The following is a 55,344-nucleotide window of genomic DNA, read 5'->3' as shown; positions in this document are numbered from 1 at the left end:
ATCCGTCCGATCCCAAATGGCCGGACCGCGATCGCTTCGTGCTGTCGGCCGGACACGGCTCGATGCTCATCTATGCGCTGCTCCATCTCACCGGCTACGAGGCTATGACGATCGAGGAGCTGAAGCGGTTCCGCCAGCTCAACTCAAAGACGCCGGGACATCCGGAGAATTTCATCACGCCGGGTGTCGAGACCACCACCGGTCCGCTCGGCCAGGGCATCGCAAACGCGGTCGGCATGGCGATCGCAGAGCGTCATCTGAATGCTGTCTTCGGCGATGTGGTCGATCATCGCACCTACGTGCTCTGCTCCGATGGCGATCTGATGGAAGGCATCAGCCAGGAAGCGATCGCGCTCGCGGGCCATCTCAAGCTCAACCGGCTGATCGTGCTGTTCGACGACAACGGCATCACCATCGACGGCAAGCTGTCGCTGTCGGATTCGGTCGATCAGGTGAAGCGCTTCGAATCCGCTGGCTGGATCGCCGAGCGTATCGACGGACACGATCCCGAAGCGATCGCCGCCGCGCTGAAAAAGGCGCAGGGTGCGGACCGCCCGACATTGATCGCGTGCAAGACCACCATCGGCTACGGCTCGCCGAACAAGGCCGGCAGCGAGAAGTCGCACGGCTCCCCGCTCGGCGCCGACGAGATCAAGGGCGCCCGCGAGAAACTTGGATGGACGCACGAGCCGTTCGTCATTCCTGACGACGTTTTGAAGCCCTGGCGTGAGGCAGGTCAGCGCTCGAAAGACATTCGCAAGGCCTGGGACAAGAAGCTCGCTGGTCTTGCGCCCGACGTGAAGGCGGAGTTCGAGCGTCGCATCAAGGGCGAATTGCCGAACGCGCTCGAGAGCGCGGTCCAGAAGGTGAAGCGGACGCTCGCCGAGGCTCCGAAGGATATCGCGACCCGGTCCTCGTCCGAATTCGCGCTCGAAAGCCTCGTGCCCGCCGTTCCCGAAATGATCGGCGGTTCGGCCGACCTGACCGGCTCCAACAACACCCGCACCAAGTCGATGAAGGCGATGTCGGCCTCCGATTACGGTGCAAACTTCATCCATTACGGCATTCGCGAACACGGCATGGCCGCCGCGATGAACGGCATGACGCTGCATGGTGGCATCATCCCGTTCTCCGGAACATTCCTCGTGTTCTCGGATTATTGCCGCCCGGCGATCCGCCTGGCTGCGCTGATGGGCGAGCGCGTCATCCATGTGATGACGCACGACTCCATCGGCCTCGGCGAAGACGGACCGACGCATCAGCCGGTCGAGCATCTCGCGGCTCTGCGCGCGATCCCGAACCTCAACGTGTTCCGGCCGTGCGATGCGGTCGAAGCCGTCGAGTGCTGGGACCTGGCGCTGCGCGCGAAGGACACACCGAGTGTGCTCGCGCTGACGCGCCAGAACCTGCCGCAGCTGCGGAAGTCCTACACCACCAGCAACCTCTGCGCGTCGGGAGCCTACGAAATCCTTCCGGTCGAAGGCGACAATGTCGATGTGTCGATCTTCGCCTCCGGGTCGGAAGTCGCGATCGCGGTCGAGGCTGCGCAATTGCTGAACCGGCAAGGCAAGCCTGCGCGCGTCGTTTCGGTGCCGTGTTTCGAACTGTTCTTCGCCCTGCCGGCCGAGAAACGCCATGCGATCATCGGCGGAGCCGAGGTGAATGTCGCGGTCGAAGCCGGCGTTCGCCAGGGCTGGGACGCGATCATCGGTTCCGATGGCGTCTTCGTCGGGATGGACAGCTTCGGGGCGAGCGCGCCGGTGAAGGACCTGTACCGCCATTTCGGCATCACCGCGGACTCGGTCGCGGCGGCGGCGCTGGCAAAATTCCGGCATCGGTAGTCCGTCCTGACGCGATTCTTGACAGGATCGCGCGACATTGTCGTACTGACGCGGTGTCCATCATCGCAGCGAGGGAGCTGTGACACCGGCTCTGCCGCGACGTGTCTGATACAGGCTCACTGCAGAGAACGGCCGGTTCGGTTCCGGCGCAGCCAAATCCCGGCATTCTTGATGTAGAACTCTTGCAGCGCGGGCTGGCCGAAAATCCGCTGCGCGTGTTTCCAATCGAGTGCGATGGACGACGCTACTGGGTCAAGCGCCTCAGCAAGAACCTCGACAATCCGCTTTCCAGGCTGGCCTACCGTTTGCGATCCCGGCTGTCGGGCAAGGGCGAGGAAGCGCTTGGCGAGCACGAAGTCGAGAGCCTCACGGCGCTCCGTCGGCACGGCTTCCTGACGCCGGAGGTGGTGTTCCGCAATCAGTATTGCCTCGTGCTCTCCGACCTCGGGCCAAGCCTCGAAACGGTGCTGACGCTGGCGCCGCCGGAGGAACGCGCCCCGGTGGTCCGGCAGGCGGCGGAGGCGGTCCGGCGCCTGCACGATTCCGGCCGCTGGCACGGCGCGGCGCGGCTTCACAACATGACGCTCTATCAGGGGCAGATCGGCTTCATCGACCTCGAAAACACCGTGGAGAACTGGCTCCCGCCATTCATGCGCCGGGTCTGGGATACCTGGCAGCTCGGGCATTCGGCGGCGTTCTTCCAGCCGAATGTCGTGCTCGCGGAAACGGCGCTGCGCGCCTACGGCCCCGGCGGAGTGCGCAAGTTCCTGTATGCGGTGGCGGTTCTGTTCTTCGGGACCTATGCCGCCCTGTATCCGTTCCGGAATACGGGCAAGCGCGAAATCCGCCAGATTCACGCTCTGATGCGCGCGATTTACCGTGCTCCGCGCAAGGTTCCTGACGCGATTTGAGTTGCGTCGAAAATCCTTTATATGCGGGGCCAAATTCAGCCCAAGCCAGCCGGGAGTCCCGCATCATGACAGTTCGCGTCGCCATCAATGGATTTGGCCGCATCGGCCGTAACGTGTTGCGGGCGATCGCGGAATCAGGCCGCAAGGACATCGAGGTGGTGGGGATCAACGATCTGGGCCCGGTCGAAACCAACGCGCATCTGCTGCGCTACGACTCGGTCCACGGCCGCTTCCCGGGCGAAGTCACGGTGAAAGGTGACACCATCTCGGTCGGCAACGGTGCGATCAAGGTGACGGCAATCAAGGATCCGGCCACGCTGCCTTGGAAGGACCTCGGCGTCGATATCGCGCTGGAATGCACCGGCATCTTCACGTCGAAGGACAAGGCCTCGGCGCATCTGACCGCCGGCGCTAAGCGCGTCCTGGTCTCGGCCCCGGCTGACGGCGCCGACCTGACCGTAGTTTTTGGCGTGAACCACGACAAGCTGACCAAGGATCACGTGGTGGTCTCGAATGCGTCGTGCACGACCAACTGCCTCGCTCCGGTCGCCAAGGTGCTGAACGATGCCGTCGGCATCGAAAAGGGCTTCATGACCACGATTCACGCCTATACCGGCGACCAGCCGACGCTCGACACGATGCACAAGGATCTCTACCGCGCGCGCGCAGCGGCACTCTCGATGATCCCGACCTCGACGGGCGCAGCGAAGGCGGTCGGCCTCGTGCTGCCGGAACTGAACGGCAAGCTCGACGGCGTCGCGATCCGCGTGCCGACGCCGAATGTGTCGGTCGTCGACTTCAAGTTCGTCGCCAAGAAGAAGACCGACAAGGACGAAGTGAACGGCGCGATCAAGCGCGCCGCCGAGCAGCAGCTGAAGGGCATCCTCGGCTTCACCAACGATCCCAATGTCTCGATCGACTTCAACCACGATCCGCATTCCTCGGTGTTCCACATGGACCAGACCAAGGTGATGGACGGCACGCTGGTGCGCGTGATGTCGTGGTACGACAACGAGTGGGGCTTCTCGAACCGCATGGCCGATACGGCCGTCGCGATGGGCAAGCTGATTTAAGTCTGTCTCTTCTTCGTCATGGCCGGGCTTGTCCCGGCCATCCACGTCTTGGAGCCACGAAAGACGTGGATGGCCGGCCCAAGGCCGGGCATGACGAGAGTGAGTATGCCGCAATGACCTTCCGCACCCTCGATACCGCCGACCTCAACAACAAGCGCGTGCTGCTGCGCGTCGACCTCAATGTTCCGATGGAGAACGGCAAGGTCACCGACGCAACGCGCATCGAACGCGTCGCGCCGACCATTACCGAGATCGCGGACAAGGGCGGCAAGGTCATTATGCTCGCGCATTTCGGCCGGCCGAAAGGACGCGACGAAAAGGACTCGCTTCGCCCCGTCGCAGCCGCTCTTTCGCAGGTGATCAAAAGACCGGTCGCATTCGCGGAGGACTGCGTCGGCGCACCGGCGAAGACGGCGATTGATGCGATGAAGCCGGGCGACGTTCTCGTTCTGGAGAATACCCGCTTCCACAAGGAAGAAGAGAAGAACGATCCGGCGTTCGTTCAGAAGCTCGCCGACCTCGGCGACATCTATGTCAACGACGCATTCTCCGCGGCGCACAGGGCACATGCCTCGACCGAAGGCCTCGGCCACAAGCTGCCCGCCTATGCCGGCCGCACCATGCAGGCCGAACTCGACGCGCTGTCGAAGGCGCTGGTCGCGCCCGCAAAACCTGTGATCGCGATCGTCGGCGGCGCCAAGGTCTCGACCAAGATCGACCTTCTGGAAAATCTCGTCGGCCGCGTCGACGCGCTCGTGATCGGCGGCGGCATGGCCAATACCTTCCTGCATGCCCAGGGCGTGAAGATCGGCAAGTCGCTGGCCGAGCGGGATCTCGCCGACACCGCGCGCCGCATCATGGACAAGGCCGAGACCGCGAAATGCGCGATCATCCTGCCGGTCGACGCGATTGTTGCATTCAAGTTCGAGGCGAACGCTCCCTCGCAGGCTTACGGGCTCGACGCGATCCCGGACGACGGCATGATCCTTGATGTCGGGCCGCTCTCGATCGAGCGCGTGAACCGCGCCATCGAGGATGCGCGCACGCTGCTCTGGAACGGCCCGCTCGGTGCGTTCGAACTGCCGCCGTTCGACCGCGGTACGGTTGCGGCAGCGCGTCACGCGGCGGAACGCACCAAGGCCGGCAAGCTTGTCTCGATCGCGGGTGGCGGGGACACCGTTGCCGCCCTCAATCACGCCGGCGTCGCAAACGATTTCAGCTACATTTCCACAGCAGGCGGCGCTTTCCTTGAATTTTGTGAAGGCAAGGCGTTGCCGGGCGTCGAAGTGCTGAGGGCAAAGTGACCTTCCCCTTCCCGCACGCCCCGCTGGCAATGTAAAACCACGCCAAATACAGGCTTACCGCGCCTCCAGGAGCATCCGATGAACCTCGCAGACCTGAACAAGATCGCCGAAGCAATGGTCGCGCCCGGCAAGGGCATCCTGGCCGCCGACGAATCCACCGGCACCATCAAGAAGCGTTTCGACGCCATCGGCACCGAGAACACGGAAGAGAATCGCCGCGACTATCGCGAGCTGATGTTCCGCACCACCGAGGCGATGTCGAAATACATTTCCGGCGTCATCCTCTACGACGAGACCATCTGGCAGAAGGCGAAGGACGGCACGCCGCTGGTCGAACTGATCAAGAAGACTGGCGCTATTCCGGGCATCAAGGTCGATGAAGGCACGAAACCGCTGCCGCAGTGCCCCGGCGAACTGATCACCGTGGGCCTCGACAAGCTCGCCGATCGCCTGCCGAAATATTACGAGCAGGGGGCGCGCTTTGCGAAATGGCGTGCGGTCATCGACATCGCCGACGGCATTCCGAGCCACACCGCGGTCATGACGAACGCCCATGCGCTCGCCCGTTATGCGGCGCTGTGCCAGCAGGCGCAGATCGTGCCGATCGTCGAGCCGGAAGTGCTCATGGACGGCGCGCACGACATCGACCGCTGCTACGAAGTCACCCAATGGGTGCTGAAGGAGACCTTCCAGCAGCTTTACTACCAGCGCGTCGAGCTGGAAGGCATCGTGCTGAAGCCGAACATGGCCGTGCCCGGCAAGAAGAGCGCGAAGAAGGCCTCGGTGGAAGAAGTCGCCGAGAAGACCGTGCGCATGCTCAAGGATTGCGTGCCGGGCGCCGTTCCGGGCATCGCATTCCTCTCCGGCGGCCAGTCAGACGAAGAGGCGACCGCTCATCTCGACGCCATGAACAAGATCGGCAATCTGCCGTGGAAGCTCACCTTCTCCTACGGTCGCGCATTGCAGGCTGCCCCGCAGAAGGCCTGGTCCGGCAAGGCGGAGAATGTCGCCGCCGCACAGCGCGCATTCACCCACCGCGCGATGATGAACGGCCTCGCTTCCCTCGGTCAGTGGAAGCAGGACCTGGAAAAGAAGGCGGCGTAGGCCGGAACCGGTCGTTCCCGCGACAGCGGGGACGACAGTTTGCACTGATGTCCGCTGACGCGGGAATCAGCAGGTCAGGGCTAATGCGCCAAACTGCCGCCCGATTGCCGACACATCGGGTTACCGGATGACATCGCCGCGACCTCACGACGACGACCGGCCGGACCCGCGTCTCTATCTTGTGACGCCGGCCGCTGCCGATCCGCAGGCTCTCAAGTTCGGCCTGATGACCGCCTTCGATTCCGCGGATGTTGCCGCGGTCCTGATGCGGCTGCCGGCCGATGACGATCGCGCATTGATCAACCGCGTCAAGGCGATCGCACCGACAGTGCAGAACGCCGACGTGGCGCTGCTCATCGACGGCTATCCGCAGATCGTCGCGCGCGCGGGCGCGGACGGCGCCCACCTGACTGGCATCGCATCGTTCGAGAGCGCGGTCGGCTCGCTGAAACCTGATCGCATTGCCGGCGTCGGCGGCCTCGAAACGCGTCACGACGCCATGACTGCGGCCGAGGGCGGCGCCGACTATGTCATGTTCGGCGACAATGCACGGCCCTCGCTCGAGGCGCTCATCGAGCGGGTGTCGTGGTGGTCGGAGGTGTTCGAAATTCCGTGCGTTGCTTATGCGACCGCACTCGACGAGATCGCGCCTCTGGTTGCCGCCGGCGCCGATTTCGTTGCCGTTGGCGACGCCGTATTCGCGGACCCGCGCGGCCTTGAGGCGGCACTCAAGGATGCGCAAAGCCGCCTCGTGCTCCCGGAGACGGCGGTATGACGCGTTCACGCGCTCTGGCCCTCGCACTCGTGCTGTCGCTCGCGGCGGCGCACGCCCATGCCGCCGCAAAGAAGGCAACGCCCTCGCAGCCGCCCGCAGCAGCCGCCCCGCAGCAGACGCCGCCCGCGGATCCGGGCGACGTCGCTTATGCCCAATTTCAGCGCGGATATTACCTGTCGGCTCTCGCCGAGGCGCAGAAGCGCGTCGACGCGAATGGCGATCCCAAGGCCATGACGCTGATCGGCGTTCTGTATGGCAGCGGCCTCGGCGTCCCGCAGGACGACGCCAAGGCGGTCGAATGGTACGCCAAGGCGGCCGAGCGCGGCGACCGCGAGGCCATGTTCTCGCTCGCGATGATGCGCCTGGCCGGGCGCGGCGGCGCGCAGGACCGCAATGCGGCGGCAACGCTGTTCGCAAGCGCGGCCAAGCTCGGACAGCCGGCCGCCGCCTATAATCTCGGGCTCCTCTACCTCGAGGGGATGCAGTTCCCCCGCGACTTCGCGCGGGCCGCAGAACTGTTCAGGCAGGCCGCCCAGGCCGGCAATCGCGAAGCGCAATACGCGCTGGCCACGATGCACAAGGAAGGCCGCGGCGTTCCCAAAGACGACAAGGAGGCGACCCGCCTGCTCGCGCTCGCGGCGCTCGCGGACCATCTCGACGCGCAGGTGGAATACGCCATCGCGCTGCATAACGGCACCGGGATCGCCAAGGACGAGGCTGCGGCTGCCCAACTCCTGCGCAAGGCGGCCCGCCGGGGGGCTCCGATCGCGCAGAATCGCCTTGCCCGCATCTACGCCACCGGCCGGGGCCTGCCGGAAAACCCCAAGGAGGCGGTGAAATGGCACATCATTTCCAAGGCCGCCGGCGCCAGCGATCCCTTCCTGGATGAATACATGGCCAAGCAGACCGAAGAGGTCCGCGCGGCGGCCCGGAAAGAGGCCGACCCCTGGCTGTTCATCATCGCGAATTCCCGCACTTGACGGCGGCAGAGCCGCCGGGCACATGGCGGCGCGATACGACTCCCGAAAAAGCGCACGGAACACCGCATGGCCAAGATCAATGGCAACGAAATTCGTCCTGGTTACGTGATCGAGTACCAGGACACGCTCTGGGTCGCGGTGAAGACCATGGCGGTGAAACCCGGCAAGGGGCCCGCCTATAACCAGGTCGAGCTGAAGAACCTGATCGACGGCCGCAAGCTCAACAACCGCTTCGGCTCCGACGAGCGCGTCGAGCGCGCCCGTCTCGAGCAGAAGGACTTCCAGTTTCTGTACAAGGAGGGCGACAGCCTGGTGTTCATGGACACCGACAGCTACGAGCAGCTCGAACTGGCTGAGGAGTTCGTCGGCGAGCGTTCGGCCTTCCTGCAGGACGGAATGACCGTGACGCTGGAAATGCACGAGGAGCGGCCGATCGGCATCAAGCTGCCCGATTACGTGACGCTGGAGATCGTCGAAGCCGATCCGGTGGTGAAGGGGCAGACCGCTTCATCGTCGTACAAGCCGGCGAAGCTTGAAAACGGGCTGCGCGTTCTGGTCCCGCCTTTCATTACCGCGGGCGAAAAAATCGTCGTCGACACCAACGAAGTCACCTACGTTCGCAGGGCAGATTGATCCCTCCTCCGGAGGAGGGAAAAACAGAAATTCATGCAGCATTCCGCCCTCCTCAACGTGATGATGAAGGCCGCGCGCAAAGCCGCGCGGCAGCTCAATCGCGATTTCGGTGAAGTCGAGAAGCTGCAGGTTTCGATCAAGGGACCCGCGAACTTCGTCACCGCCGCCGACCGCAAGGCCGAGCAGACGCTCCGCGAAGAGCTGATGTCGGCGCGGCCGGGCTATAGCTTTGTCGGCGAGGAAGGCGGCCGGATCGAAGGTCCGGACAAGAGCCACACCTGGTACGTCGACCCGCTCGACGGCACGACCAATTTCCTGCACGGCATCCCGCATTTCGCGATCTCGATCGGGCTCGAGCGCGAGGGCACCATGGTGGCCGCGCTGGTCTACAATCCTATCTCGGACGAGATGTTCATCGCCGAAAAAGGCAAAGGCGCCTTCGTCAACGACCAGCGCCTGCGCGTCGCGGGCCGCCGCTCGATGGAGGATGCGGTGGTTGCCTGCGGACTGCCGCATCGGGGCCGCGGGGGACTCGCGGAATTCCGCACCGAATTCGCGGCGGTCCAGGAGCGGGTCGCCGGACTGCGCCGCTTCGGCTCTGCCGCACTCGACCTCGCCTTCGTCGCCGCCGGGCGTCTCGACATCTATTGGGAACGCAACCTGCAATCCTGGGACATGGCGGCGGGCATTCTGCTCGTCCGCGAAGCCGGCGGCTTCGTCAGCGATTGTGACGGTACCGACGCGATGTTCGCCAAGGGTCACATCTGCGCCGGTAACGAGACGCTTCTCAAGGACCTGCTGGCAATCCTGAAACGGACCGGCGTGGCGTAATGCGCAGCGCAGGAGCCCTCCTCCTGCTCTCGGCCCTCGCGCTGGTCAGCGCCTGCAACGACAACCAGCCCGCGCTGCCTCCCGCCGCGGAGACGAAAGAAAAGCTGACGCGCTTCGAATTCACTGTCGGCGGCGTTCGCTATGCGATCTCGCTGCCGGAAGACGCAGGCATGCGGGATCAGGGAACAGACGGCGTCATTTTCTACGAGCACAAGCGACAACGTCGGCAACGGGTCATGCTGCTACTCGCAGCGCCGCAAAAGCCCGGCCTGGATTTCGACCAGCAATACCTCATGCGCGACGAAAGCGGCCGCCCCGATCGCAAACGCGCGGATCGCGTTGTGCATTATCGACATCTCGGCAAATCCGAGGGCGGCAGCGGCGGCGCGATCGAAGACATCGCCGGCCGCGTCGCGCTCGGCCAGCATGTGCTGTTTCTCGAATGCTCCGACCAGGGCGAATGGTCAATCAGTCCGACCTGGTGCCTGCAATATCTCGACACGCTCGCGATCGTCCCGCCGGCATCATCCGGCAACTGACACGCGCACGGCATGCGGCTGCCGGGCCTGACCGATCAAGGCCCAATCGCCAGGCGCTCCAGAGCCGCGCGTCGAATCGGAGCACGACGGCCCCGCCGATAATCACAAATCCGAATGTGATGGTGGAACCGCAGCGCCCGCGCAACCGTTTCCGATCTCCGCTTTCCCAAAACGGCGCACGGGATTTCGAACGGTTCAAACGCGATCGCGGGTCTGTGTCCCGACGGGTTCTATTTCGCCTAGTCTGTGCCATATTGACGTCACGCATTTTCATGAAAGGCTGGCCAGCGATGGCTCGCAAATTCGACCCTCACAAGCTTTCCTCCCCGCGCATCTTCCTTGTGCGGATGCTCGTCTTTCTCGTGCTGTGCGGCCTGATCGCCTTCGTGCTGTACCGACAGATCCTCGGCGCCTTCATGTCGAATCCCGGCCTGAACGGTCTGATTCTCGGCGTTCTGCTCATCGGCATCATCCTGTCCTTCCGGCAGGTGCTGCGCCTGTTCCCCGAAGTCGCCTGGGTCAACAGCTTCCGCCTCGCCGATCCCGGCATCGCGGTTGAACGCCCGCCGTCGTTGCTCGCGCCGATGGCGACCATGCTGGGCGACCGGCTCGGCCGCATGGCGATCTCGACCCAGATGATGCGCGGCATCCTCGATTCGATCGCGACCCGGCTGGACGAGGCGCGCGATCTGTCGCGCTACCTGACCGGTCTTCTGATCTTCCTCGGCCTTCTCGGCACCTTCTGGGGTCTCATCGAGACCGTGGGCTCGGTCGGCAAGGTGGTGGAGACGCTCAAGCCCGGCGGCGACCCGGCCTCCGTGTTCGAGACGCTGCGCGAAGGCCTCGCCGCACCGCTCGGCGGCATGGGCATCGCCTTTTCATCCTCGCTGTTCGGCCTCGCCGGATCGCTGATCCTTGGCTTCCTCGATCTGCAAACCAGCCAGGCGCAGAACCGGTTCTATACCGACCTTGAGGACTGGCTTTCGACCACCGTGCATGACGTGACTGCCGGCCCTTCGACGGCCGCCGCCGCGCCTCTTGCTCCGGACATGAAGGTCGCAATCGAGCGGCTGCGCGAGACGGTGGCCGATACCGGCGGCAACAAGGCTGCGACCGCAGCCATGGCCAACCTCGCCGAAGCGATCCAGGGGCTCGTGCACCACATGCGCACCGAGCAGCAGATGATCCGGGACTGGGCGGATTCGCAGGCTGAGCAAAACCAGGAAATCCGCAAGGTGCTGGAAACGCTCTCGCGCGAGCGCGTGAAGTCGTAGGCCGCCATGGCACTGGCGCGCAATCGCAGGGACCGCGGCGTCGACTACTGGCCGGGCTTCGTCGACGCGCTGTCGACGCTGCTGCTCGGCATCATCTTCCTGCTGTCGATCTTTGCGGTGGTGCAATTCTATCTGTCGCAGGAAGTCTCCAGCAAAGACACCGCACTGCAGCGCCTCAACGCGCAGATCGCGCAGCTCAGCGATCTTCTCGCACTCGAAAGGAGCGGACGCTCCGAGCTTGAAGCACTCCTCGGGACCGTACGCTCCAACCTGTCCGCGACCGAATCGGAGCGCGACCGTCTGCGTGCGCTCGCCGAAGGCGCGGGCAACGCCGCAGCCGCACAGGGTCGTGCAAGCGAACTGGCCACAGCACTCGACCTCGAGAAGCAAAGTGTTGCGCGCGCACTCGCACAGGTCGAAATCCTCAATCAGCAGATCGCAGCGCTTCGACGCCAGCTCGGCGCCCTCGAAGCCGCGCTCGAAATCTCCGAGAAGCGCGAACGCGACTCGCAGACCAAGATCGCCGATCTCGGGCAGCGGCTGAATGTTGCCCTCGCCCAGCGCGTGCAGGAATTGCAGCGCTACCGCTCCGACTTTTTCGGCCGGCTGCGTCAGATCCTCGGCAGCCGCCAGGACGTGCGGATCGTGGGCGACCGCTTCGTCTTCCAGTCCGAGGTGTTCTTCGATCCCGGACAGGCCGTGCTGAAGCCGGAAGGCCGCGTCGAAATCGACAAGATCGTCGAGGCGCTGACCGAGCTCGAGAAAAAGATTCCGCCGGACATCGCGTGGGTGATGCGCGTGGACGGACATACCGATATCCGGCCGATCGCCAATGTCCAGTTCCCGTCCAACTGGGAGCTGTCGTCGGCCCGCGCGATCGCGGTCGTGCAGTACATGATCTCGCGAGGCATTTCGCCGCAGCGTCTGGTCGCGGCCGGCTTTGGCGAATTTCAGCCGCTCGACAGCGAGAAGACCGAAGAGGCCTTCCGCCGTAACCGCAGGATTGAGCTGAAACTGACCGAGCGATAACCTCCCTCCGGTAATACCGGGGGGCTGGACGACCAATGCCGCAACAGACGGTGACGCTGCGTCCCTATCATTCGGCCGACGAACCGTCCGCGCTTGCGCTGTGGCAGCGCAGCTGGCAGCAGGCCTATCCGCAGATCGACTTCTCGAAGCGCATGGACTGGTTTCGCGAACACTGGAGCGATCTGCTGCTCGGATCGAAGGTCGTCATCGCGGAATCCGACGTCGCGCCGGATCATCTCGCGGGCTTCGTCGCTGTGTCGCCGCGTTCCGGCTACCTCGACCAGATCGTCGTCGCCCCCGAGATGCAGCATCACGGTGTCGGCAAGGCGTTGATCGATGCCGCCAAGCAGATCGGGCGCGAGGGCCTGTATCTGCACGTCAACAAGGACAACACGCGCGCGCTCGAATTCTATCGGAAATGCGGGTTCAACATTGCGGGCGAAGACGTCAACCGCAGATCCGGCGCCCCGGTCTACATGATGACGTGGCGGCCATAACCCTCGACAACCGCAGGTCTGCCCCATAGATTTTGACCATGAACGTCGTCCGCCGCACGATCGACATCGATTCAGAGACCGACGCGCGCCTTCGGGAAATGGCGAAAGAGCGCGGGCAGGACGTATCGGCTGTTTTGGCCGAGGCCGTGGCGCTGCTCGATTCCGTCATTGACCTCAGCGGACCGGACCTTGACGAGGACCGCTTGCGGCTCGCGGAGTTCGAGCGGACGCGAGAGGCCATTCCGCTGCACGAGATCAAGACCTGGGTCGAAAGCTGGGGCACGAGCAACGAGCTTCCGCGACCTAAAGCCCGGCGTTTTGAATGATCCTGTTGTCGCCGCATGCCGCGCGCGACATCGAGCGACTCCGCGAATTCATTGAAGTCAAAGACAAGTCAGCGGCGAAGCGCGCTCTGCTCGCCATCTGGAATGCACTCGAAAGGCTCGAGGAATTTCCAGATCTCGGCCGGCCGACCGAAGACGATCGGATCAGGCAGATCGTGATCCGCTTCGGTAACGCGGGCTACGTGTGCCGATACGTCGTCATGCCGGATACCGCAGACATCTTCATTCTTCGCATCTGGCACGGCCGCGAAGCGCGGCCCTAGGCCGCGCGTTCGTGGAGCGGCGCGGTCAGGCCACGCCGAACTGCAGCCGCGCAAGCCGCGCGTAGAGACCGCCGGTTCCGGTCAGTTGCTCGTGCGTGCCCTCCTCGACGATCCGGCCGTGATCAAGCACGATGATGCGGTCGCAGGACAGAACGGTCGCGAGCCGATGCGCGATGACGAGCGTCGTACGCCCTTCCATCGAATGAGCGAGCGCTTCCTGCACCAGCGTTTCGCTTTCGGCATCGAGCGAAGAGGTTGCTTCGTCGAGCAGCAGCAGCGGCGCGTTGCGCAGGATCGCGCGCGCGATCGCAATGCGCTGGCGCTGCCCGCCGGACAAGGTCACACCGCGCTCGCCGATCAACGTTGAAAATCCGTTCGGCAGTCTGCGGATGAACGTGGTCGCTGCCGCCATGTCCGCTGCACGCTCGATCTCGGCATCGGTCGCGTCCGGTTTGCCGAACGCGATGTTGTCGCGCACGGATGCCGCGAAGATCGCCGATTCCTGCGGCACCAGCGCGATGTGACGGCGCAGATCGCGCGGGTCGGTGTCCGCGATGTTCACGCCGTCGAATGTCACGCGCCCCACATTCGGATCGTAGAAGCGCAGGATCAGGTGAAAGATCGTGCTCTTGCCGGCGCCCGACGGGCCGACGATCGCCACCTTCTCGCCAGGCGCTATGCGAAACGAGACACCATCGAGCGCCGCCTGCTCCGGCCGCGTCGGATAGAAGAACCGCACATTGTCGAACGCCACTTCGGCGCGCGCCTGGTCCGGCAGCGCCACCGGATTGGCCGGCGCCTTCACGTCAGGCTTTACGTGCAGAATTTCGAACAGGCGCTCCGCCGCACCCGACGCCTGCTGAACCTCGCCCCACACTTCGCTCAGTTGACCAAGGCCGCCGGCTGCGAACACCGCATAGAGCACGAACTGGCTGAGCCGTCCCGGCGTCATGTCGCCGGCCAGAACATCGTTGGCGCCGACCCACAGCACGATCACGACGCTTGCAAAGATCAGGAAGATCGCGATCGCAGTCAGCACCGAGCGCGACAAGGTAGATTGCCGCGCGGCCTCAAAGGCCGCCTCGACGGCGCCGTGAAAGCGCTTTGCAGCATAACCTTCGCTGGTGAACGCCTGCAGGGTGCGAACGGCGCCGATCGTCTCGGCCGCATAGGCGGACGCATCGGCAAGCGAGTCCTGCGCCTGGCGCGAGCGCTGACGTACCGCGCGCCCGAATGCCACGAGAGGCAACACGATCACCGGAATTGCGGCGAGGACAAACAGCGAGAGCTTCGCGCTCGTGAGCACCATCATGGCGCCGGCGCCGACGAACAGAAAGAAGTTCCTCAAGGCCACCGACACCGACGCACCGACCGCCGACTTGATCTGCGTCGTGTCGGCCGTCAGCCGCGACATCATCTCGCCGGTCTGGGAACGGTCGAAGAACGATGGCGACAGGCGCGTCAGATGCGCGAAAACCTCCTCGCGCAGATCGGAGACGATCCGCTCCCCGAGTGTGGTGACGAGGTAGAAACGGAGCGCGCTCGCGAGGGCGAGCACCAGAACGACGCCGATCATCACCGTGAAGTAATTGTCGATCAGTGCGCGTTCGCCGGAAAATCCGTTGTCGATCATGCGCCGGACCGCGACCGGAACCGCGAGCGTGGCCAGCGACGCGACCACCAGCGCCGCCAGCGCGGACAGCGCGCGTCCCCGGTAGCGCATGACATAGGGAACCAGCAGCCGCAGCGGCTTAAGCGATGTGCGCCCTGCCCCCCTGCCCTGCGCCGCCCGTTCGGCCGCCGCGCTCTTTTCGCTGTCTGACATAAGGGCCATTTCGCCCGGTCTCCGGCTCGTTAACGGCCCCTGAATGCCGGTTGACGGGGGGGCCCGCAAGCCGGATTCGTTCTAACTTGTGCCCCGGCCCCGCTTGCGTTATAGACCCCGCAAATTTCACCAAAACGCGGGTCCGACTGGCGCGGCCGAGCAGCGCGCGGGAGCTCAATCATGAAGTCCGATATTCATCCGAATTACCACACCATCACCGTCAAGATGACGGATGGCACCGAGTTCGTCACCCGCACCACCTGGGGCAAGGAAGGCGACACGATGCATCTCGACATCGATCCGAAGTCGCACCCGGCCTGGACCGGCGGAGCCCAGCAGCTGCTGGATCGCGGCGGCCGCCTGTCGCGCTTCCAGAAGAAGTTCTCGGGCTTCATGAAGGAAGACGGCGCGAAGAAGTAGGCAGCGCGGCCGGACGCGTCCGGCTGTTGTCTTCGATGCGTTGAGGCCGGGCTCGTCCCGGCCTTTTGCTTTTGCGGGCCGGAGGCCGCCGGACGATCCGGGCTATTGAGCCTTGCGCTCGAAGGCCGCCTTCAGCAATCCGAGCTGATGCTCGACCGGATTGTTGGTGTTACGCGGCATGTCCGCCGGGGCGTGGATGGTCGCATCCAGCCGCCGCACCTGATCGGCCAGCACGATCGAGCGCTGGATCAACACGACCAGCGTTTCCGGCAACAGCTTCAGCGTGTCCTCGTCCGCCGCGAATATCGGCGACAGCTTCACCTTGGTCTTTTCCTGATTCACCTGCGAGAGCGACATCTCGCCTTCCTTCACCGCGCGATGCAGCAGCAGCCACGATGCGAGCTGCATCAGGCGCGTGGTGAGCCGCATGCTTTCGGTGGCGTAGGTCAGCGCTGCGGCACGCGGCAGCGCCTTCGATTCCTTTCGGCCCTCGCCGTCGAGATAGGCCGCGGTTTCTTCCACGAGCCCCATGCCATCGCGGAACAATTGCGAGAAGGCCTGCGAGCTTGCGAGCTTCTCCCGAAACGAGATCGGGCTGTTCACCTCGACATACACTTCCGACATCGCGTTACGCCTCACCCCCAATGCACAGACCGGCAAGGACGTCGCATATGCCCGGTCGGTGCAGCGCCAAGTTTTCGTATGCCCTCAAGCATAAGGGCAGCGCGCCAGCGGGGTAAAGCAAGCGGGACACTAATTTGAAGGACATAGTTGCCAGCGACTGCGCGCGGCCGTCGCAGGGTGAAATTGTGTTCCGATTTGGCACAGAACAAAAAAGAGCCGCCGTTTCCGGCGGCTCAAGTGGATAACAGGGAGGCGTCAAACAGAGTGGACAGGAGCCACTCGATGTCCAGAAGATGGACACCGCAGGTAATACCTGTGAAAGCTTAAGGACCTCTTAAATGCAAAACGATCGGTAAACCCGGTTCCGAAAAGTTTGCATGAATTGGAACCGGTTATTTCTTGAAGAACTGATCCGCAGCGCTTCGCGACGATTGTTTCTTGACGATATCGGCTTCAAGCCGCGCGATCTCTTCGCGCAACAACGCGATGCGTTCGTTCAGTTCACCGACAGACAACAACGTCAGATCCTGACCGATCTCGTGTGCGATCTTTTTCTTGGGCCGGTCATCATCGTCGAAAACGGGCATGGTCGATCCTTCCGTAATGCTGCGGTGAAACTATCACACTTGGCGTGGCGGGCTTGACCCGGTCATCCATCTTCTTGAAAAACGCATTCCTCCACTTCGGTTGACGCGCGGACGAGGGCTGCGCGCAATCAACAGCGTTTCGAGGATCTGCATATGAGCGCGCTCCCCGCCCGCATGACCGTGATTGGCATCAAGGAACCCGGCGGCCCCGAGATGCTTGTGCCCGAGCAGCGCGACGTCCCCAAGCCGGGCCCGGGCGAAATCCTGGTGAAGGTGGCGGCCGCCGGCGTGAACCGTCCGGATGTGCGCCAGCGCCAGGGCACGTATCCGCCGCCGAAGGGTGCCGGCGATATTCCGGGACTCGAGATTGCCGGTGAGGTCGCAGCTGTCGGCGAAGGCGTGACGCGCTGGAAGGTCGGCGACAAGGTCTGTGCGCTGGTGGTCGCGGGCGGCTACGCCGAATATTGCCTCGCCTTCGAAAGTCACGCGCTGCCGGTGCCGCCGTCGCTATCGATGGTCGAGGCTGCAGCAATGCCGGAAACCTTCTTCACGGTGTGGCAGCATCTGATGATGCGCGCGCACATGAAGAGCGGCGAATGGGTGCTGGTGCATGGCGGCACATCGGGCATCGGCACCACCGGCATCATGCTGGTGAAGAATTTCGGTGGCCACGTCATCACCACGGCAGGCTCGGACGAAAAATGCGCGGCCGCAAAAAAACTCGGGGCCGACGTCGCCGTCAACTACAGGACGCAGGATTTCGTCGAGGAGACCAAGAAGGCGACCGGCGGCAAGGGCGCCAATGTGATCCTCGATATCGTCGGCGGCGATTACATCGACAAAAATTATGACGCCGCTGCCGATCAAGGCCGCATCGCACAAATCTCGTTCGCAGGTGCGCCAAAGGCGACTGCAAATTTCGCCAGGCTGATGGCCAAGCGCCTGACCCATTCGGGCTGCACGCTGCGCCCGCGCACCGTGGCCGAGAAAGCCGAAATCGCGAAGGAGCTTACGGAGAAGGTCTGGCCGCTTGTTGCCGCCGGGAAGATCAAGCCGGTGATCGATTCCACGTTCCCGCTGACTAAAGCGGCCGAGGCTCACGCCCGGATGGAATCCAGCGCCCATATCGGGAAGATCGTGCTCACCATAGGTTGAGTTGCGGCTCGTCTTCCTATTTCCCGCATCCCCTGCTTTCCCTTCCCATCCGCGGCGCATACCCCGTATAACTGCGTGACTGGCCCCGGCTGCGCCGCGAAAACGGCGCAAAGGTCGGACTTTTGTACCACTCAAGGACGGGGAATCTTGCCGGGACGCCGCGCAACCATAACGACGAAGCAACCGCCAGTGGGCGCGTGGCAACGACTGCCGCGTGCCGCCGCTGCGATGATGCTTGCCTTCGCGGTTCTGTGGCTCGCGCTTTCGCCTGCGCGCGCCGTCGACGCGGTGAATGTGCGCAGCGATGCGTCCGCCATCGATCTGACCGCCGTTGTCGAACGGCCCAAGAGCGACACCGATCGGGTGCAGGTTTCGACCGCGCCGGGACCCGACGGCATCATCCGCCGCATCGAAGTGCGCGGACGCGAAGCCGGGAATTCCTGGGCCGTGTTCGCTCTCGCCAATACCGGTGACGAGCAGATCGACCGGCTGATCGTCGTTCCGCATTACCGGATGGTCGGATCGGGACTGTTCTGGCCGGATCTCGGCCTGTCGCGCGTCGTATCGGTGACGCCCAGCGCCGGCGAGCGGCCGGAACGTCAGGACTCGGCGGTCGCAGACATCTTCCGCATCACGCTCGATCCCGGTTCGGTCGTGACCTACGTCCTCGAGCTTCGCTCCGACAATCTGCCGCAGCTCTATCTGTGGGAGCCGGACGCCTACAAGGACAAGGTCAACTCCTTCACGCTCTATTACGGCATCGTCATCGGCATCTCCGGATTGCTGGCGCTGTTCCTCACCATTCTGTTCGTGGTGAAGGGCTCGGTGATGTTCCCCGCCGCCGCTGCGCTTGGCTGGGCGGTGCTGGTCTATATCGGCATCGACTTCGGATTCTGGGGCAAGGTCTTCGACATGTCGGCCGGCGCCGAACGCATCTGGCGCGCGATCGGCGAATGCGTGCTGGCCGCGACCCTGCTGGTGTTCCTGTTCGCCTATCTCAATCTCAGCCGCTGGCACGTGCGCTATGCGCACATCACCATCGCGTGGCTGGGCGGTCTTGCTGCGCTGATCGCGGTTGCGCTCTATGATCCCGCGGTCGCCTCAGGCATTGCACGCTTCTCGCTCGCAGCCGTCGCGTTCGCGGGCTTTGCGGTTGTGCTGCTCCTGTCGACACAGGGCTTCGACCGCGCGGTGCTTCTGATCCCGACCTGGTTCCTGCTCTGCATCTGGACGATCGCGGCGGGGCTCACCATCGCCGGGCTCGTGACCAACGACATCGTCGGCCCTGCCCTCCTCGGCGGTCTCGTCCTGATCGTCATGCTGATCGGGTTCACGGTGATGCAGCACGCCTTCGCCGGCTCGATCACGCATGGCATCGTCACCGACGTCGAACGCCGCGCGCTCGCGCTGACCGGCGCCGGCGACATGATCTGGGACTGGGACGTGTCCTCGGACAAGGTCTATACCAGCCCCGAAACCGAAGCGATGCTCGGCCTCAAGCGCGGCGCGCTCGAGGGCTCGGCCGCGAAATGGCTCGACGTGCTGCATCCGCTCGACCGCGACCGCTTCCGCGCCACCCTCGACAGCGTGATCGAACAGCGTCGCGGCCGGTTGATGGAAGATTTCCGGCTGCGTACGCCGGACGGCCACTATCTCTGGTTCACGCTGAAGGCGCGGCCCGTGGTCGGCTCCGACGGCGAAGTGGTGCGCCTTGTCGGCACGCTGACCGACGTGACCGAGTTCAAGACCGCAGAAGAGCGGCTGCTGCACGACGCGGTGCACGACAACCTCACCGGTCTGCCGAACCGGCAGCTTTTCCTCGATCGCTTCGAGGCCGTCCTCGCCTTCGCCAAGAGCGATCCGGCGATGCGCCCGACCGTGATCGTGATCGATCTCGACCGCTTCAAGCAGGTGAACGATTCCGTCGGCATGGCTGTCGGCGATTCCATCCTGCTGACGCTGGCGCGCCGCCTCGCCCGCCTGCTCAAGCCGCAGGATACGCTGGCCCGCTTGTCCGGCGACCAGTTTGCGCTGATCGTCCTGTCCGAACGCGACCCCGGCCGCATCATCGCATTCGCGGAAAATATCCGCCGCACCATTCGCGCGCCGATCACCTTCAACGATCGCGAGATCTTCATCACCGCATCGATCGGCCTGTGCCTCGCCGACAGCCAGTCGGCCCGCACCGAGGAGATCCTGAAGGACGCCGAGCTTGCGATGTATCACTCCAAGCGCATCGGCGGCGATCGCATCGAAGTGTTCAAGGCCGCGATGCGTGCTCGCAAGTCCGACCGGCTCACGCTTGAAGCCGAACTGCGTCGCGCCATCGAACGCGAGGAGATCAAGCTTCACTATCAGCCGATCGTGCGGCTGGAAGACCGCACCATCGCGGGCTTCGAGGCGCTGGCACGCTGGGAGCATCCCAAGCTCGGCCGCATGTCGCCCGCCGAATTCATCACGATCGCCGAAGAGATTGGCCTGATCGTCGATCTCGGCATGTTCGTACTCGAGCGCACCGCGCGGCAGCTCAGCATCTGGCAGCGCACCGTGCGCGCGCAGGAAGGCCTGTTCGCAAGCGTCAACGTCTCGTCGAAGCAGTTGCTGCGGCAGGACCTGATCGGCGACCTGCGCACGGTGCTGGCGCGCTCGTCGCTGATGCGCGGCACGCTGAAGCTCGAACTGACCGAATCCGTCGTGATGGAAAATCCCGAACACGCCGCGCAGATCCTGACACGGCTGCGCGAACTGGGCGCGGGTCTTGCGCTCGACGATTTCGGCACCGGGCATTCGTCGCTGTCGTATCTGCAGCGCTTCCCGTTCGACACGATCAAGATCGACCAGTCGTTCGTGCGCATGAGCGCCAAGGGGACGCGGCCGGTGATCCTGCGCTCGATCATTGCGCTCGCGCATGATCTCGGCATGGAGACCGTGGCGGAAGGGGCCGAGACCGATTCCGATGCGGTCGAGCTCTATCACATGGGCTGCGAATATGCGCAGGGCTTCGTGTTCGGCCAGCCGATGACCGCGGAAGCGGCGACCAAGCTGCTGACGACCGAGCGAATGGAGATGACGCCGTAAAGCGCCGTCATTCCGGCGCGCATGCAAAGCATGCGGCCGGGTCTCCAGCTCATAATCGAGATGAATTGTGATCCTCGATTCCGGGTTCGCTCACGCGCCCGGACTGACCGCAGGCTTACGCGTGGCCCGCTTCGCTCGACAACATGCCGGGCGCGATGCCGAGCTTGCGCATCGCCTTTTCGTATTTCTGCGCAGGCTCGCCGAAGATGAGGTCAGCATCCGCCGCGCAATGCAGCCAGCCGTTGCTCTGGATTTCCTGTTCGAGCTGACCCGGCGCCCAGCCGGCATAACCAAGCGCGAGGATCGCGCTGCTCGGGCCCTCGCCGGTCGCGATGGCCTTGAGGATGTCGATCGTCGCCGTCAGGCAGATACCTTCATCGATCGGCAGCGTCGAATTCTCAATGAAAAAATCCGCCGAATGGAGAACGAAGCCGCGTCCGGTCTCCACCGGTCCGCCCTTCATCACCATCACGTCGTCGTAATTGGTCGACACCTGGATCGCTTCGCCATCGGGCACGACGTTGAGCTGAACCAGAAGGTCCGGAAACTTGATGTTGCTGGCCGGCTGATTGACGATGATTCCCATCGCGCCTTCCGATGAATGAGCGCAGATGTAGATCAGGGTCTTGGCAAAGCGATCGTCGCTCATCGACGGCGAAGCGATCAGCATCTGGCCATCGAGAAAGCCACGCGCCGATTTGCCGCCGACCGACTTCTGCCCCAGTCCAGTCCTAGGAATCTTCATGTCTTCAAGGTTAGCGCCTTCCCCCGACCTTGTGAAAGGGAAGTTTCGCCCTCCTTCACGGCGAATTCAGTGGTTCCAAACGCGGCAAATGCCTAAATCGTTGCAATGCATCCCGAGAAAATCCGCCTGATGGTTGTTCGCACGCTTGCCCTCGCGGCGACGTTGGGCTGGGTTGTGCCGGCGGCGCTCGCCGATCTCTCGGCATGGGATGGCGACGCACGGGCCGGCGTGCGGATCGTTTCGGGTGGCACGAAAGTCGAAGGCGGCCGCTCGCTGCTGCGCGGTGGCGTGGAAATTCGCCTCGCGCCGGGGTGGAAGACCTATTGGCGCTACCCGGGCGATTCCGGCGTTCCACCGCAGTTCGACTTTGCCAAATCCGAAAACGTGAAGTCGGTCGAGGTCCTGTGGCCGGCACCCGAGCGTTTCGCGGAGGCCGATGGCACGGTGATCGGCTATCACACCAGTGTTCTCTTCCCGCTTGAGATCGAGCCGCTGGATGCCAGCAAGCCGGTCGTCGTCCGGCTCGCGCTCGATTACGCGATCTGCGAGAAGGTCTGCATTCCCGCCCAGGCCAAGGCCGAGCTCGCCATCAAGGCGGGCGGCAAGGCCGACACGGCGATCATCGCGGCCGAAAAATCCGTGCCGCGCGCACAACCGCTCGGCGCCGACGCCGCGTTGTCCATCAAGACGGTCCGGCGCGACGAGAGCAGGAAGCCCGCACGCGTTCTGATCGATGTCGCAGCACCGGCAGACGCGCCTGTCTCGATTTTTGCGGAAGGCCCGACGCCGGATTGGGCGCTGCCGGTCCCGGACAAGGTCGACGGTGCGCCGGCCGGTTTGCAGCGTTTCGCCTTTGCGCTCGATGGCCTGCCACCCGGCGCATCCGACAAGGGCGCGACCTTGAAGGTCACGGCTGTCGCCGGCACCGAGGCGATCGAGACCACGTTCCGGCTCGACTAACGCATCGGCCCCGCCTATTTTGCGTCGCATTTCCCGTGCGTCCGCTCGTGGCCGCACTAACAATAACGTGACACGTCGAGAGGATTCCATGACCATCAAGGTCGGCGACACACTGCCCAACACCACATTCCGCGTCATGACTGCGGACGGCCCGAAGCCCAAGACCACCGATGAAGTGTTCAAGGGCAAGAAGGTCGTGCTGTTCGCTGTCCCCGGCGCTTTCACGCCGACCTGCAGCAAGAACCATCTGCCCGGCTTCGTCGCCAATGCGGCGGCGATCAAGGCCAAGGGCATCGACGCGATCGCCGTGACGGCCGTCAACGATCCGTTCGTGATGGGCGCATGGAAGAACGCCGCCGGCTCCGACGACATCGAGTTTCTTGCAGACGGCAGCGCCGATTTCGCAAAGGCGGTCGGCCTCGAACTGGATGCGTCCGCGGGCGGTCTCGGCATCCGCTCCAAGCGCTATTGCATGGTCGTCGACAACGGCGTTGTTAAGTCGCTCGCCATCGAGGATGCTCCGGGCAAGGCGGACGTATCGGGCGCCGAGGCGCTGCTGAAGTCGCTGTGATCTTTCTTACCCTATCCCCTTGAGGGAGAGGGTGGCGCGTTGCGAACGTCAGCGAGCAACGCGCCTACATCTTCCCCTGCAGCCGCAGTTCCGCGATCCCGGCGCGCGCAAGTTCATCGGCGCGCTCGTTGAGATCGTGTCCGGCATGGCCCTTAACCCAGTGCCACTTCACCTCGTGCCGCGCGAGCGCCGCATCGAGGCGCTGCCACAGATCGACATTCTTCACCGGCTTCTTGTCGGCCGTGCGCCACCCATTCCTCTTCCAGCCGTGAATCCAGGCCGAGATCCCGTTCCGGACATACTGACTGTCGGTATAGAGATCGACGTGGCACGGCTTGGTCAGCGCCTCGAGCGCGGAGATCGCCGCCATCAATTCCATGCGGTTGTTGGTGGTGTGCGCCTCACCGCCCTTCAATTCCTTGACGCGTTCCCCGAATTGCAGGATCGCACCCCAGCCGCCGGGGCCGGGATTGCCTGAACAGGCGCCATCGGTGTGGACGACAACGTGCGGCAGGCTCACGCGAGTTCTCGCGCCTCGATGCCGTAATCATGCACGCTCTTCGCGTGCTGATGAAAACGCAGCTTGCGGAAATATTCCTGCGGCGATTTCGGCCGCACCAGCGCGCCCGGCGGCACGTTCAGCCAGTCAACAAGTCGCGTCAGCAGGAAACGCATCGCCGCGCCCCGCGCGAGCAGCGGCATGGCGTCGAGCTCGGCATCAGTGAGCGGACGCACCTTCGCATAGTTCTGCAACAGCGCCCGGCCCTTGGTGACATTGTAGGAAAAATCCGCCTCGAAGCACCAGGCATTCAGGCAGATCACGACGTCATAGGCGAGCATGTCGTTGCAGGCGAAATAGAAATCGATCAGGCCGGAGAGCCGGTCGCCGAGAAAGAAAACATTGTCCGGAAACAGGTCGGCATGGATCACGCCGGACGGCAATCCGCTCGGCCACGACGCCTCCAGCGCATCGAGCTCATGGCGGATGGTGTCCTGCAGTCCGTGATGCACACCGTCGACGCGATCGGCGCAGGAGTCGAACAGCGGCCGCCATCCGCGAACCGATAGCGCATTGGCGCGCCGGAGCGTGAAGCCCTCGCCGGCGAGATGCAGCTTCGCCAGCGCCTCGCCGACCGCCGCGCAATGCTTGGCATCGATGCGCCGCATCCACATGCCTTCGAGGAAGGTGACGAGGGCCGCCGGGCGTCCACACAAGGTACCGAGGATCTCCCCGCTGCGCGCCTTCACCGGTTGCGGACAGGTGATGCCACGCGCGGCGAGATGTTCCATCAGTCCAAGGAAGAACGGCAGGTCGGCGGCCGCGACCCGCTTCTCGTAGAGCGTGAGGATGAAATAGCCGCGCTCGGTGTGCAGGAGATAGTTGGAATTCTCCACGCCCTCGGCGATGCCCTTGTAGGAGAGCACGCGGCCGACGTCATAGCCTGCGATGAAGGCGTTCAGTTCTTCGGCCGGGACATCGGTATAGACCGCCACGGATCACTCCGCAGCTTCTGATGTGCGCAACGGGCGCGGCAGCGGAAAGAACATGTTCTCTTCGGTCGCGGCCATGGTCTCGACATGCAGCTCATAGCGCTGCGCAAAGGCGTCGAGCACTTCCTCGACCAGCACCTCGGGTGCCGAAGCGCCAGCCGTCACGCCGAGCGAGGTGATCCCGTCAAGCCTGGTCCAGTCGATATCGGCGGCGCGCTGCACCAGCACGGCATAGCCGCAACCGGCGCGTTCGGCGACTTCCTTCAGACGCTGCGAGTTTGAGGAATTCGGCGCACCGACCACGACCATCGCGTCCACCAGCGGCGCCACGAGCTTCACCGCTTCCTGGCGGTTGGTCGTGGCGTAACAGATGTCTTCCTTGTGCGGACCGACGATCGCCGGGAAACGCGCGCGCAGCACGGCCACGATCTCCGAGGTATCGGAGACGGACAATGTGGTCTGCGTCACGAAGGCGAGATTTCCCGCATCTCTCGGAATGAAGGTCTGCGCTTCCTCGATCGTCTGGATCAGGGTGATCGCGCCTTCGGGCAATTGTCCCATGGTGCCGACGACTTCAGGGTGACCGGCATGACCGATCAGCACGATCTCGCGTCCGCGGCGGAAATGAATTTCAGCTTCGCGATGGACCTTGGTGACCAGCGGGCAGGTCGCATCCAGCGTGATGAAGTTGCGGACCCTGGCATCCTCGGGGACAGATTTCGGCACGCCATGAGCGGAGAACACCACCGGCGCATCGGTTTCCGGAATCTCGTCCAGTTCTTCGACGAAGATCGCGCCCTTGGCCTTCAGGCTGTCGACCACATAGCGGTTATGGACAATCTCGTGCCGGACATAGACCGGTGCACCGTGGATCGCGAGCGCCCGCTCCACCGAATCAATGGCTCGCACCACACCGGCGCAGAAACCACGCGGAGAACAGAGAATGACTCGAAGCGGCGGTTTTCCCCCGCCGGGCATGCCCGCAAGGACAGTCATTGGCGCAATTGTCATCGGAACGCTAACCGCGACATGGGGTCGGGAGCGGGGGGAAGTCAAGGCGCACCATTCGACTTAACTCCTCGGAAAAGCTATAGTGATCTTATGGTGCGACGGGGCGGATCGGGGCACTGGGGCATGAACGCAATCCACACCAAACTTCTGGCCGCCGCGGCCTGCGCCGTTGCGCTGTCAGGCTGCGCCGGAACTGGCGAAAGCGCCTATCAGGTCGAAAACGCGACCGGCCGCGCCCTCCCGCGCCACGCGGTCGCCGACGAGGTCTATCTCGATGGAACCGGGCCGAGCGCCCGCCGCCTGGCGCAGTCGCCCTCGTCCAGCGTCGTCGAACGGCGGTATGCCGAGCCGGTCGACCCCAGCGCGCCGACCCGCGCCATCGCCCGGACGCGGCCGACCGCGATCGAGCGCGCGGACAATTTGTCGTCGATCACCACCGGCTCCCGGAACTCGGTCCAGAACGACGCCAACAAGCCCTTTTCCGAGCAATGGTGGGACAAGGAAAAGCGCGAAGACGCCCGGCTGAAGCGCGTCATGGATATCTGCCGGGGCTGCTGACGCCCAGCTTTCAGCCGCTATTCGGTTGCTCCTGAGGTCCCCAAGGCCTATATTCGCGTTATCCCTGTCATCCCCGATGACGACTGCTTCGCCTTCCAAATACGCCCCGACGGGCGGGCGGAGCGCGAAGGAGATTTTGCCATGCAGGAAGCGCCGCTGATGCCGAAGGCCACCGCCGTGTGGCTGGTCGAGAACACCGCGCTGTCGTTCGATCAGATCGCCGAATTCTGCAAGCTGCACCCGCTTGAGGTGAAGGCGATTGCCGACGGCGATTCCGCGCAGGGCATCAAGGGTCTCGACCCGATCCAGACCGGCCAGCTCACCCGCGACGAGATCGAGCGCGCCGAAAACGACAAAAATCGCCGTCTGCATCTCGCCGACCGCAAAGTTCGCGTCCCCGAGCAGAAGACCAAGCGCGGCCCGCGCTACACCCCGGTCTCGCGCCGCCAGGACCGCCCGAATGCGATCCTCTGGCTGATCCGCAATCATCCGGAACTCAAGGACAGCCAGATCATGCGGCTGGTCGGCACCACCAAGTCGACGATCCAGAGCATCCGCGAGCGTTCGCACTGGAACGCCGCAAATCTGACGCCGCTCGATCCGGTGACGCTCGGCCTGTGCTCGCAGATCGATCTGGACATGCAGGTGGCCAAGGCCGCCAAGGAAAAGCCCGCTCCGTCCGATCACGATCGCGTCACGCTGTTGCCGGCGTCGGTCACGACCGCACCCGAGCAGGAGCCGATCGAGGATGCGCGGACCGCGGCCGCTCACGCCAAATCGCAGGAAGACGCCGACGTCGCCTCGGTCTTCGCGAAGCTGAAGAAGATCGGCGGGACGAAGACCGAAGAAGACTGATCGCAGCGGCGGTCTGACGGCTTTCTCGATCGAGGGACGGCACAGGGCTTGCTTTGCGTCGCCCTGCGCCATTCCGGCGGCAATTTCGCTGTCCGCGGTAATGAGGGCCACGCCATGCGATTTCGGCCAAGTCGTCGCCAGGTATTCGGCCTCGCGGGCGGGCTCGCCTGCACGATGCTGGCCGCTCCGGCACGCGCACAACCGAAGCCAAAAATCGCGGCGTTGTTTGCCGGCAGCATAACGGATGGCGGCTTCATGGAGTCCGGCTATCGCGGGCTCGTCGCAGCGCGTGACAAGCTCGGCGTCGAAATCGGTTGGCGCGACGGCGTGCGGCCGGAACGCGAATTGCTCGCTACGGCGTTACGCGAATTGGCGCGCAGCGGAGCGGCGCTGGTGATCGCTCACGGCGGCCAGAATAACGAAGCCGCCAGGCTGGTTGCGCCGGAGTTTCCGGAGACCAGGTTCGTCGTCACGCAGGGCAATGTCACCGGCGACAATCTTGCGAGCTACGAGGTCCTGCAGGAAGACTCAGCCTTTCTGGCTGGTGCCCTGGCCGCGTGGAGCACAAGGACCGGCGTCGTCGGGCACATGTCCGGCATTCGCGTTGTCCCCGGCCTGAAGGGCCGCGCGGCCTATGCGCATGGTATTGCTCACGCCAATCCGCAGGTCCGGCTGCTCACCAATTTCTCCGGCAATCAGGATGACAATCCGCTGTCGAAGCGGATTGCGGCCGCGATGATCGCCGACAAGGCCGATGTTATCTTCACGATGCTCAATGCCGGCCGGTCCGGCGCGATCGACGCCTGCCGCGAAGGCGGAGCGAGGCAGATCGGCAATGTCCGCGACTGGACCACCGTGATGCCGGACGTGTTCATCGCCTCGGCCATTGCGGATTCCGGAATTGCGCTCCTGCGTGCCGCGGAGGATCTGACCGCAGGCACGCTGAAAACCAATTCCGTGGAAAAGATCGGCCTCGCGCGGCCCGACGCCGTGCGGCTCGCAATGTCGCCGGCGGTCGGCGACGATATTCGCAAGAAGATCGAGGCGCTGGCGGCCGACATCAAGGACGGCCGCGTCCGTGTCCCGACCGACTGGAGCGGTCCGGAATTTCAGACTCCCGCCTGATCGGTTCATCGGCCGCGCCCGGCGACACGTGCCGCACTCATTCGACGCCGCCTTCGTCCGCATCCGGGAACCTGCGCCCACCGCAGGAAGGCTGTGGATAATTTCCCGCGACTCAGTTGGTATCCCGCTGCACCTAACGGTCGCAGCCGTTCAGCATCGGTTGTGGCCTCCGTGCACTAGTGCGTTGCAGCGAGGTGGCTAATGTCCGCCCCTCATCGGCGGGGGCGTCGAGGGAAAATATCCATGAGATGTCACGCTGTTCTGACCTTTTCTTTGCTTGCTCTCGCGACCTCGCAAGTCTCCGCCCAGACCACAGAAACGCAAGTTGCCGCGGCAACCCCAGCGGTTAGCGCACCGGATCCCGCCGCGGCCCCGAGACTTGCGGCTCCGGTACCGGCGACCGCCGCCGTAGCGCCCGCAGGCGATGCAGCCCCTCGCGCACGCCAGGTCCGACGCCCCGTCGCGCGGCAGCAGCAGCCCGAGCAGCCGCAGCAGCCGACATGGCAGGAGCGGATGCGCAGCATGTGGGGTGTGAACAATCCGCAGATTGACCCGCGGCAAGCCGATCCCCGTCAGGCGGATCCGCGGCGCGGCGCGGGCGCGCCGACGCAATATCCGGCGACGCCGGCTTATTCGACACGGCCGAACAATCGCCTGATCTTCGGCATGTTCTACACCAAGATCCCGCGCCAGACGGTCCCGTTCGCCGGCAATTACGCGCCGGGCACCATCATCGTGCGCCACCACGAGAAGCGCCTCTACTACGTGCTCGGCAACGGACAGGCGATCCAGTACGGCGTTGCTGTCGGCCGCGAAGGCGCGGCCTGGTCGGGCACCAGCGTCGTCTCCAACAAGCGCGAATGGCCGAGCTGGACGCCGACGCCGGAAATCCTGCGCCGCCAGCCGAACCTGCCGCGCTTCATGGAAGGCGGCCCGCAGAATCCGATGGGCGCGCGCGCGCTCTATCTCGGCGACACGCTGTATCGCATCCACGGCACCAACGAGCCATGGATGATCGGCGAGGAAGTGTCGTCCGGCTGCATCCGCATGACCAACGAGGACGTGATCGATCTCTATAACCGCACGCGCATGGGCGCGACGGTGATCGTGCAGCGCTAGGAAAAGCGAGAATTACTGGGGGCTACGCAACGGCATCGTTGCGGGGACCAAGCGGCCGGGCGAAAGCCCGGCCACCGCATTCTGCGAATGATCGCACGTTATCGGATAATCTCGATCACGCGCCGCTCGGACGGATCGACGACATACACGTCCCGATCACGCACGACGTAACGATAGCTCCGGATTTCCGGGACCTCGGTATAGATGGTCTCAGGGAAGCTCTCGAACTCGATCGATTCCGGAAGATCGTCACCGATCACGTATTCGCGGTCGATGGTCGTTGTCGCAGTGGCACTGCCCGTCGTGCGGCGCTCGATCGCCGAACGGCGGATCACGTCGCGCTGCTTGTCCGACAGCGTGAGCTTGCCACGCGACCGCGCGGCCGCACGCCCGCTGCCGCCTTCGTCGATCACCGTGACAATCTTCCGCGAGCGCGGCTCGACGATCACGATGTCATCTTCAACCAGCACGAACTGGTATCCGCGATACTGCGGATAAACCTCAACGATCGCCGGCGTCACCGGATAGAAGCGCACGCTCGCCGGCAGGACGGTTCCCACCGAAAGCGAGAAGTTCACGTTGCGAACCGGCTGCACATTGACCTTTTGGATCGACGTGGAAATCCGTGTCCGCTGCTGCTCGGTCGGCTGCGCCGCGCGGCGTTCGTTGGTGCGCGCCGCGTCGCGATCCTGACCGCGGTCGTTATCTCTGACCTGATCCCGGTTGCGTGCCCGATCGCTGTCACGGTCGCGGGCCTGATCGCGATCGCGTCTGCGGTCTCGATCCTGCGCCTGATTGCGGCCTCGGTCCGCATCCCGGTCCTGCGCCTGATTGCGGTTGCGGTCGGCATCGCGATCACGGGCCTGACTGCGATTTCGCTCCGCATCACGCGGCTGCGCCTGATTATCGCGTGCGCGGTCGCCGTCGCGCGACTGGGTGCGATCGCCCTTCGAGGGCTTCGCCTCGCCATCACGCTCCTGCGCGCGCGGCGTTGCCTGGTCCGGCTGCGAAACGGACGGGCTTGCCTGTCCGGTGGTTCCGCGCTCCTGTGCCCGTGGCGCCTGCTGGGAACGATTTTCGCGCGGCGATGGCCGAGCGTCCGGTTGCGCGGATGGGCTCTGTGCAGACGGCGCGCGATCAAGCTGACCGCGCTCCTGCGAGATGGACGGTTGCAGTCCCAAAGTAACGAGTGTGGCGCTGCCGAGCAGAAGCGCCTTCAGCGCGCGCGTATTCGTTGCGTGTATCATCTTGCCTCCGAAGGTTGATTTACAGCGCAGGTGATGCGCTCAGGGGGTCAAACCTCCTGCGGAAATCAACGTTCCATGGCATGTACATTCGACACGGAACTATTGTTCCGTCTCGAAAGCAATCAAACACGCGCCGACGCAGCCTTTCGCCACGAACGGCAGCATCACGCTCCCCGCCCTCTCACCGCCTCGCCGATCTCGTCGAGCACCTTCGGATCCTCGATCGTCGCGGGCATCGTCCAGGATTCGCCATCGGCAATCTTCTTCATGGTGCCGCGGAGAATTTTTCCGGAGCGCGTCTTCGGCAGCCGCGACACGGTGATCGCAAGCTTGAACGCAGCGACCGGACCGATCCGCTCGCGCACGAGACCGACGACCTCCTTTTCAATCGTGGCGTGATCGCGCGTGACGCCCGCCTTCAGCACCACGAAGCCGCAGGGCACCTCGCCCTTCAGCGTATCGGCCATGCCGATCACGGCGCATTCGGCGACATCTGGATGCGACGCGAGCACCTCTTCCATGCCACCGGTAGACAGACGATGGCCCGCGACGTTGATGATGTCGTCGGTGCGGCCCATGACGTTGACGTAGCCGTCCTCATCGAGGAAGCCGGCATCCGCGGTCTTGTAGTAACCGGGAAACTCCGCGAGATAGGCTTCCTTGAAGCGCTCGTCCTGTTGCCACAGTGTCGGGAACGCGCCGGGCGGCATCGGCAGCTTTGCGACGATCGAGCCGATCGTGCCCGCCGGCACTTCCTTGCAGCTCTCGTCCACTACGCGGATGTCCCAGCCCGGCATCGGCACCGTGGCCGAGCCGTGCTTCACGGGCAGCATGCCAAGGCCGACCGGATTGCCTGCAATGCACCAGCCGGTTTCGGTCTGCCACCAGTGATCGATCACCGGCCGGTTCAGCTTCTGCTCCGCCCATTCCACGGTCGGCGGATCGGCACGCTCCCCGGCGAGGAACAGCGTGCGGAATTTCGACAGATCGTATTTCGGCAGGAATGTGCCGTTCGGATCTTCCTTCTTGATCGCGCGAAACGCGGTCGGCGCCGTGAAGAACGCGACCGCCTTGTGCTGCGAGATCACGCGCCAGTACGCACCCGCGTCCGGCGTGCCGACCGGCTTGCCCTCATACATGATCGAGGTCGCGCCATGCAGAAGCGGCCCGTAGACGATGTAGGAATGCCCGACCACCCAGCCGATATCGGAGCCGCACCACCACACTTCGCCGGGATCGACGCCGTAGAGGTTCTTCATCGACCATTTCAGCGCGACGGCATGTCCGCCATTGTCGCGCACCACCCCCTTCGGGATGCCGGTCGTGCCAGACGTATAGAGGATATAGAGCGGATCGGTCGCGAGCACCGGAACGCAATCGGCGGTCTTCTTTGCGGCGATCGCGGCGTCGCGCAGCGTCGCCCAGTCGTGATCGCGGCCTTCGACCAGTGTGGCCTGTTCCTGCGGACGCTGCAGGATCACGCAGGCCGATGGCTTGGACTGCGCCATTTCCAACGCCTCATCGAGCAGCGGCTTGTACTTGACGATACGTCCCGGCTCGATGCCGCAGCTGGCGGACAGGATGAGCTTGGGTTCCGCATCGTCGATGCGTTTCGCCAGTTCGCTCGCCGCGAAGCCGCCGAACACCACGGAATGGACCGCACCGATGCGCGCGCAGGCGAGCATCGCAAACACCGCCTCCGGCACAAGCGGCATGTAGATGATGACGCGGTCGCCCTTGCCGACGCCGAAGTCCTTCAGAACGGCGGCGAGCGTGGCGACCTCGAACAGCATCTCCTCATAGGAGAACGAACATAATCTGCTCGTGACGGGCGAATCGTAGATCAGGGCGGTCTGGTTAGCGCGTCCGTTCAGGACATGCCGGTCAAGCGCGTTGTAGCAGGTGTTCAGCACACCACCCGCAAACCAGCGACCATAGACGCCCATGGACGGATCGAAGACCTTCCTGGCCGGCTCGATCCAGTCGATCTCCGTCGCGGCCTTGGCCCAGAAGCCCTCCGGGTCGCGCTTCCACTGCGCATAGACCTCAGGGTACCGGCTTGTTGTCTTGGCATCCATCTCGCACGCGCCTCCCTGTATCGCGCTCCCTTTGTCCTGCGTCCCGACGAGGCCATGCAGCCATCGACAGAGAGGAGAGCGGAATTTTCGGCAATTGTCGGATTGTGGCCCGCAATTGCAAGCGCCGCACAGATGCAGGCCGGAACATGCACCACGCAGGCGCGCCATTCGCAATTTGCAGTAGCGGTCGCCCGGGCGCTCGTATTTGATCCGCCGCAAAATGAGACCCTCCGCTTGAGCCTCCCTACCGACCCGCTGTTCTGGATCGTCGCCGCAATCGGCGTGACGCTGCTTGGCCTCGCCAAGGGCGGCTTCACCGGCGTGGGCATGGTTGCGACGCCGCTCCTGGCGCTGATCGTCCCGCCGCTGCAGGCGGTGGCGATCATGCTGCCGATCCTGCTCCTTCAGGACGTGATCTCGGTCTGGGCCTACCGGCACCACTGGGATGCCTGGAATCTGAAAGTTCTGATCCCGGGCGGCCTGATCGGGGTCGCGGCCGGCGGACTCCTCGCGGCCTACGTGCCGGACGCGGCGGTGCGCCTCGCGGTTGGCGTCATCGGCGTGACCTTCGTCCTGTGGCGCTGGTTCGGTCCGGCCGGAGGCGACATCGGGATTCGCCCGAGTGCGGCGAGCGGGGTGTTCTGGGGCTCGCTTTCAGGGTTCACATCGACGCTGGCCAACGCCGGCGCTCCGCCCTGGCAGGTCCACATGATGCCGCAGCACCTGCCGAAGCTGATCTTCGCGGGGACCGCCACCATGTATTTCGCGGCGACCAACCTCGCGAAGGTCATTCCTTATTTCGCGCTAGGGCAGTTCACCACCGACACGCTCTGGATCTCGGCTGCGCTGTTTCCGCTTGCGATCGCCACGAATTATCTCGGGATCTGGCTGGTCCGCGTCACGCCGCAGGAAAGGTTCTACAGGATCGTGTATGTCATCACGTTCCTGATTTCGCTTGAACTGATCCGCAACGGCGTGACCGCATTCGCGGCCTGACAGATGTCCATCATCACCGATCCGCTCTTCTACATGGTCGCGATCCCGGCCCTGATCGCGCTTGGATTGTCGAAAGGCGGCTTTGCCGGCGTCGGCGTGATCGCGACGCCGCTGACGGCGCTGTATTTGCCGCCGCTGGAAGCTGCGGCGCTGATCCTGCCGGTGTTGATCGTGCAGGATGCCATCTCGGTCTGGTGGTACCGGCGCGATTTCGATCCCTGGAATCTGAAGGTAATGCTGCCCGGCGCACTCGTCGGCATGGCGCTCGCATGGGCCTTCGCGGCCTATGTCAGCAACGATGCGCTGCGCATCTCGGTCGGCGTCATCGGCATCGTCTTCGTGATCTATTCGCTGTTCACCAAAATTCCGGCGGAAGGCCACAAGAAGACGGCGCTCGGCGGCGCGTTCTGGGGAAGCGTCTCGGGCTTCACCTCGTTCCTGTCGCAGGCCGGCGGCCCGCCCTATCAGGTGCATGTCCTGCCGCAGCGACTGCCGAAGCTCACGCTGGTCGGCACCACCACGATCTTCTTTGCGATCGTGAATTTCCTGAAGATCGGTCCCTATTTCGCGCTCGGGCAATTCTCCACGGTGAACTTCGCGACCTCCATGGTGCTGCTGCCGGTCGCGGTCGCCGCCAACGCACTCGGCATCTATCTGGTGCGGGTGACGCCGGTGGAGGTGTTCTATCGCATCGCCTATACGCTGGTGTTCTGCGTGTCGGTGATGTTGCTGTGGCAGGGCATTACCGGCTTGATGCGGGGCTGAGAGCACGTCACCGTGCTGACACAGGCGATTTCTAGCCTGCCTGCATCAGGCCTATCGGACCCGTCATCGTTTCTGTTGTAGCGTTCGCCGTCATGACCTCACCCGCACAGGCGTTCGATCTTCAGGGCCATCGTGGCGCCCGCGGGCTGGCACCGGAAAACACCATTCCCGCTTTCGAGACCGCGCTGAGGATCGGTGTCACCACGCTTGAACTCGATGTGGCAATGACAAAGGACGATGTCCTGGTCGTCAGCCACGATTCCTATCTCAATCCCGAACACACGCGCGGCCCCGACGGCGAATTCCTGAAGAAGCAAGGTCCGGCGATCCGTTCGCTCGGCTTCGACGAATTGCAGCGCTATGATGTCGGCCGCATCCAGCCCGGCACCGCCTATGCCGCACGCTTCCCGACGCAGCGGGGCGCAGACAATGTCCGCATTCCGAAGCTCACCGACGTCTTCGATCTCGTGCAGCGTAACGGCGCCGACCATATCCGCTTCAATATCGAGACCAAGCTGACGCCGACCTCCGGAGCCGATGCGCCCGACCCCGAAACTTTCGCGACCGCGCTTACCAAAGCAATCCAGGACGCCGGGCTCACCTCACGCGCAAGCATCCAGAGCTTCGACTGGCGTACCCTGATGGTGGCAAGGCGCATCGCGCCGCAGATCGAACGCGTCTGCCTGACGATCGAAACTCCGGGCGAGGACAATATCGGCCGCAACCTGCCGGGCCCCTCGCCATGGACGGTCGGCCTCGATATCGACGATTACGGCGGTTCGGTGCCGCGCCTCGTGAAAGCCGCCGATTGCACGGTCTGGTCGCCCTATTTCCACAACGTCACCGCAGCGCTGGTGAAGAAAGCGCACGGCCTCGGACTGAAAGTGATCCCATGGACGGTGAACGAGATGGCGGACCTCGAACTGATGTACCAGACCGGCATCGACGGCATCATCTCGGATTATCCGGACCGCGCCCGCGCGGCGCTGCCGAAGGGCATCGCGGCACCCAAGCCGGTATCGGTGCGCTGATGCAGCCTTCGTTACCTCCCCCTTGCAGGGGGAGGGTGTCTGAACACTGCGCTCGCGTCGACACGCGATTGATCACCTGCGCGCCTCTTCCTATTGTTGCCTCAGCCCCAGGGAGGCAACAACAATGGCGAAAACGCCCCAAAATCTGACGCCCTACGATATCGACCTCGACCGCAACGCGGCCAACTTCCAGCCGCTGACGCCGCTGCAATTTCTGGAGCGCGCGGCGAGCACGCATCCCGATCACGTCGCCATCATCCACGGGCCGCTTCGGCGCACTTACCGCGACTTCTACGCCCGCTCCCGCCGCCTCGCCTCGGCGCTCGCAAAGCGCGGCATCAAGCGCGGCGACACCGTGTCAGTCGTGCTCGCCAATACGCCGGCGATGCTGGAATGCCACTACGGCGTGCCGATGACCGGTGCGGTGCTCAACACCATCAATACGCGGCTCGATGCCGCCGTGAATGCATTCACCCTCGATCATGCCGAAACGAAAGTGCTGATCGTCGATCGCGAATTCTCGAAGGTGATGAAGGATGCGCTTTCGCGCGCGAAGGTGAAGCCGCTGGTGATCGATTACGACGATCCCGAATATGCCGGCGAAGGCGAACGCATCGGCACGATCGAATACGAAGCCTTCCTGAAAGAGGGCGATGCCGACTTCGCGTGGCAGATGCCGGATGATGAATGGGACGCGATCTCGCTCAACTACACATCCGGCACCACCGGCGACCCGAAAGGCGTGGTCTATCACCATCGCGGCGCTTATCTGCTCGCGACCGGCAATGTCGTGACCTGCAGCATGGGCAAACATCCGGTCTATCTGTGGACGCTGCCGATGTTCCACTGCAACGGCTGGTGCTTCCCGTGGTCGATCTCGGTGCTGGCCGGCACGCATGTGTGTCTGCGTCAGGTGCGCGCGGCGGCGATGTATGACGCCATCGCGAACCACAAGGTGACGCATCTGTGCGGCGCGCCGATCGTGATGGCGACGCTGCTCAATGCGCCGGCCAGCGAGAAGAAGCCGCTGCCGCATGTGGTGGAATTCTTCACCGCGGCCGCGCCGCCGCCGGAAGCCGTGCTCGCCGGCATGAAGGAAGCCGGTTTCAACGTCACGCATCTTTACGGGCTGACCGAATGCTACGGCCCAGCCGTGGTCAATGACTGGCATCTGGATTGGGACGCGCTGACGTCCGCCGAACAGGCCGCGCGGAAAGCGCGGCAGGGCGTACGCTACGGCGCGCTCGAAGCGCTCGAGGTGATGGACCCCGAGACGATGCAGCCCGTGGCCCGCGACGGCGCGACCCTCGGCGAAGTGATGATGCGCGGCAATGTGGTGATGAAAGGCTATCTCAAGAATCCCGCTGCATCCGCCAAGGCGTTCGCCGGCGGCTGGTTCCACACCGGCGATCTCGGCGTGATGCACCCCGATGGTTATATCCAGCTCAAGGATCGCTCGAAGGACATCATCATTTCCGGCGGCGAGAACATCTCGTCGATCGAAGTGGAGGACGCGCTCTACAAGCATCCGTCCGTGCAGGCGGCGGCCGTGGTGGCAAAGCCCGACGACAAATGGGGCGAGACGCCCTGCGCATTCATCGAACTCAAGCCCGGCGCGAGTGCGAGCGCGGACGATCTGATCGCGTGGTGCCGTGACAATCTCGCCGGCTACAAGGTTCCGCGACACATCGTGTTTTCTGAACTGCCGAAGACAAGCACCGGCAAGATCCAGAAGTTCAAGCTGCGCGATATGGCGCGCGAGGTGTAGGCGCGCGACCGCGGGCGCCGCGCAAGCAAACACGCGCGTATGGTAACCAGACTCTTTACGGACCTTCGCAAGCCTGCTCGCAAGTCTGCGCAAAATCTCATGGCAGGCTTGCGCGCGCATGAGGCGTGCTTTCCGCCGCATTAATGATGCGGCAAACCAGAAGGCATACTCTCGTAGAACTACGGCTTGCAGCCTTACCGGCGCCGCTTTCGGCGTGCCGAGGTGCAGCCGTACTGGTTCAAGACGATACCCGAATGCATCTGAACATCATCCACGTCTTCCGTGCCCCCGTCGGCGGGTTGTTCCGGCACGTGGTCGATCTCGTGCGCGGGCAGATCGCGCGTGGTCACCAGGTTGGCATCATCGCGGATTCGACCACCGGTAACATGAGGGCGGACGAGATCTTTGCCGACCTTGCGCCGCAGCTTGCGCTCGGGCTGACGCGCATCCCGATGCGGCGTCCGCTCAGCCCGCTCGACATGCCCGCCGTGCTGCATGTCACCCGGCGCATTCACGACACGCGGGCCGATGTCATTCACGGTCACGGCGCCAAGGGCGGCGCCTATGCGCGCCTCGCCATTCCCGGACGCCGCCTCGTGCGCGCCTACACGCCGCATGGCGGAAGCCTGCTGCTCAGCCACGACAACTGGTCGGGCCGGATGTATCTCACGCTGGAGCGCATTCTGCTCGCGCGCCCCACACTGTTCCTGTTCGAGAGCGCCTATAGCGGCCAGATCTTCCGCGAGAAGATCGGCAAGCCGAACGGCCTCGTGCGCGTCATCCATAACGGCGTGTCGCAAGGCGAATTCGAGCCGATCGCACCCGTGCCGGATGCCACCGATCTGATCTTCATCGGCGAATTGCGGCCGGTGAAGGGCATCGACGTCCTGATCAACGCAATCTCGCGCCTGCACTCGACCGGACGCGCCGTCACCGCGACGCTGGTCGGCAGCGGCCCCGACGAGGCTGCGCTGAAGGCGCAGGTCCAGCGCCTGTCGTTGCAACACGCGATCCGCTTCAGGCCGGCGATGCCGGCTCGCGAGGCGCTCGCGCTCGGCCATATCATGGTCATCCCGTCGCGCGCGGAGTCGCTTCCCTATGTGGTCCTGGAGGCCGCGGCCGCCGGCAAGTCGATGATCACAACCAATGTCGGCGGCATTCCCGAGATCTATGGTCCGCTGTCGTCCGCGCTGGTCGAGGCGGGCAATGTCGACGCGCTCGCCAGCGCAATCGCCCGCACGATGGACAATCCCGCAGCGGCACGGATGCTCGCGGATGATCTCCGCCGCCGCGTCGCATCGCTGTTCTCGGTCGACGCGATGGTGGATGGGGTGATCGCGGCTTACGGCGAGGCGATGACGAAGACGGTCCTCTTGTACGATCCAGTGCTCGCATCGAAGCAATGAATTCGTTGGCACCTGCCAGCTATTTCGTGGCCACAATCATCGACTGATCCGGCGTCAACGGTGCGAATTCGGCGCCGTTGAATCCCGCCTCGTCCAGCCATTGACGGCAATCCGCAATGGTAAAATCAAATCCGCCGGGCGTCATCACGAGCATGTTGAGACTGGCGAGCAGACCGGTTGCATTCGACATTCTTTCGTCGTCGATGAACCGTTCATAGACAATGAGACGTCCGCCCTCCGAAAGGGCAGCGTAGGTCTTGGCGAGCAGGAGCTTCTTTGTGTCCAAATCCCAATTGTGCAGCACTCGCCCCATGACCAGCACGTCCGCTGCGGGCAACGGGGCTTGCAAGAAATCGCCGGGATGAAAGATCACACGGTCGGACAGCGCGTGTTTGCGGACATAGGCCTCGAACACCGGTTCGATCGGCGGCAAATCGAATCCAACGACAGTCAGATGTGCATGGCTCTGCGCCAATCGCACCGGCAGGCACCCCTCCGCGCAGCCGATATCGACAACCCTCTTGCAGCGCGACCAGGGAAAAGTCCCAGCCAGCGCGTCCGCGATCGGTCGCGTTGCAGCGGTCATGGCGGCCGCAAATTGCGCAAGCCCCTTGCTGTCGCGGTACCGGCTGCCATAGGGGCCGGAACGATCCGGTTCGGTCTGCGGCCGGCCCGTTCTAAGAGAATCGCTCAGCGATGCCCATTTCGGGTAGAGGCTCGCATTGATGAATTCGAGCTCATGGCCGAGGTAGGTGGATTTGGTGCGATCAAGATAGAACGCAGTTTCCGGCGCATTGCGATACCGGCCGTCGTCTCCGCGATCAAGAAGTCGGAGCGCGACCAGGGCGTCAAAAAAGTCGCGCGCGCCGCGCCTGTCGATGCCGATCCTCAGGCGCAGGGATTCAAGATCGAGCGCCTGGTCGGAGAGTGCGGAAAAAACATCGAGCTCGACCGCGCTCAGCAGGACCTTTGCCTCGCGATAGGCATAGGCGAGCCGGTGGATCCGTTCAAACGCAGGCGCAAATCCCCCGCTCAAGGCCTCCCCCTTATTGTTGCTTCGGTACGCCGGACTTCGTGATCTCACCCGCAATGGCGGCGATCTGCGCGCGCTGCGTGGCGATGACAGCGGCAAATTCCGCCGGCGTACTGCCCCGCACCGCCGATCCGAGCTTGGCGAGGCGTTCCCGAACCTCGGGCTGGTCGCCGACTGTGCCGATATCGGCCGCGATCTTTTCGCGCAACGGCTGAGGCATGTCGCGCCATCCAAAGAAACCGGTGACCGCTTCGAATTTCATTGCCGGATAGCCTTCTTCCGCCATTGTCGGCACGCTGGGCGCCGCCGGCGAACGCGCTCCATTCAGGAACGCGAGAAACTTGATCTTTCCGTCGCGCGCTTGCGGCAAGAGCGGCAAGACACCGGCTGCGATTGCATCGATTCGTCCCTCGCGCAGATCGGTGATGGCTTGATTGAAGTCACGATAGTGAGCCTGGACCATGGAGAGGCCGCTTTCCTTCTGAAAGGCGGCGAAGGCGTAATAGGGGACTCCGGGCGTCGCCGCCCACGTCAGTTGGCCGCTTCGCTTGCGAGCCAGCTGAATGAGCTCGGCAAGCGAGTTGACGTTCAGAGAACTGGAAACCGCAATCGCAAGGAAGTTGTCGGACGTTGACGCAATTGGGACGAGGTCGTGCGCCGGATCGTAGGGCAGCTTCTCGATCGTCAACGGATTGATGCTGATCAGTGCCGCAAACGAATAGAGCAGCGTGTGGTCGTCGCTCCGCCTTACGAATTCGCGCGCTGCCACAAGGCCATCCGGTCCGGGCAAATTTTCCACGATGACGGGCTGCTTCCATTTCTCACTCAGCTTCTCCGCGAACAGCCGCGCTATGACATCGTTGGCGATGCCCGGCGGATTCGGAACGATGAGGCGGACGGTCCGCTGGGGCCAGGATTCGGCAGCGGTGCCTCCAGCCGCCGTCGTGACGATCAGGGCGAGTCCCAACGCGAACGATCGAGCTAATTCTGGCTTTGCAAGCATGGTACGCTCCTGTTCACTTCGATGAATTCCGCGGCTTCGGCTTTCTCCGTCCGGCGCCGGGCCGCGCGAGCGCCTCGTTGGTTGCGACCACCCTTGTCAGGAGCGCAATCAACGTTTCCTGCTCGGCGGCCGTAAGCGCCGACAGGATTTCCTTCTCGACTGCGCGCCCGGTCGGATGCAGCCGCTTGCGCAACGCGATACCGGGCCGCGACAGGCGCAACAGGCGTGCGCGCCTATCCTCACCGTTGATGCGCCGCTCGACGAGGCCCTGCTTTTCGAGCTGATCGACGAGCATGCTGGTGCTTGCGCGATCCACGCCAAGCCGCGCGGCAAGACTGTTCTGTTCGATGTCGGGATTCACATAGAGATAGGCGAGCACCGCATATTGCAGCGGCGTCAGGCCGGAATCGGCCAAAGCGCCGGCGACGGCGGACGTGCAGATTTGATGAAAGCGGCGCGCAAGGGCGCTGGGCGTGGGTTGCACCGGGACGGCCGGACGCTCCGGTCGTTCAACCGGGGCGGGCTCAACCGCCTTCTGGAGAGCATTTCGAGACATCCGACCCAAATCGTTAGAATTCTTATCGTTAGTATTCTGACGATTTGGACGAGTCAAGCTCCACCCGCCGGGGCGGCGGCACATCGTCAGGTAGGTTGGGGACGCGAACAGGCAGAGAGCGGCGACAGACTGGCGCGACAGCCTCGTCTATTGCCGGGTGATCGCGGCTTACGGCGAGGCGATGACCGAGCCGATGTCCGTGCATCGCCCTGCCATCGCGCTGAAGTAGACCGGCTGAATTCGTGTCTTCGCGGGAATGAGCGACGAACGGGACGCCGCTATTTCGCCTTCGCCTTGTCGTCCTGCGGCTTTTCCAGCTTCTCGAGCCTTGCCTGCGTCGTGGCAAGTGCAGCCTTCAGCGCGTTGATCTCGGTCCGCGCCGCCGCAAGCTCCTTGGTCGCGGCCTCGATCTTCTGCCGTGCGTCGCGCGCGTTGCGGTCGATCACACCCTGAAGAAACTCCGCGTTGGCCTGCAGGCAGCTGGTCCGGCGCTCCATCTGCTTTTCGGCGGTGCAGACCTCCAGCCCGCGAACGTCCTGCGCCGGCGCCGGTGTGATCGCAGCAAACACGAACGCAGCCGCGATCAGGCGCGCGAGGCGTCGCTGGCTATTGCTTTGGCTGAGGCTTTTCATCTGGCTTTGTCTCGGGTTTGGCATCCGGCTCGGCGCCAGGATTGGCGCCGGAATTGGCATCGTTGCAGGACCATTCCTTCGGCTGACAGGCGATCCCGATATTCGAACAGACGGTGTGGCTGCAGATACGGCAGCCATCGGTGAAGGATTTGCAGCTGGGCGCATCGCGAGTGATCTTCTGCCACCAGTTTTCGTCAGGCTTGGCCCCATCGTCCTCGGGCTTCTGCAAGTCGAGCTTGGAGTCCTCAGCGAATTTCTGCGAAGGCTCCGCAAGTTGTGGCGCTTGCGAAGCCGGCCGATCAACGATTTCCGAGGCGAACGCGCTGCCGCACGCGACCAGGAGAATCAATGTGAGAGCCGCGAGGCGCATCAATCGATCTTCAGGTTGAGCTTGCGGATCAGCGTCGACCACTTGGTCTCGTCACGATCGAGCAATGCGCCGTGTTCTTCCGGCGTGCTCGACATCGGCTCCGCAGCGTCGTTGGCGATACGCGCCTGCACGTCGGGCTGCGCCAGTGCCGCGCGCAACTCCTTATTCAGCCGGTCGATGATCGGACGCGGCGTGCCGGCCGGCGCAAGAAGACCGTAATAGAGATCGGCTTCAAAGCCCGGCAATCCGGATTCCGCGACGGTCGGAACGTCCGGCAGATGGCTGGAGCGCTTCGCGGATGTCACCGCAAGCGCGCGCAGCGTGCCGCCCTTCAGATTGCCGAAGGCCGGCGGAATGATGTTGCAGGCAACCGCCACATGACCGCCGACGAGATCGGTGAGGCTCTGCGCGGTGCCCTTGTAGGGAATGAGGTTCATGTTCACGCCGGCGCTGGCCATGAACAGTTCGGCGCACAGATGCGAGCCGGTGCCCTTCGGCGACGAGCCCACATTGATCTTGCCGGGCTCCTTCTTCGCAGCGGCGATCAGGTCTGCGACGGTCTTGTAGGGCGAGCCGGGCTGGGTCATGAACGCCATCGGCATCACCGCGATCAGTCCGATTGGCGCGAAGTCCTTGCGGATATCGTAGCCCGGATTCGTATAGAGGCTCGGATTGATGCCCATCGTGCCGGTGTGACCGAGCAGCAGCGTGTAACCGTCCGGCGCCGCCTTCGCCGCCGCGCGCGATCCGATCACGCCGCCGGCGCCGCCACGATTGTCGACCACGATCTGCTGACCGAGCGACGCCGACAGCTTGTCGGCGATGATGCGCGCCATTGCGTCGTTACCGCCGCCGGGCGGGAACGGCACGATCAGGGTGATCGGTCGGTTCGGATAATCCTGCGCCTGCGCGGAAATGCTGATCGCGCCGCCAAGACACGCCAGCAACGCGAGACCACACAGCAGCGATTTCGCTGTTCTCTCCGCGATAGTTCTCACGACACAATCCCCCGATGTTGCTCTGGTTCGAAGCCATGTCCGGCGCGGTTGTTGCCGGGCGCAGTCATGCTCCGGCGCCCCCAATGTCAGATGCGCCGTTCCCAAAAACAAGACCGCCGGTCTCTCTTGCGAGAGCCGGCGGTACGGTCGTCATTACGCCATGAAATTGAATGTCAGCTCAGTGGATGCTGGTCGATGACTGCATCCTGGCGATCTCATCCTTCAACTGGAGCTTCCGTCGTTTCAGCTCCGCTATCTTGATGTCGTCACTCGATGGATGCGCGAGGGCATCGGCGATCTCTTCCTCAAGCTCCCGATGACGGGCCTTGAGCTCTACAAGATGCTCTTGAATCGACATGGGGGATTTGGCCTCCTCGGATGGGGGTGGAGTCCTAACCTGAACACTTTGACATGCGAATTGTGGCAAGTCGACAGCGGGCGGAAATTGCGTTGCGGCAAATCCCCGCTTTTCGTTAGCTTTTGGCGACTTTGCGGGCCGTCTGGCTTGAACGGGTTCCAGTCTCGCGGCACAAGATGGTACCGGACGGGAATGTGGGGTGGCCACAACCCATTGAACCGAGAGGGTTTTCACAACCGACTGGCATGACGGGCGAGGACGAGAGCAATTTGCGGGCGGAACTTGCGCGGCTGCAGCAGGAGCACCGCGACCTTGACGCTGCCATCGATGCGCTGAACGACGCACCTGGCCGCGACCAGATCCAGGTGCAGCGCCTGAAGAAGCGCAAGCTCATCCTTCGCGATCGCATCTCCTTCATCGAGGACGAGTTGACCCCGGATATCATTGCCTAGTCAGGACAAACACCGGTCCTTTGGCTTGCCGCACCCCGGCTGCTGCGTATAGTCGGCCGCTTCTTTCGATCCACGGAATCGCCACAATGGCCGCCCGGCCGAAATCATCATCCAGAAAGAAGCCCGTCGCCATCATCATGGGCAGCCAGTCCGACTGGGCGACCATGCAGCACGCCGCCGAGATGCTCGACCGTCTCAAGGTCGGCTACGACGCGCTGATCGTGTCCGCACATCGCACTCCCGACCGGCTCTATGCCTTCGCGAAATCGGCGCACAAGAAGTACAAGATCGTCATCGCCGGCGCAGGCGGCGCGGCGCACCTGCCCGGCATGGCTGCGGCCATGACGACGCTTCCGGTGTTCGGCGTGCCGATGAATGTCACCGCGCTGGAGGGCAAGGATTCGCTCCTCTCCATCGTGCAGATGCCCGCCGGTATCCCGGTCGGCACGCTCGCGATCGGCAAGCCCGGTGCGATCAACGCGGCGCTCCTCGCCGCCGCCGTGCTGGCGCTCGACAACAAGCCGCTGGCCAAGCGGCTTGCGGCGCTCCGCAAGGCGCAGACCGCGAGCGTCGCCAAAAGGCCGAAGGCCGTGAACGAGACGAAGCCTCCAAAATCTGCCAACCAACGATCGAAGTAAGATGATCAAGCGCGACAACGGCTCGCTCCCGCCCGGCGCGACGATCGGCATTCTTGGCGGCGGCCAGCTGGCGCGCATGCTGGCGCAGGCCGCCTCGCGGATCGGGCTGAACTGCCATGTCTACGCGCCGGAGGCCGATTCCTGCGCCTTCGAGGTGGTCAAGCGCGCCACCATTGCCCCGTACGAAGACCAGGACGCGCTCGCCCGTTTCGCCAACGAATGCGACGTCATCACCTATGAATTCGAGAATGTGCCGGCGCAGACCGCCTCATTCCTGTCGCAGCGAAAGCTCGTCCTCCCCGACCCGCGCGTGCTTGCGACGACGCAGGACCGGCTGATCGAGAAGGAATTCGTCGAGCAGCTCGACATCGCGACCGCGCCCTATGCGCCGGTCGCCGATGCGCCGCAGCTGTTCGAGGCGGTGCGCCGCATCGGCCTGCCCGCGATCCTGAAGACGCGGCGCTTCGGCTATGACGGCAAGGGCCAGTTCAAGATCGACGCCGGCGGCGATCCGGCCGTGGGCTGGCGCGCCATCGGCGGGGCGCCCTGCATCCTCGAAGGATTCGTTCCGTTCGAGCGGGAAGTCTCGGTCGTGGTCGCGCGCGGCCGCGACGGTTCGCTGCAGAGCTTCGACGTCACCGAGAACGAGCACCGCGACCACATCCTCAAGGTCTCGCGCGTGCCCGCGGGCATCCCCGATCAGGTCGCGGCCGAGGCCGTGCGCATTGCGGAAACCATTGCGACCGCGTTCGACTATGTCGGCGTGCTGGCGGTGGAGATGTTCGTCGTGCGCGACGGCACGGCGCAACGCGTCCTCGTCAACGAAATCGCCCCGCGCGTGCACAATTCCGGGCACTGGACCATCGACGGCTGCTCGGTGTCGCAATTCGAGCAGCATATCCGCGCGATCGCCGGCTGGCCGCTGGCGGTGCCGGTGCGGCTCGGCCGGGTCGAGATGGTGAACCTGATCGGAGCCGAAGCGGCCGATTACGGGCGCTGGCTGACGGTGCCGGGCGCCTCGCTCCACCTCTACGGCAAGGGCGAGCCGGTTCCCGGCCGCAAGATGGGCCACGTCACCCGCGTACAGGTAGACTGAGTCGTCCTTCACCTCCCCCTTTCAGGGGGAGGGAGCGGATGGAGTTCGCCTCTGGCTCACACCCCCCGGTTCCGCAGAACCGTCTGGCAGGACTTGCTCAGCCGCGCCCGATTCTGCTGGAGGCAGCCCAGCACCTGCAGCGGATCCGGCTCGAACCGCTGGCAGTATTTGGCCGAATCCGGCGCACAGGCGCGTTCCTCCTCCGGTGTTCCCTGCATCATGTTCGGGAAAGGCGGAAGCGGTGCCGGCTGCTGCTGGGCAAAGGCCGCCCCGGCCGCACCGAACACCAGAATCACCGCAAAAACTGCCCCCTTCGCGCCAGACATCGGACCTCCCTTTGATTTGCCGCCGAGAGTCAGGCATGGCTGCGAATTGGTCCCCAGGCAAGGCGGGCCGGGGAAAATAGAGCCCCTGTGACATCGCGGCCGTGGACGCGCCGCCCGGTTGAAACCGAAGTGGACTTTCCCCTGGCTTTCTGCTATTCCGCCGCCCGACTCGAAGGGCCGGTTTCAGCCCAACTCGGCTCCCGTACAACAATTCATGCACTGCCCGCCGGCCGATCCGGCTTGGGCTGCAGCCGCGAAGAAGGATTATCCGTGCAGGTTCTCGTCCGCGATAACAACGTCGACCAGGCTCTCAAGGCGCTCAAGAAGAAGATGCAGCGCGAGGGCATTTTCCGCGAAATGAAGCTTCGCGGCCATTACGAGAAGCCGTCCGAGAAGAAGGCTCGCCAGAAGGCTGAAGCCGTGCGTCGTGCCCGCAAGCTGGCGCGCAAGAAGCTGCAGCGCGAAGGCCTGCTGCCGATGAAGCCGAAGCCGGCCTTTGGTGCTGCAGGCGGCCGCGACGGTGGACGTGGCCCGCGGCCTGCTGGCGGCGGCTTTGGCGGCGCGCGCTAACTGCACACGCGTTTCGCACGAGGGGTTTACGAAGCCGCCGGAGGCAACTCCGGCGGTTTTGCTTTGTGGGAGGCATATCCCGCGCCCGCCGTTTTACCGCCACGCCATTCCGTCTATCATCGCGCGCAATGAGCCCGCCGAACGTCCCGCCCTTTCCGGCCAGCCGCGCCGCGCGCCCCTTCGCACGCGCCGCATCTCAAATGGCAAGCCTTGCGGCCGCGTTCGCGCTCGCGGGCTGTTCGACCATGCTCGACCAGAGCGCGCTCCCGGAGGCGAGCTATTCCGCCTCGCCGGCCAACATCGCCTCGCTTACCGATGTGATCCAGTCGCAACCGAACGATCCGCAGGCCTACAACATGCGCGGCAGCGTGCTGGCCTCGTCCGGCCGCCGCAAGGAAGCGCTGATCGACTTCAACAAGGCGATCCAGCTCGATCCGAAATATTCCGAGGCCTATGCCAATCGCGGCCTCGTCCATCGTCAGGACGGCAAACCCGATCTTGCGCTGAAGGATTACGACGCCGCGATCCGCATCGACGAGAATTACGCCGCCGCCTATCTCGGACGCGGGCTCGCCTGGCGCGACAAGAAGCAGACCCTGAAAGCGCTGGAAGACATCAACCGTGCGATCGCGATCCGGCCCGACAACGCGCAGGCCTATTACAATCGCGGCCTGCTCTATCAGGGCGACAACCAGCACCAGTTCGCGATCGACGATTTCTCGACCGCGATCACGCTGGCGCCGCGCGAAGCCGATCCCTATCTCGCGCGCGCCCTCTCCTACATCGCGGCCGGCGACCTCAAGGCCGCGACCGGCGATCTCGACAACGCGGTCAGCATCGACGAACAGAATTTCGCCGCGTGGACCTCGCGCGGTCTCGCCTATGAGCGCCTGGGCGACAAGGAAAAGGCCGCGGGCTCATACGCGAAGGCGCTCAACATCCAGCAGAACTATGCGCCTGCGTCAGAAGGCTTCCGAAGAGTCGGCGGCAAGTTCGGGCAGACGTATCAGGCGTTTTGAGTTGGGCGCTGTATGCGCGCAATTTCGTCAGAGCCCGAGACGTGCGGCCTTGTCGTGACATGACTTCAGTGCCGCAACCCAATACTTTCGTCATGGCAACGTAGCTGGCGGGTTAGGCGCGCGCGGATCTAACCCACACTGCAGCACACGCGACGTGCTTCGTGATATTCTAGCTGACACCGATAGCCTGCAGCCGAGAGAGAAATCCGGTAAACTTTCGTAATTTGTCCAAATCAGATGGAGGCACGCCATCCGGATCGAAATGCATCACATCATTTCGGATTCTGCGAACGTCATCCAATGCGTCACAGAACGTTTGACGATCGATTGCAATTCCGAGCTTTGTCCAGCGGTCATGCTTTTCTATCAATCTAACATATTCACCAAAAGTTAGGTCCGCCACAGCGCTGACACTTCTCGCACTATCTTCCGGGTCTCGAATGGAACCCAGCTCTTCTGAGGAAAACTTCCCATCTAACAATCTGCGGATATGGTTTTCTATCTCGCCCAACAACAAGAATGGCTCCGCCAACTGCTGAAATTGTTCGCTAAGATCACTAGCTGTCACGATCCCAGTTATTCGATTGTCGGCCGCACGAACTAAGACATACTGATGTTGAATAATTATTGGTATCGCTTGAAATAACGAGTCAAATGCACGAATTTCCTGGTGATGATCCATCACATCTTGAGCCGACTTGCCAGATTGACCGGATGCTAAACGCGCCCCTATTGATGCCCAACTCACGACCCCTTTGACCTCTCGTTCAGATGTCATCACTGGCAGTTGCGAGAAATCGTTCGTCAACATGAGCGTTACCGCTCTTTCCAAGGAAGCATTAGGGGCAACAAAAACTGGTGCTTTGTTGGCAGCAGCCAGTTTGCTTATTCTATAGGTTGGATCATTTTGAGCTACTGAAGCAACGGGCACTGAACTTGCCAGCGCGCTATCAGTCTCAGTCGCTGACAAGCGACCGTCTGGCGAAGCATTCCCTTTATCAACAAGAACAAAGCTCAAGTAAGAATCTATGTACGCCGACTCGAAGTCCGGCTCAGTACTAAGACCAGCGCGATCAAGAGCAGAGCGAATGTGCCAGACCAACCAAGAGCCACGCCTTTGTGCGCCAAACCATTCCAATAACGTACGAACACTGATCCGTGGCGACTCTTGACCTTCTCGTAACAGCCTTGCGATTTCAAACAATTTAGTCTCGGTTCGCATGCGCCTGCCCCAAGTGATGCATTCAAAGATGCATCATCTGCAGCAGTTTCGCCACTCTTGACATATCCATGGAATATGAACTCGCTCACTAGGACCGCTGTCGCGAGGCGTCGTTTTTGAGCGGAGCGAGGTGCGGCGTCGCAGCACACACAACAAGTTTGCGTACCGCAAACTGCATTGGCGGGGTCTACGAAACCCTGCCGGGAGCAGGCTGACGCCATGTGCTTGCGCGTTTTGCGCACTCTTCGCGTATGGAGGTAAGGCGCGGCCCGGCGCCGAGGGCGGCGTGCCGCCGCAGCGCCCCGCGTCTCTACACCGCCCCGCTTTGGCGCTAGGCTTCCCGCTTCCTGCTGAGTCGCGGACAGGGGGGCCGTCACGATGCAGCCAGCGATCGCGCCGGTCACACCCGGCCCGTGGGCGATTTTCAAGCCCTACACCCCACTGCACGCCGTCTCCGTGCTGGTGTGCCTTCTCGCCATCACGATCCTCATCATGGTCGCGCGGCGCCTGCGCGACAGCGGCGCGGAGGAAACGTTCCGGCGCGGCTTCGCCTGGTCCTGCGTCGTATTCTGGGTGTTCCAGAATGCCTGGTTTCACGCATCGGGCATCGACTGGCTCACCGGCCTGCCGCTGCATATCTGCGATCTCGGCGGACTGATCGGGCCGTTCGCGCTGCTCACGGGCAACCGCTTCCTGCGCGCGACGCTGTATTTCTGGACCTTCGCATTGACGGTTCAGGCGTTCATCCAGCCCGCGCTGTCGGCCGGACCCGCAACACCGGTGTTCTGGTTCTTCTTCGCCGCGCACGCGATCGTGCTGGCCTGCGCGCTCTACGACCTGATGGTGCTCGGTTATCGCCCGCTCTGGAACGACCTGCCGCGCGTCTATGCCTTCAGCGCGGTCTATGTCGGCGCCGTCGTCGCGGTGAATGCCTGGCTCGGCGCGAACTACGCCTATCTCGGCAATCCGGCGCCGCCCTTGAAAATTCCGCCCTTCATCGATGCACTCGGGCCGTGGCCGCTGCGCGCTATCATCGTGCTTGCGCTCGCGGCCTTGAGTTTTCCGCTGCTGGTGCTGCCGTGGAAGCTCGCATCCGCAAGGCGCGCGACGCAAAGCTAGCGGACATGCTGCGCGATGAATTTGCGCGCGGCGGCGAGATGATCGTAGCGGTCGAGATCCTCGTGCCCGCCATCGGCAAAGCGCACGAAGTCCTTCGGCTGGTTCGCCATCGCATAGAGCTGCTCGCCGAGACGGAACGGCACCACGCGATCGCGTTCGCCATGCATGACGAGCACCGGCGCCCTCACCCTGCCGATCCGCTCGTCGGACCGGAACTGGTCCTTCATCAGGAGCGTCACCGGCAGGAATGGATAGGCTGAGGACGCGACATCGCGCGTCGAGGTGAACGGGGCCTCCAGGATCACGGCGGCGACATCCTGTTCGGCGGCCAGCGCGACCGCGACGCCGGTGCCGAGCGACTCGCCCCACAGGACGATGTTCGCCTTCGGATAGGTCGAGCGCGCAAACTCATACGCCGCACGGGCATCGGCGATCAGCCCCTCCTCCGTCGGGCTTCCCTCCGAGCCGCCATAGCCGCGATACGACAGGGCGACGAGCCCCGTGCCGTCATCGACCAGCCTGCGGAAGCGCGCCACCCGATGCGCGAGCGAGCCGCCATTGCCGTGAAGATAGACGACGACCGATCTGTTCTCTTTCGGCGGCACCGTCCAGGCGATGACATTCGTGCCGTCCGCCGCGCGCAGCATAACCTCCTGCGCCTGCGGAAAATCCGCCTCCTCCGGCGTCATCCGCACCGTGTACGGAAAATACATCAGCGCACGCTGCGCGAAATACATGATCGCAACGAGACCGAGGTATAAGGCCAAAGCGATGAGAACGACGGACTTCAGGGTGGACATGGCGGCACTCTAGCACGTCCATGTTGCCGGACCGCGACACGGGCCCCGGCATGGCTGGGATTCGGGCGGGCTTGTGACACTGGCCGAAACGATTATGGTCCGCGTCATGCAGACGGCGCTCCCGCTCGCGGCGGAGGAAATTATCATCGTCATCCGGTTGATCGCCTCCGTGGTGATCGGCGGCATGATCGGATTCGAACGGACCTTCCACGGCCGCCCGGCCGGGTTCCGGACCCATGCGCTGGTGTGCCTTGCCTCCGCGCTGCTGATGCTGGTCACGGTCTATCAGGACCTCTGGATGACCCATCTGCCGCTCGACGCCATCCGCACCGACCCCACCCGCATGGCGCAGGGCATCATGACCGGCATCGGCTTCCTCGGCGCCGGCGTCATCTTCAAGGAGGGACTGACGGTTCGCGGACTCACCACCGCCGCCTCGATCTGGATCACCGCGGCGATCGGCATCCTGATCGGGATCGGCTTCTATTTCGCGGCTGCGCTCGGCACTGTCATGGTGCTGGCGATCCTGTCGCTGTTTCGCTGGATCGAGGACAAGCTGCCGTCCGAGCATTACGCCCATCTGGTCATCGGATTCCCGCGCGCGAAAGCCATCGACGAGACGCGGCTTCGCGCAATGATCGCCGACAAGGGCTTCAGCGTCGCCAATCTGTCCTCGCGGCTGACCGATCGCGGCGAGACCTTCGAGTACCGGATGATGATCAAGAGCCGGGGCCGCAACGCGATCGATGCGCTGTCGCAGCATCTGCGCGCGCAACCCGACGTCACCGAATTCCGAATTTCGCCGACGGGCGACTGACATCATCATGGCAGACAGGACACGCTGGGGCGCGGTAGCCGCCCTTATCCTTGCGGGCGTCGTGGTTGCCCTGCAGATCGGCAAGGCCGCGATCGCGGTGCCGGTGCTGCAGAAGGACCTGTCGCTGACGCTGGTTGTCGCGTCGTGGGTGATCGGCGCCTATGGCGTACTCGGCGCGATCGCCGGTCTGCCAGCCGGCATCATGGCGTCGCTGTTCAGCGCAAAGCGTACCCTGCTCGCCGGACTGATCGCAGCGGGTCTCGGCAGTCTCGCGGGCGCTTTCGTCACCGACGGCACGCTGCTGATCGCGACGCGCGTGATCGAGGGCTGCGGTTTCCTCGCCGCTGTGCTCGCCCTGCCGCGGCTCCTGCGCGCCGTCACCGCGCCGAAAGATCGCGACACCGTGCTTGCGGTCTGGGGCGCCTATATGCCGGTCGGGTCGCTCGCCATGATGATCGCCGGACCGCATCTGATGGCGCATGGCTGGCAGATGCTGTGGATCTTCAACGGCATCGTCGCGCTCGCCTATGCGCTGGTGATGGCCGTCATGCCGTTGAAGGAGGATGCGCAACCCACCGCGCCGCTGCAAACGCTCGGGCCAAACATCAAGGCGGTGATCGGCTCGCCCGGCCCGATCCTGCTGGCGCTCGCCTTCGGCATCTACACCTTCCAGTACGCTGCGATGGCGAATTTCCTCCCCACCCTGCTGGTCGATCGCCTCGGACTTTCAATCTCGGCGGCGGGGACGATCAGCGCGATCACGGTCGCGGCCAATGCCGTGGGGAATATCTTCGCCGGCGCATTGTTGCGGATGGGCGCGCCGATCTGGGCGATTGCGGCGTTCGGCTATTGCTTCGTCGGCGCGGCAGGCTTCGGCGTCTTTTCCGAACAATTGCCGGTGATCGTGATCGCGGCGCTGGCCTCGGTCAGCCTCGCGGTCACGGGCCTGATCCCGGCCTCGATCTTTGCCGCCGCGCCGCGCTTCGCCGCAACCTCCGCGCTGCTGGCGATCGTGCTCGGCCTCCTCAACCAGACCAGCAATCTCGGCAACCTGTTCGGACCGGCGGCTATGGCCGCGATGGTCCAGCATTTCGGCTGGGCCCGCGTCCCGTTCCTGTTTCTGGCCGTCACGGTGTCCGGACTTGCCGTCGCGCTGATGTTGCGCGCGGCCATGAAACGCGCGAGTAGGTAACACATGCGATCAATCTTCATCGACTGCAATCATCAGCTCGAACCGGTCTGGCAGCGCGTGCATGGCGCGGGCGACCCGCCGGTCACGGTCAATACCGCGCCCTTCACGAGCGAGGATCTGCCGCGCCTGCTCGACGGCTACGACGTCGTGCTCGACGACCATTCCTACATGCCGACGCCGATCATCGCGCAGTGCAAATCGCTGAAGCACATTGTGTTCCTTGGCACCGGCGCGGCGAGCTACATGAACATCGCCGAACTGAAGGACCTTGGCATCACCGTCCACATCATCAAGGGTTACGGCGACACTGCGGTCGCCGAGCACACCATCGCGCTGATGTTCGATTGCGCGCGCGACATCGCGCGAATGGATCGCACGCTTCGTGCCGGCACCTGGAAGCCGCTGGAGGGCATGCAGCTGCTGGGCAAGACGCTCGGCATCATCGGCCTTGGCGGCATCGGCTCGGAGACCGCGCGCATCGCCAAAGGCATCGGCATGAAGGTTATCGCGTATAACCGTACGAAGCGCTCCGACGCGCCGGTGCCTCTCGTGGACATCGACGAATTGCTGGCGACGTCCGACGTGATCTCGCTCAATCTCGTGCTGAACGATGAGACCCGCGGATTCCTGAATGCGGAACGCATCGCACGCATGAAGCCCGGCGCCATCCTCGTCAACACCGCGCGTGGCGCGCTGGTGGATGAGGACGCGCTGCTGGCCGCCTTGCGCTCGGGGCACATCCGGCAGGCCGGGCTCGACGTCTATCACAGCGAACCGCTGAAGGCCGACCATCCGCTGACCCGGATGGAGAATGTCACGCTCTCCGCGCACGCCGCGTTCCGTACGCTGGAGGCGTCAATGACGCTCCTGCGCCGCGCGATCGATATCGTGAAGGCGCTCTGATCGGCGGAACCCTCGCCCTCCTCCATCGTTGATCCGCGTTGGAGGGTTCAGCATGGCCGAAAGCAAGACACTGCCCGCGGTAGCCGCGCATGGCGCAGCGCGTCTGCCGTCCGTCGAGGTCGACAGCTACAATGTCGAACTCAAGGATGACGAAGGCTTCCTTGGCGACCGCGCCAGCAAGAGCGCGTTTACCGACATCATCGACAACTGGCGCAAGGCCCTGCGCAAGACCGGCGGCGATCCTTTCGGCGACATACCGACCGCGGACCTCAGCAAGAAGCAGCTCGACGAATTGCTGACCAAGGGCGACCCGGAAGCGGCCGGCCTCGTTCATGGCGCGATCGAGGAATTCGCTCAGGAACTCGCTCTCGTCATCCGCCGCTTTCTCAAGCAGAAGGCCTGGGCCGGAACCGAACGCATTGTCGTCGGCGGCGGGTTCCGCGCGCATCGTGTCGGCGAACTTGCGATCGGACGCGCGGGCGTGATCCTGAAGGCCGACAAGATCAAGGTGGATCTTGTTCCGATCCGGAACGATCCGGATGAAGCGGGTCTCCTCGGCGCGGCGCATCTTGCGCCCGCGTGGATGTTCAAGGCGCACGACGCGATCATCGGCGTTGACATCGGCGGCACCAACATGCGCGCCGGCATCGTCGATCTCAATCTCAAGAAGAACAAAGACCTGTCCAAAGCCTCCGTCTGGAAATACGAATTGTGGCGGCACGCGGACGAGGACGACGTCAAGCGCGAGGACGCAGTCAAGAACCTTGCCGGCATGCTGGACCGTCTGATCGCCAAGGCACAGCGCGAGAAGATCAAGCTTGCGCCGTTCATCGGGATCGGGTGTCCGGGCATGATCGAACCGGATGGCTCGATCGACCGGGGTGCACAGAACCTGCCTGGAAACTGGACATCAAGCCGCTTCAATCTGCCCAAGGCGATCCATGAGGCGATTCCGAAGATCGGCGACGACGAAACGGCCATTGTTCTTCATAACGATGCCGTGGTGCAGGGCCTGAGCGAAACGCCGTTCATGCAGGACGTCGACCATTGGGCCGTGCTGACGATCGGCACCGGACTGGGCAACGCGAGGTTCACCAACCGGAACGGGGAGTAGCTTTGCTGGATTCCGGGTCCGCGCCTTTGGCGCGTCCCGGAATGACTGTCGACTGTTGACGCCCGCACGATCTCCCGCTCAGAATAAGAAAAAACAAATACTGAAAACAAGGACCCGGGGAGGTCAGCGTGAAGCCGGCGCCGTTTGCGTATGCGAAGGCCCGTTCGGTCGAGGACGCGGTCAAGCTCCTCGGCGAGCACGGCGATGGCGCCAGGCTGCTTGCGGGCGGCCAGAGCCTGATGGCGACGCTCAACATGCGGCTGTCGCAGCCGAGCATCCTGATCGATCTCAACGGTATCTCCGGGCTCGACGG

At 63.7% G+C, this 55,344-nt stretch carries 59 protein-coding genes (1 of these 59 only partly in view); 40 read left to right on the top strand and 19 right to left on the bottom strand.

All coding sequences use genetic code 11. The features are described from left to right. The 15 genes from tkt to VNZ93_RS18585 all read left to right on the top strand — a co-directional run. Positions 1–1,841, top strand: partial view of a transketolase gene (tkt, locus tag VNZ93_RS18655; RefSeq protein WP_325708560.1) — the 3' portion only. Its footprint begins 148 nt before the window's first position; the window shows 1,841 of its 1,989 coding nt (coding positions 149–1,989); the start codon falls outside the window, past its left edge; its stop codon occupies positions 1,839–1,841. A 101-nt stretch (positions 1,842–1,942) separates the two neighbouring features. After that, complete coding sequence (locus VNZ93_RS18650) at positions 1,943–2,752, top strand: lipopolysaccharide kinase InaA family protein (protein WP_325708557.1); 810 nt, start codon at positions 1,943–1,945, stop codon at positions 2,750–2,752. A 65-nt stretch (positions 2,753–2,817) separates the two neighbouring features. Then, the gene (gene gap / locus VNZ93_RS18645) at positions 2,818–3,825 is read left to right on the top strand and encodes a type I glyceraldehyde-3-phosphate dehydrogenase (RefSeq protein ID WP_325708554.1); all 1,008 of its coding nucleotides are present in this window, start codon (positions 2,818–2,820) and stop codon (positions 3,823–3,825) included. A 113-nt stretch (positions 3,826–3,938) separates the two neighbouring features. Continuing rightward, positions 3,939–5,129: a phosphoglycerate kinase gene (locus VNZ93_RS18640; RefSeq protein ID WP_325708551.1), complete on the top strand. Its 1,191-nt coding sequence runs from the start codon at positions 3,939–3,941 to the stop codon at positions 5,127–5,129. 78 nt (positions 5,130–5,207) lie between these two features. After that, entirely contained in the window at positions 5,208–6,233 is a 1,026-nt protein-coding gene (locus VNZ93_RS18635; protein WP_325708548.1) for a class I fructose-bisphosphate aldolase, read from the top strand. 127 nt (positions 6,234–6,360) lie between these two features. Continuing rightward, complete coding sequence (locus tag VNZ93_RS18630; protein ID WP_325708546.1) at positions 6,361–7,008, top strand: thiamine phosphate synthase; 648 nt, start codon at positions 6,361–6,363, stop codon at positions 7,006–7,008. 29 nt (positions 7,009–7,037) lie between these two features. After that, entirely contained in the window at positions 7,038–7,988 is a 951-nt protein-coding gene (locus VNZ93_RS18625) for a tetratricopeptide repeat protein (RefSeq protein ID WP_325708544.1), read from the top strand. Between the two features lie 66 nt (positions 7,989–8,054). After that, a complete protein-coding gene (gene efp / locus VNZ93_RS18620; protein WP_325708542.1) occupies positions 8,055–8,621 on the top strand; it encodes an elongation factor P in 567 nt (188 codons plus the stop codon). 33 nt (positions 8,622–8,654) lie between these two features. Then, a complete protein-coding gene (locus tag VNZ93_RS18615) occupies positions 8,655–9,452 on the top strand; it encodes an inositol monophosphatase family protein (RefSeq protein WP_325708539.1) in 798 nt (265 codons plus the stop codon). Continuing rightward, on the top strand, positions 9,452–9,991 hold the full coding sequence (locus VNZ93_RS18610; RefSeq protein WP_325708536.1) for a hypothetical protein: 540 nt from the start codon (positions 9,452–9,454) through the stop codon (positions 9,989–9,991). The genes VNZ93_RS18615 and VNZ93_RS18610 overlap by 1 nt, the downstream gene beginning before the upstream one ends. A gap of 290 nt (positions 9,992–10,281) precedes the next feature. After that, entirely contained in the window at positions 10,282–11,265 is a 984-nt protein-coding gene (locus VNZ93_RS18605; protein ID WP_325708533.1) for a flagellar motor protein MotA, read from the top strand. A 6-nt stretch (positions 11,266–11,271) separates the two neighbouring features. Next, complete coding sequence (locus VNZ93_RS18600) at positions 11,272–12,294, top strand: peptidoglycan -binding protein (protein WP_325708530.1); 1,023 nt, start codon at positions 11,272–11,274, stop codon at positions 12,292–12,294. 35 nt (positions 12,295–12,329) lie between these two features. Continuing rightward, entirely contained in the window at positions 12,330–12,791 is a 462-nt protein-coding gene (locus tag VNZ93_RS18595; protein ID WP_325708527.1) for a GNAT family N-acetyltransferase, read from the top strand. Between the two features lie 38 nt (positions 12,792–12,829). Further along, the gene (locus VNZ93_RS18590; RefSeq protein ID WP_325708524.1) at positions 12,830–13,117 is read left to right on the top strand and encodes a hypothetical protein; all 288 of its coding nucleotides are present in this window, start codon (positions 12,830–12,832) and stop codon (positions 13,115–13,117) included. After that, positions 13,114–13,398, top strand: coding sequence for a type II toxin-antitoxin system RelE/ParE family toxin (locus VNZ93_RS18585; RefSeq protein ID WP_325708520.1), 285 nt, complete (start codon positions 13,114–13,116; stop codon positions 13,396–13,398). Before VNZ93_RS18590 ends, VNZ93_RS18585 begins: the two co-directional genes overlap by 4 nt. A gap of 25 nt (positions 13,399–13,423) precedes the next feature. Here VNZ93_RS18585 and VNZ93_RS18580 read toward each other — a convergent pair whose 3' ends face one another. After that, complete coding sequence (locus VNZ93_RS18580) at positions 13,424–15,223, bottom strand: ABC transporter transmembrane domain-containing protein (protein ID WP_325708609.1); 1,800 nt, start codon at positions 15,221–15,223, stop codon at positions 13,424–13,426. Positions 15,224–15,403: 180 nt separating this feature from the next. Between VNZ93_RS18580 and rpmE the strand changes: the two genes are divergently transcribed. Further along, positions 15,404–15,643, top strand: coding sequence for a 50S ribosomal protein L31 (gene rpmE / locus VNZ93_RS18575; RefSeq protein WP_325708517.1), 240 nt, complete (start codon positions 15,404–15,406; stop codon positions 15,641–15,643). 102 nt (positions 15,644–15,745) lie between these two features. On the opposite strand, the gene VNZ93_RS18570 is transcribed toward rpmE, so the two are convergent. Together VNZ93_RS18570 and VNZ93_RS18565 are read right to left on the bottom strand one after the other, a co-directional pair. Next, the gene (locus VNZ93_RS18570; RefSeq protein ID WP_325708514.1) at positions 15,746–16,267 is read right to left on the bottom strand and encodes a DUF1465 family protein; all 522 of its coding nucleotides are present in this window, start codon (positions 16,265–16,267) and stop codon (positions 15,746–15,748) included. Positions 16,268–16,659: 392 nt separating this feature from the next. Continuing rightward, the gene (locus tag VNZ93_RS18565; RefSeq protein WP_325708511.1) at positions 16,660–16,854 is read right to left on the bottom strand and encodes a DUF1192 domain-containing protein; all 195 of its coding nucleotides are present in this window, start codon (positions 16,852–16,854) and stop codon (positions 16,660–16,662) included. 153 nt (positions 16,855–17,007) lie between these two features. On the opposite strand from VNZ93_RS18565, the gene VNZ93_RS18560 reads away from it, so the two are divergent. Both VNZ93_RS18560 and VNZ93_RS18555 read left to right on the top strand, forming a co-directional pair. Continuing rightward, complete coding sequence (locus VNZ93_RS18560) at positions 17,008–18,009, top strand: NAD(P)H-quinone oxidoreductase (protein WP_325708508.1); 1,002 nt, start codon at positions 17,008–17,010, stop codon at positions 18,007–18,009. Positions 18,010–18,237: 228 nt separating this feature from the next. Then, complete coding sequence (locus VNZ93_RS18555; protein WP_325708606.1) at positions 18,238–21,087, top strand: EAL domain-containing protein; 2,850 nt, start codon at positions 18,238–18,240, stop codon at positions 21,085–21,087. 115 nt (positions 21,088–21,202) lie between these two features. On the opposite strand, the gene VNZ93_RS18550 is transcribed toward VNZ93_RS18555, so the two are convergent. Then, positions 21,203–21,832 carry a YqgE/AlgH family protein gene (locus VNZ93_RS18550; protein WP_325708505.1) on the bottom strand — a complete coding sequence of 210 codons (630 nt, stop codon included), beginning with the start codon at positions 21,830–21,832 and terminating at the stop codon, positions 21,203–21,205. Positions 21,833–21,961: 129 nt separating this feature from the next. Here VNZ93_RS18550 and VNZ93_RS18545 point away from each other — a divergent pair, with 129 nt between their 5' ends. Together VNZ93_RS18545 and VNZ93_RS18540 are read left to right on the top strand one after the other, a co-directional pair. Beyond that, positions 21,962–22,792 carry a protein-disulfide reductase DsbD domain-containing protein gene (locus VNZ93_RS18545; RefSeq protein WP_325708502.1) on the top strand — a complete coding sequence of 277 codons (831 nt, stop codon included), beginning with the start codon at positions 21,962–21,964 and terminating at the stop codon, positions 22,790–22,792. 88 nt (positions 22,793–22,880) lie between these two features. Beyond that, on the top strand, positions 22,881–23,363 hold the full coding sequence (locus tag VNZ93_RS18540) for a peroxiredoxin (RefSeq protein ID WP_325708499.1): 483 nt from the start codon (positions 22,881–22,883) through the stop codon (positions 23,361–23,363). A 64-nt stretch (positions 23,364–23,427) separates the two neighbouring features. Here VNZ93_RS18540 and rnhA read toward each other — a convergent pair whose 3' ends face one another. The 3 genes from rnhA to ispH are packed head-to-tail and all read right to left on the bottom strand — an operon-like array spanning position 23,428 to position 25,832. Further along, positions 23,428–23,883 carry a ribonuclease HI gene (gene rnhA / locus VNZ93_RS18535; protein WP_414710118.1) on the bottom strand — a complete coding sequence of 152 codons (456 nt, stop codon included), beginning with the start codon at positions 23,881–23,883 and terminating at the stop codon, positions 23,428–23,430. After that, positions 23,880–24,857 carry a homoserine kinase gene (locus tag VNZ93_RS18530; RefSeq protein WP_325708497.1) on the bottom strand — a complete coding sequence of 326 codons (978 nt, stop codon included), beginning with the start codon at positions 24,855–24,857 and terminating at the stop codon, positions 23,880–23,882. The genes rnhA and VNZ93_RS18530 overlap by 4 nt, the downstream gene beginning before the upstream one ends. A 3-nt stretch (positions 24,858–24,860) precedes the next feature. Next, positions 24,861–25,832: a 4-hydroxy-3-methylbut-2-enyl diphosphate reductase gene (gene ispH / locus VNZ93_RS18525; protein ID WP_325708599.1), complete on the bottom strand. Its 972-nt coding sequence runs from the start codon at positions 25,830–25,832 to the stop codon at positions 24,861–24,863. A gap of 156 nt (positions 25,833–25,988) precedes the next feature. On the opposite strand from ispH, the gene VNZ93_RS18520 reads away from it, so the two are divergent. From VNZ93_RS18520 to VNZ93_RS18505, 4 genes are all read left to right on the top strand, one after another. Then, positions 25,989–26,423, top strand: coding sequence for a hypothetical protein (locus tag VNZ93_RS18520; protein WP_325708494.1), 435 nt, complete (start codon positions 25,989–25,991; stop codon positions 26,421–26,423). Positions 26,424–26,564: 141 nt separating this feature from the next. Then, positions 26,565–27,278: a DUF1013 domain-containing protein gene (locus tag VNZ93_RS18515; protein WP_325708491.1), complete on the top strand. Its 714-nt coding sequence runs from the start codon at positions 26,565–26,567 to the stop codon at positions 27,276–27,278. Positions 27,279–27,392: 114 nt separating this feature from the next. After that, complete coding sequence (locus VNZ93_RS18510) at positions 27,393–28,403, top strand: BMP family protein (RefSeq protein WP_325708488.1); 1,011 nt, start codon at positions 27,393–27,395, stop codon at positions 28,401–28,403. Between the two features lie 513 nt (positions 28,404–28,916). Next, positions 28,917–29,522 (top strand): L,D-transpeptidase, encoded by a 606-nt coding sequence (locus tag VNZ93_RS18505; protein WP_325708485.1) that lies wholly within the window; start codon positions 28,917–28,919, stop codon positions 29,520–29,522. Positions 29,523–29,620: 98 nt separating this feature from the next. Here the strand turns inward: VNZ93_RS18505 and VNZ93_RS18500 are convergent, their stop codons facing one another. Beyond that, entirely contained in the window at positions 29,621–30,769 is a 1,149-nt protein-coding gene (locus VNZ93_RS18500; protein WP_325708482.1) for a DUF1236 domain-containing protein, read from the bottom strand. 164 nt (positions 30,770–30,933) lie between these two features. Continuing rightward, the gene (locus VNZ93_RS18495) at positions 30,934–32,847 is read right to left on the bottom strand and encodes a propionyl-CoA synthetase (protein ID WP_325708479.1); all 1,914 of its coding nucleotides are present in this window, start codon (positions 32,845–32,847) and stop codon (positions 30,934–30,936) included. A gap of 234 nt (positions 32,848–33,081) precedes the next feature. Here VNZ93_RS18495 and VNZ93_RS18490 point away from each other — a divergent pair, with 234 nt between their 5' ends. The 5 genes from VNZ93_RS18490 to VNZ93_RS18470 all read left to right on the top strand — a co-directional run bounded on the left by VNZ93_RS18490 (position 33,082) and on the right by VNZ93_RS18470 (position 38,813). Further along, the gene (locus VNZ93_RS18490; RefSeq protein WP_325708476.1) at positions 33,082–33,843 is read left to right on the top strand and encodes a sulfite exporter TauE/SafE family protein; all 762 of its coding nucleotides are present in this window, start codon (positions 33,082–33,084) and stop codon (positions 33,841–33,843) included. Between the two features lie 3 nt (positions 33,844–33,846). Then, positions 33,847–34,608: a sulfite exporter TauE/SafE family protein gene (locus VNZ93_RS18485; protein ID WP_325708473.1), complete on the top strand. Its 762-nt coding sequence runs from the start codon at positions 33,847–33,849 to the stop codon at positions 34,606–34,608. Between the two features lie 92 nt (positions 34,609–34,700). Next, entirely contained in the window at positions 34,701–35,639 is a 939-nt protein-coding gene (locus tag VNZ93_RS18480) for a glycerophosphodiester phosphodiesterase (RefSeq protein ID WP_325708471.1), read from the top strand. Positions 35,640–35,763: 124 nt separating this feature from the next. After that, complete coding sequence (locus tag VNZ93_RS18475; protein ID WP_325708468.1) at positions 35,764–37,407, top strand: acyl-CoA synthetase; 1,644 nt, start codon at positions 35,764–35,766, stop codon at positions 37,405–37,407. 254 nt (positions 37,408–37,661) lie between these two features. Next, the gene (locus VNZ93_RS18470) at positions 37,662–38,813 is read left to right on the top strand and encodes a glycosyltransferase family 4 protein (RefSeq protein ID WP_325708465.1); all 1,152 of its coding nucleotides are present in this window, start codon (positions 37,662–37,664) and stop codon (positions 38,811–38,813) included. A gap of 19 nt (positions 38,814–38,832) precedes the next feature. Here VNZ93_RS18470 and VNZ93_RS18465 read toward each other — a convergent pair whose 3' ends face one another. The 7 genes from VNZ93_RS18465 to VNZ93_RS18435 form a co-directional block, all read right to left on the bottom strand. Further along, positions 38,833–39,849 carry a methyltransferase gene (locus VNZ93_RS18465; protein WP_325708462.1) on the bottom strand — a complete coding sequence of 339 codons (1,017 nt, stop codon included), beginning with the start codon at positions 39,847–39,849 and terminating at the stop codon, positions 38,833–38,835. Between the two features lie 10 nt (positions 39,850–39,859). Continuing rightward, a complete protein-coding gene (locus VNZ93_RS18460; protein ID WP_325708459.1) occupies positions 39,860–40,849 on the bottom strand; it encodes a tripartite tricarboxylate transporter substrate binding protein in 990 nt (329 codons plus the stop codon). Between the two features lie 13 nt (positions 40,850–40,862). After that, positions 40,863–41,333 (bottom strand): MarR family winged helix-turn-helix transcriptional regulator, encoded by a 471-nt coding sequence (locus VNZ93_RS18455; RefSeq protein WP_325708456.1) that lies wholly within the window; start codon positions 41,331–41,333, stop codon positions 40,863–40,865. A gap of 350 nt (positions 41,334–41,683) precedes the next feature. Beyond that, a complete protein-coding gene (locus VNZ93_RS18450) occupies positions 41,684–42,037 on the bottom strand; it encodes a hypothetical protein (protein ID WP_325708453.1) in 354 nt (117 codons plus the stop codon). Continuing rightward, the gene (locus VNZ93_RS18445; RefSeq protein ID WP_325708450.1) at positions 42,012–42,407 is read right to left on the bottom strand and encodes a hypothetical protein; all 396 of its coding nucleotides are present in this window, start codon (positions 42,405–42,407) and stop codon (positions 42,012–42,014) included. The genes VNZ93_RS18450 and VNZ93_RS18445 overlap by 26 nt, the downstream gene beginning before the upstream one ends. Next, positions 42,407–43,405: a tripartite tricarboxylate transporter substrate binding protein gene (locus VNZ93_RS18440; RefSeq protein WP_325708447.1), complete on the bottom strand. Its 999-nt coding sequence runs from the start codon at positions 43,403–43,405 to the stop codon at positions 42,407–42,409. Before VNZ93_RS18440 ends, VNZ93_RS18445 begins: the two co-directional genes overlap by 1 nt. A gap of 178 nt (positions 43,406–43,583) precedes the next feature. After that, positions 43,584–43,763 (bottom strand): YdcH family protein, encoded by a 180-nt coding sequence (locus tag VNZ93_RS18435; protein WP_325708444.1) that lies wholly within the window; start codon positions 43,761–43,763, stop codon positions 43,584–43,586. A 245-nt stretch (positions 43,764–44,008) separates the two neighbouring features. On the opposite strand from VNZ93_RS18435, the gene VNZ93_RS18430 reads away from it, so the two are divergent. From VNZ93_RS18430 to VNZ93_RS18420, 3 genes are all read left to right on the top strand, one after another. Beyond that, positions 44,009–44,215 carry a YdcH family protein gene (locus VNZ93_RS18430; protein ID WP_325708441.1) on the top strand — a complete coding sequence of 69 codons (207 nt, stop codon included), beginning with the start codon at positions 44,009–44,011 and terminating at the stop codon, positions 44,213–44,215. Positions 44,216–44,301: 86 nt separating this feature from the next. Further along, positions 44,302–44,853 (top strand): 5-(carboxyamino)imidazole ribonucleotide mutase, encoded by a 552-nt coding sequence (purE, locus tag VNZ93_RS18425; protein WP_325708438.1) that lies wholly within the window; start codon positions 44,302–44,304, stop codon positions 44,851–44,853. A 1-nt stretch (position 44,854) separates the two neighbouring features. Next, entirely contained in the window at positions 44,855–45,949 is a 1,095-nt protein-coding gene (locus VNZ93_RS18420; protein WP_325708435.1) for a 5-(carboxyamino)imidazole ribonucleotide synthase, read from the top strand. Between the two features lie 56 nt (positions 45,950–46,005). On the opposite strand, the gene VNZ93_RS18415 is transcribed toward VNZ93_RS18420, so the two are convergent. Beyond that, entirely contained in the window at positions 46,006–46,275 is a 270-nt protein-coding gene (locus VNZ93_RS18415) for a cysteine rich repeat-containing protein (RefSeq protein ID WP_325708433.1), read from the bottom strand. A gap of 270 nt (positions 46,276–46,545) precedes the next feature. On the opposite strand from VNZ93_RS18415, the gene rpsU reads away from it, so the two are divergent. Continuing rightward, entirely contained in the window at positions 46,546–46,845 is a 300-nt protein-coding gene (gene rpsU, locus VNZ93_RS18410; RefSeq protein WP_325708430.1) for a 30S ribosomal protein S21, read from the top strand. Between the two features lie 200 nt (positions 46,846–47,045). Further along, entirely contained in the window at positions 47,046–47,864 is an 819-nt protein-coding gene (locus tag VNZ93_RS18405) for a tetratricopeptide repeat protein (RefSeq protein WP_325708427.1), read from the top strand. 169 nt (positions 47,865–48,033) lie between these two features. On the opposite strand, the gene VNZ93_RS18400 is transcribed toward VNZ93_RS18405, so the two are convergent. Continuing rightward, positions 48,034–49,086, bottom strand: coding sequence for a CBS domain-containing protein (locus tag VNZ93_RS18400; RefSeq protein ID WP_325708424.1), 1,053 nt, complete (start codon positions 49,084–49,086; stop codon positions 48,034–48,036). 378 nt (positions 49,087–49,464) lie between these two features. Here VNZ93_RS18400 and VNZ93_RS18395 point away from each other — a divergent pair, with 378 nt between their 5' ends. Further along, complete coding sequence (locus VNZ93_RS18395) at positions 49,465–50,205, top strand: TIGR02206 family membrane protein (RefSeq protein WP_325708421.1); 741 nt, start codon at positions 49,465–49,467, stop codon at positions 50,203–50,205. Here the strand turns inward: VNZ93_RS18395 and VNZ93_RS18390 are convergent. Then, positions 50,202–51,005: an alpha/beta hydrolase gene (locus tag VNZ93_RS18390; RefSeq protein WP_325708418.1), complete on the bottom strand. Its 804-nt coding sequence runs from the start codon at positions 51,003–51,005 to the stop codon at positions 50,202–50,204. The genes VNZ93_RS18395 and VNZ93_RS18390 overlap by 4 nt on opposite strands. A gap of 106 nt (positions 51,006–51,111) precedes the next feature. Here VNZ93_RS18390 and VNZ93_RS18385 point away from each other — a divergent pair, with 106 nt between their 5' ends. The 5 genes from VNZ93_RS18385 to VNZ93_RS18365 all read left to right on the top strand — a co-directional run. Further along, entirely contained in the window at positions 51,112–51,822 is a 711-nt protein-coding gene (locus tag VNZ93_RS18385; RefSeq protein WP_325708415.1) for an MgtC/SapB family protein, read from the top strand. A 7-nt stretch (positions 51,823–51,829) separates the two neighbouring features. Then, positions 51,830–53,014, top strand: coding sequence for an MFS transporter (locus VNZ93_RS18380; RefSeq protein WP_325708412.1), 1,185 nt, complete (start codon positions 51,830–51,832; stop codon positions 53,012–53,014). A 3-nt stretch (positions 53,015–53,017) separates the two neighbouring features. After that, on the top strand, positions 53,018–53,917 hold the full coding sequence (locus VNZ93_RS18375; protein ID WP_325708409.1) for an NAD(P)-dependent oxidoreductase: 900 nt from the start codon (positions 53,018–53,020) through the stop codon (positions 53,915–53,917). Positions 53,918–53,969: 52 nt separating this feature from the next. After that, the gene (locus tag VNZ93_RS18370; RefSeq protein WP_325708408.1) at positions 53,970–55,031 is read left to right on the top strand and encodes an ROK family protein; all 1,062 of its coding nucleotides are present in this window, start codon (positions 53,970–53,972) and stop codon (positions 55,029–55,031) included. 128 nt (positions 55,032–55,159) lie between these two features. Next, positions 55,160–55,344 (top strand): FAD binding domain-containing protein (locus VNZ93_RS18365; protein WP_325708406.1); only part of this gene is annotated, 185 nt, incomplete at its 3' end.

It is taken from the genome of Pseudorhodoplanes sp. (assembly GCF_035565795.1).
Lineage (GTDB): Bacteria > Pseudomonadota > Alphaproteobacteria > Rhizobiales > Xanthobacteraceae > Pseudorhodoplanes.
This window is presented reverse-complemented; position numbering and strand designations above follow the sequence as displayed.

Excerpts from the sequence above, each read along its gene's own strand:
- VNZ93_RS18370 (WP_325708408.1), top strand. The coding sequence starts at position 53,970 with ATGGCCGAAAGCAAGACACTGCCCGCGGTAGCCGCGCATGGCGCAGCG.
- VNZ93_RS18515 (WP_325708491.1), top strand. The coding sequence starts at position 26,565 with ATGCAGGAAGCGCCGCTGATGCCGAAGGCCACCGCCGTGTGGCTGGTC.
- VNZ93_RS18590 (WP_325708524.1), top strand. The coding sequence starts at position 12,830 with ATGAACGTCGTCCGCCGCACGATCGACATCGATTCAGAGACCGACGCG.
- VNZ93_RS18405 (WP_325708427.1), top strand. The coding sequence starts at position 47,046 with ATGGCAAGCCTTGCGGCCGCGTTCGCGCTCGCGGGCTGTTCGACCATG.
- VNZ93_RS18605 (WP_325708533.1), top strand. The coding sequence starts at position 10,282 with ATGGCTCGCAAATTCGACCCTCACAAGCTTTCCTCCCCGCGCATCTTC.
- VNZ93_RS18540 (WP_325708499.1), top strand. The coding sequence starts at position 22,881 with ATGACCATCAAGGTCGGCGACACACTGCCCAACACCACATTCCGCGTC.
- VNZ93_RS18630 (WP_325708546.1), top strand. The coding sequence starts at position 6,361 with ATGACATCGCCGCGACCTCACGACGACGACCGGCCGGACCCGCGTCTC.
- VNZ93_RS18475 (WP_325708468.1), top strand. The coding sequence starts at position 35,764 with ATGGCGAAAACGCCCCAAAATCTGACGCCCTACGATATCGACCTCGAC.
- VNZ93_RS18415 (WP_325708433.1), bottom strand. The coding sequence starts at position 46,275 with ATGTCTGGCGCGAAGGGGGCAGTTTTTGCGGTGATTCTGGTGTTCGGT.
- VNZ93_RS18560 (WP_325708508.1), top strand. The coding sequence starts at position 17,008 with ATGAGCGCGCTCCCCGCCCGCATGACCGTGATTGGCATCAAGGAACCC.
- VNZ93_RS18470 (WP_325708465.1), top strand. The coding sequence starts at position 37,662 with ATGCATCTGAACATCATCCACGTCTTCCGTGCCCCCGTCGGCGGGTTG.
- VNZ93_RS18585 (WP_325708520.1), top strand. The coding sequence starts at position 13,114 with ATGATCCTGTTGTCGCCGCATGCCGCGCGCGACATCGAGCGACTCCGC.
- VNZ93_RS18510 (WP_325708488.1), top strand. The coding sequence starts at position 27,393 with ATGCGATTTCGGCCAAGTCGTCGCCAGGTATTCGGCCTCGCGGGCGGG.
- VNZ93_RS18395 (WP_325708421.1), top strand. The coding sequence starts at position 49,465 with ATGCAGCCAGCGATCGCGCCGGTCACACCCGGCCCGTGGGCGATTTTC.
- VNZ93_RS18555 (WP_325708606.1), top strand. The coding sequence starts at position 18,238 with ATGATGCTTGCCTTCGCGGTTCTGTGGCTCGCGCTTTCGCCTGCGCGC.
- VNZ93_RS18420 (WP_325708435.1), top strand. The coding sequence starts at position 44,855 with ATGATCAAGCGCGACAACGGCTCGCTCCCGCCCGGCGCGACGATCGGC.
- VNZ93_RS18505 (WP_325708485.1), top strand. The coding sequence starts at position 28,917 with ATGCGCAGCATGTGGGGTGTGAACAATCCGCAGATTGACCCGCGGCAA.
- VNZ93_RS18450 (WP_325708453.1), bottom strand. The coding sequence starts at position 42,037 with ATGAAAAGCCTCAGCCAAAGCAATAGCCAGCGACGCCTCGCGCGCCTG.
- VNZ93_RS18480 (WP_325708471.1), top strand. The coding sequence starts at position 34,701 with ATGACCTCACCCGCACAGGCGTTCGATCTTCAGGGCCATCGTGGCGCC.
- VNZ93_RS18380 (WP_325708412.1), top strand. The coding sequence starts at position 51,830 with ATGGCAGACAGGACACGCTGGGGCGCGGTAGCCGCCCTTATCCTTGCG.
- VNZ93_RS18485 (WP_325708473.1), top strand. The coding sequence starts at position 33,847 with ATGTCCATCATCACCGATCCGCTCTTCTACATGGTCGCGATCCCGGCC.
- VNZ93_RS18430 (WP_325708441.1), top strand. The coding sequence starts at position 44,009 with ATGACGGGCGAGGACGAGAGCAATTTGCGGGCGGAACTTGCGCGGCTG.
- VNZ93_RS18435 (WP_325708444.1), bottom strand. The coding sequence starts at position 43,763 with ATGTCGATTCAAGAGCATCTTGTAGAGCTCAAGGCCCGTCATCGGGAG.
- VNZ93_RS18610 (WP_325708536.1), top strand. The coding sequence starts at position 9,452 with ATGCGCAGCGCAGGAGCCCTCCTCCTGCTCTCGGCCCTCGCGCTGGTC.
- ispH (WP_325708599.1), bottom strand. The coding sequence starts at position 25,832 with ATGCCCGGCGGGGGAAAACCGCCGCTTCGAGTCATTCTCTGTTCTCCG.
- purE (WP_325708438.1), top strand. The coding sequence starts at position 44,302 with ATGGCCGCCCGGCCGAAATCATCATCCAGAAAGAAGCCCGTCGCCATC.
- VNZ93_RS18595 (WP_325708527.1), top strand. The coding sequence starts at position 12,330 with ATGCCGCAACAGACGGTGACGCTGCGTCCCTATCATTCGGCCGACGAA.
- VNZ93_RS18390 (WP_325708418.1), bottom strand. The coding sequence starts at position 51,005 with ATGTCCACCCTGAAGTCCGTCGTTCTCATCGCTTTGGCCTTATACCTC.
- VNZ93_RS18600 (WP_325708530.1), top strand. The coding sequence starts at position 11,272 with ATGGCACTGGCGCGCAATCGCAGGGACCGCGGCGTCGACTACTGGCCG.
- VNZ93_RS18375 (WP_325708409.1), top strand. The coding sequence starts at position 53,018 with ATGCGATCAATCTTCATCGACTGCAATCATCAGCTCGAACCGGTCTGG.
- VNZ93_RS18460 (WP_325708459.1), bottom strand. The coding sequence starts at position 40,849 with ATGCTTGCAAAGCCAGAATTAGCTCGATCGTTCGCGTTGGGACTCGCC.
- VNZ93_RS18635 (WP_325708548.1), top strand. The coding sequence starts at position 5,208 with ATGAACCTCGCAGACCTGAACAAGATCGCCGAAGCAATGGTCGCGCCC.
- VNZ93_RS18550 (WP_325708505.1), bottom strand. The coding sequence starts at position 21,832 with ATGAAGATTCCTAGGACTGGACTGGGGCAGAAGTCGGTCGGCGGCAAA.
- VNZ93_RS18570 (WP_325708514.1), bottom strand. The coding sequence starts at position 16,267 with ATGTCGGAAGTGTATGTCGAGGTGAACAGCCCGATCTCGTTTCGGGAG.
- VNZ93_RS18445 (WP_325708450.1), bottom strand. The coding sequence starts at position 42,407 with ATGCGCCTCGCGGCTCTCACATTGATTCTCCTGGTCGCGTGCGGCAGC.
- VNZ93_RS18500 (WP_325708482.1), bottom strand. The coding sequence starts at position 30,769 with ATGATACACGCAACGAATACGCGCGCGCTGAAGGCGCTTCTGCTCGGC.
- VNZ93_RS18385 (WP_325708415.1), top strand. The coding sequence starts at position 51,112 with ATGCAGACGGCGCTCCCGCTCGCGGCGGAGGAAATTATCATCGTCATC.
- VNZ93_RS18565 (WP_325708511.1), bottom strand. The coding sequence starts at position 16,854 with ATGCCCGTTTTCGACGATGATGACCGGCCCAAGAAAAAGATCGCACAC.
- VNZ93_RS18400 (WP_325708424.1), bottom strand. The coding sequence starts at position 49,086 with ATGCGAACCGAGACTAAATTGTTTGAAATCGCAAGGCTGTTACGAGAA.
- VNZ93_RS18580 (WP_325708609.1), bottom strand. The coding sequence starts at position 15,223 with ATGTCAGACAGCGAAAAGAGCGCGGCGGCCGAACGGGCGGCGCAGGGC.
- efp (WP_325708542.1), top strand. The coding sequence starts at position 8,055 with ATGGCCAAGATCAATGGCAACGAAATTCGTCCTGGTTACGTGATCGAG.
- rpmE (WP_325708517.1), top strand. The coding sequence starts at position 15,404 with ATGAAGTCCGATATTCATCCGAATTACCACACCATCACCGTCAAGATG.
- VNZ93_RS18545 (WP_325708502.1), top strand. The coding sequence starts at position 21,962 with ATGGTTGTTCGCACGCTTGCCCTCGCGGCGACGTTGGGCTGGGTTGTG.
- VNZ93_RS18615 (WP_325708539.1), top strand. The coding sequence starts at position 8,655 with ATGCAGCATTCCGCCCTCCTCAACGTGATGATGAAGGCCGCGCGCAAA.
- gap (WP_325708554.1), top strand. The coding sequence starts at position 2,818 with ATGACAGTTCGCGTCGCCATCAATGGATTTGGCCGCATCGGCCGTAAC.
- VNZ93_RS18520 (WP_325708494.1), top strand. The coding sequence starts at position 25,989 with ATGAACGCAATCCACACCAAACTTCTGGCCGCCGCGGCCTGCGCCGTT.
- VNZ93_RS18640 (WP_325708551.1), top strand. The coding sequence starts at position 3,939 with ATGACCTTCCGCACCCTCGATACCGCCGACCTCAACAACAAGCGCGTG.
- VNZ93_RS18495 (WP_325708479.1), bottom strand. The coding sequence starts at position 32,847 with ATGGATGCCAAGACAACAAGCCGGTACCCTGAGGTCTATGCGCAGTGG.